This window comes from Photorhabdus caribbeanensis (assembly GCF_018448885.1).
Lineage (GTDB): Bacteria > Pseudomonadota > Gammaproteobacteria > Enterobacterales > Enterobacteriaceae > Photorhabdus > Photorhabdus caribbeanensis.
The window spans coordinates 1-42,674 of record NZ_RCWB01000039.1 but is presented as its reverse complement, the minus strand read 5'-3'; the positions used below and the strand labels follow the sequence as shown (position 1 = coordinate 42,674).

General features: G+C 41.8%; 34 protein-coding genes and 1 riboswitch. Of the genes, 15 read left to right on the top strand and 19 right to left on the bottom strand.

Annotated features, from left to right (window positions below; translation table 11 throughout):
* The first annotated feature begins 612 nt into the window (after positions 1-612).
* Positions 613-2,202: a bifunctional phosphoribosylaminoimidazolecarboxamide formyltransferase/IMP cyclohydrolase gene (purH, locus tag EAE90_RS19795; RefSeq protein WP_214054940.1), complete on the top strand. Its 1,590-nt coding sequence runs from the start codon at positions 613-615 to the stop codon at positions 2,200-2,202.
* A 21-nt stretch (positions 2,203-2,223) separates the two neighbouring features.
* A complete protein-coding gene (gene purD, locus EAE90_RS19790; RefSeq protein ID WP_214054939.1) occupies positions 2,224-3,507 on the top strand; it encodes a phosphoribosylamine--glycine ligase in 1,284 nt (427 codons plus the stop codon).
* An 18-nt stretch (positions 3,508-3,525) separates the two neighbouring features.
* Here purD and EAE90_RS19785 read toward each other — a convergent pair whose 3' ends face one another.
* From EAE90_RS19785 to nudC, 6 genes are all read right to left on the bottom strand, one after another.
* Positions 3,526-4,167: a DUF1481 domain-containing protein gene (locus EAE90_RS19785; protein ID WP_246550984.1), complete on the bottom strand. Its 642-nt coding sequence runs from the start codon at positions 4,165-4,167 to the stop codon at positions 3,526-3,528.
* Between the two features lie 68 nt (positions 4,168-4,235).
* Positions 4,236-4,508: a nucleoid-associated protein HU-alpha gene (gene hupA, locus EAE90_RS19780; protein WP_012776594.1), complete on the bottom strand. Its 273-nt coding sequence runs from the start codon at positions 4,506-4,508 to the stop codon at positions 4,236-4,238.
* Between the two features lie 186 nt (positions 4,509-4,694).
* Positions 4,695-5,285 carry a YjaG family protein gene (locus EAE90_RS19775; protein ID WP_214054937.1) on the bottom strand — a complete coding sequence of 197 codons (591 nt, stop codon included), beginning with the start codon at positions 5,283-5,285 and terminating at the stop codon, positions 4,695-4,697.
* A 76-nt stretch (positions 5,286-5,361) separates the two neighbouring features.
* Complete coding sequence (gene nfi / locus EAE90_RS19770; protein ID WP_214054936.1) at positions 5,362-6,030, bottom strand: deoxyribonuclease V; 669 nt, start codon at positions 6,028-6,030, stop codon at positions 5,362-5,364.
* A gap of 4 nt (positions 6,031-6,034) precedes the next feature.
* A complete protein-coding gene (gene hemE / locus EAE90_RS19765; protein WP_214054935.1) occupies positions 6,035-7,099 on the bottom strand; it encodes a uroporphyrinogen decarboxylase in 1,065 nt (354 codons plus the stop codon).
* 110 nt (positions 7,100-7,209) lie between these two features.
* On the bottom strand, positions 7,210-7,977 hold the full coding sequence (nudC, locus tag EAE90_RS19760) for an NAD(+) diphosphatase (protein ID WP_214054942.1): 768 nt from the start codon (positions 7,975-7,977) through the stop codon (positions 7,210-7,212).
* A gap of 164 nt (positions 7,978-8,141) precedes the next feature.
* On the opposite strand from nudC, the gene EAE90_RS19755 reads away from it, so the two are divergent.
* Positions 8,142-8,804, top strand: coding sequence for an HAD family hydrolase (locus EAE90_RS19755; RefSeq protein ID WP_214054934.1), 663 nt, complete (start codon positions 8,142-8,144; stop codon positions 8,802-8,804).
* A 262-nt stretch (positions 8,805-9,066) separates the two neighbouring features.
* On the opposite strand, the gene EAE90_RS19750 is transcribed toward EAE90_RS19755, so the two are convergent.
* The 5 genes from EAE90_RS19750 to EAE90_RS19730 form a co-directional block, all read right to left on the bottom strand.
* The gene (locus EAE90_RS19750) at positions 9,067-10,041 is read right to left on the bottom strand and encodes an Rpn family recombination-promoting nuclease/putative transposase (protein ID WP_214054933.1); all 975 of its coding nucleotides are present in this window, start codon (positions 10,039-10,041) and stop codon (positions 9,067-9,069) included.
* Between the two features lie 1,200 nt (positions 10,042-11,241).
* Positions 11,242-12,351, bottom strand: a complete 1,110-nt coding sequence (locus EAE90_RS19745) for a hypothetical protein (protein ID WP_214054932.1) — start codon at positions 12,349-12,351, stop codon at positions 11,242-11,244.
* Positions 12,339-12,893 (bottom strand): DUF6817 domain-containing protein, encoded by a 555-nt coding sequence (locus tag EAE90_RS19740; protein ID WP_214054931.1) that lies wholly within the window; start codon positions 12,891-12,893, stop codon positions 12,339-12,341. Before EAE90_RS19740 ends, EAE90_RS19745 begins: the two co-directional genes overlap by 13 nt.
* A complete protein-coding gene (locus EAE90_RS19735; RefSeq protein WP_214054930.1) occupies positions 12,890-14,131 on the bottom strand; it encodes an MFS transporter in 1,242 nt (413 codons plus the stop codon). Before EAE90_RS19735 ends, EAE90_RS19740 begins: the two co-directional genes overlap by 4 nt.
* On the bottom strand, positions 14,118-15,068 hold the full coding sequence (locus EAE90_RS19730; RefSeq protein ID WP_054481614.1) for an aKG-HExxH-type peptide beta-hydroxylase: 951 nt from the start codon (positions 15,066-15,068) through the stop codon (positions 14,118-14,120). The genes EAE90_RS19735 and EAE90_RS19730 overlap by 14 nt, the downstream gene beginning before the upstream one ends.
* A gap of 414 nt (positions 15,069-15,482) precedes the next feature.
* Positions 15,483-15,608: riboswitch (TPP riboswitch) on the top strand.
* A gap of 104 nt (positions 15,609-15,712) precedes the next feature.
* On the opposite strand from EAE90_RS19730, the gene thiC reads away from it, so the two are divergent.
* From thiC to EAE90_RS19685, 9 genes are all read left to right on the top strand, one after another.
* The gene (gene thiC / locus EAE90_RS19725; RefSeq protein WP_214054929.1) at positions 15,713-17,650 is read left to right on the top strand and encodes a phosphomethylpyrimidine synthase ThiC; all 1,938 of its coding nucleotides are present in this window, start codon (positions 15,713-15,715) and stop codon (positions 17,648-17,650) included.
* Positions 17,634-18,284, top strand: a complete 651-nt coding sequence (gene thiE / locus EAE90_RS19720; RefSeq protein WP_214054928.1) for a thiamine phosphate synthase — start codon at positions 17,634-17,636, stop codon at positions 18,282-18,284. The genes thiC and thiE overlap by 17 nt, the downstream gene beginning before the upstream one ends.
* Positions 18,285-18,294: 10 nt before the next feature.
* Complete coding sequence (locus EAE90_RS19715; protein ID WP_214054927.1) at positions 18,295-19,044, top strand: HesA/MoeB/ThiF family protein; 750 nt, start codon at positions 18,295-18,297, stop codon at positions 19,042-19,044.
* Positions 19,041-19,241 (top strand): sulfur carrier protein ThiS, encoded by a 201-nt coding sequence (thiS, locus tag EAE90_RS19710; RefSeq protein ID WP_214054926.1) that lies wholly within the window; start codon positions 19,041-19,043, stop codon positions 19,239-19,241. Before EAE90_RS19715 ends, thiS begins: the two co-directional genes overlap by 4 nt.
* Before the next feature lies 1 nt (position 19,242).
* The gene (locus EAE90_RS19705; protein WP_214054925.1) at positions 19,243-20,010 is read left to right on the top strand and encodes a thiazole synthase; all 768 of its coding nucleotides are present in this window, start codon (positions 19,243-19,245) and stop codon (positions 20,008-20,010) included.
* Between the two features lie 14 nt (positions 20,011-20,024).
* On the top strand, positions 20,025-21,149 hold the full coding sequence (gene thiH / locus EAE90_RS19700) for a 2-iminoacetate synthase ThiH (protein WP_214054941.1): 1,125 nt from the start codon (positions 20,025-20,027) through the stop codon (positions 21,147-21,149).
* Between the two features lie 726 nt (positions 21,150-21,875).
* Positions 21,876-22,367, top strand: coding sequence for a carbohydrate binding domain-containing protein (locus tag EAE90_RS19695; RefSeq protein WP_214054924.1), 492 nt, complete (start codon positions 21,876-21,878; stop codon positions 22,365-22,367).
* Positions 22,368-22,798: 431 nt separating this feature from the next.
* On the top strand, positions 22,799-23,275 hold the full coding sequence (locus EAE90_RS19690; RefSeq protein ID WP_036781084.1) for a carbohydrate binding domain-containing protein: 477 nt from the start codon (positions 22,799-22,801) through the stop codon (positions 23,273-23,275).
* Between the two features lie 308 nt (positions 23,276-23,583).
* A complete protein-coding gene (locus EAE90_RS19685; protein WP_214054923.1) occupies positions 23,584-24,069 on the top strand; it encodes a carbohydrate binding domain-containing protein in 486 nt (161 codons plus the stop codon).
* An 82-nt stretch (positions 24,070-24,151) separates the two neighbouring features.
* On the opposite strand, the gene EAE90_RS19680 is transcribed toward EAE90_RS19685, so the two are convergent.
* From EAE90_RS19680 to EAE90_RS19660, 5 genes are all read right to left on the bottom strand, one after another.
* Entirely contained in the window at positions 24,152-24,733 is a 582-nt protein-coding gene (locus tag EAE90_RS19680; protein WP_214054922.1) for a DUF1349 domain-containing protein, read from the bottom strand.
* 14 nt (positions 24,734-24,747) lie between these two features.
* The gene (locus tag EAE90_RS19675) at positions 24,748-25,899 is read right to left on the bottom strand and encodes an MFS transporter (RefSeq protein ID WP_214054921.1); all 1,152 of its coding nucleotides are present in this window, start codon (positions 25,897-25,899) and stop codon (positions 24,748-24,750) included.
* Between the two features lie 61 nt (positions 25,900-25,960).
* Complete coding sequence (locus EAE90_RS19670; protein WP_036781076.1) at positions 25,961-26,593, bottom strand: HAD family hydrolase; 633 nt, start codon at positions 26,591-26,593, stop codon at positions 25,961-25,963.
* 13 nt (positions 26,594-26,606) lie between these two features.
* Entirely contained in the window at positions 26,607-27,668 is a 1,062-nt protein-coding gene (locus EAE90_RS19665) for a zinc-dependent alcohol dehydrogenase (RefSeq protein WP_036781071.1), read from the bottom strand.
* Positions 27,668-28,918 (bottom strand): class-III pyridoxal-phosphate-dependent aminotransferase, encoded by a 1,251-nt coding sequence (locus EAE90_RS19660; RefSeq protein ID WP_422616006.1) that lies wholly within the window; start codon positions 28,916-28,918, stop codon positions 27,668-27,670. The genes EAE90_RS19665 and EAE90_RS19660 overlap by 1 nt, the downstream gene beginning before the upstream one ends.
* Positions 28,919-29,631: 713 nt before the next feature.
* On the opposite strand from EAE90_RS19660, the gene EAE90_RS19655 reads away from it, so the two are divergent.
* On the top strand, positions 29,632-30,825 hold the full coding sequence (locus tag EAE90_RS19655) for a multidrug effflux MFS transporter (protein WP_214054919.1): 1,194 nt from the start codon (positions 29,632-29,634) through the stop codon (positions 30,823-30,825).
* Between the two features lie 8 nt (positions 30,826-30,833).
* Here the strand turns inward: EAE90_RS19655 and malT are convergent, their stop codons facing one another.
* Positions 30,834-33,548: an HTH-type transcriptional regulator MalT gene (malT, locus tag EAE90_RS19650; RefSeq protein WP_214054918.1), complete on the bottom strand. Its 2,715-nt coding sequence runs from the start codon at positions 33,546-33,548 to the stop codon at positions 30,834-30,836.
* Between the two features lie 428 nt (positions 33,549-33,976).
* On the opposite strand from malT, the gene malP reads away from it, so the two are divergent.
* On the top strand, positions 33,977-36,379 hold the full coding sequence (gene malP, locus EAE90_RS19645; RefSeq protein WP_214054917.1) for a maltodextrin phosphorylase: 2,403 nt from the start codon (positions 33,977-33,979) through the stop codon (positions 36,377-36,379).
* A gap of 9 nt (positions 36,380-36,388) precedes the next feature.
* Positions 36,389-38,476 (top strand): 4-alpha-glucanotransferase, encoded by a 2,088-nt coding sequence (gene malQ / locus EAE90_RS19640; protein ID WP_214054916.1) that lies wholly within the window; start codon positions 36,389-36,391, stop codon positions 38,474-38,476.
* Between the two features lie 3,545 nt (positions 38,477-42,021).
* Here the strand turns inward: malQ and EAE90_RS19635 are convergent.
* Positions 42,022-42,294, bottom strand: a complete 273-nt coding sequence (locus EAE90_RS19635; RefSeq protein ID WP_214054915.1) for a PAAR domain-containing protein — start codon at positions 42,292-42,294, stop codon at positions 42,022-42,024.
* A 3-nt stretch (positions 42,295-42,297) separates the two neighbouring features.
* Positions 42,298-42,674: type VI immunity family protein (locus tag EAE90_RS19630; protein WP_214054914.1), on the bottom strand; the 377-nt coding region annotated here is incomplete at its 5' end.

The following is a 42,674-nucleotide window of genomic DNA, read 5'->3' as shown; positions in this document are numbered from 1 at the left end:
GGTCTTGTGAGTGCCCACACAGATTGTCTGATTAATTGTTAAAGAGCAGGCTGAATTAAAATTTCATATTCTCGTTCAGCCGGGCTGCGTATACTACGCTTTTCGCCCGCAGAGTCAAGCGCTTATTGCCGCTTTCCCTGCCTGACCTCACAATGTTTATCAGCGTTGTGTCGGTCAGTGGTGGCGCATTATAGGGAATTCTTCGGTGCTGGCAATAGTTATTTTAAAAAAAATTGATCGCTTGATTAATTCCACAGCAAAACTCTATTTTTTACCTACTTACTAACAGATTTATCCACAAATGGCTAGTTGGATGAAAATTTATCGAGCATCACGCAAACGTTTTCGTTACAATCTGGTGGTTAAAATCATCAAACGATTTTATCTGACTATATTGAAATGTTATTGCAGTGCCCATTTTTTATGTCCTGATATATACCTTATGGATTTCAAGATGTGTCGCGACGGCAAGGGAACGAATCCCTGGGAGCATAGCGAACTATGTGACCAGGGTGAGTGCAGCCAACAAAGAGGCAACTTGAAAGATAACGGGTATAGTGGGTTCTTCCCAATAACATGTTACTGCCTTACAAAATCCAAGGGATCAAATCCATGCAACAGCTTCGTCCAATCCGTCGTGCCCTGCTTAGCGTTTCCGATAAATCAGGGGTTGTTGAATTTGCCAAAGCCTTATCTCAACGCGGTGTCGAATTGCTTTCCACTGGTGGCACAGCTCGTTTACTCGCTGAATCAGATCTAAAGGTTACTGAAGTTTCAGATTACACCGGCTTTCCTGAAATGATGGATGGCCGTGTTAAGACGTTGCATCCTAAAGTACATGGCGGAATCCTTGGCCGCCGAGGACAAGATGATGAAATCATGGAGCAACACCAAATCTCACCGATTGATATGGTGGTTGTGAATCTATATCCATTCGCTCAGACCGTCGCTAAACCCGATTGCACTCTAGCAGATGCTGTTGAAAACATTGATATCGGCGGCCCAACTATGGTTCGTTCTGCGGCTAAGAACCATAAAGATGTCGCAATTGTGGTTAATAGTCATGATTATGAAAAAATCATTGAAGAGATGGACAACAATCAGGGGTCATTAACACAATCGACTCGCTTCGATTTAGCCATTAAAGCTTTTGAACACACTGCTGCTTATGACAGCATGATTGCTAACTATTTTGGCAAGCTGGTTCCTTCTTATCATGGCGACACTACTCAGCCGTCAGGACGTTTCCCCCGAACTCTGAATTTAAATTTTATTAAAAAGCAAGATATGCGCTACGGTGAGAACAGTCATCAGGATGCTGCTTTCTATATAGAAGAGAATCTCTCTGAATCATCTATTGCTACTGCAACTCAGTTACAAGGTAAAGCGCTTTCCTATAATAACATTGCAGATACAGATGCAGCCTTGGAATGCGTTAAAGAATTCACAGAGTCCGCATGCGTTATTGTTAAGCACGCTAACCCATGCGGTGTAGCCATTGGGAAAGATATCCACGAAGCTTATGATCGCGCATTCAAAACAGATCCAACCTCCGCTTTCGGCGGTATTATTGCTTTCAACCGCGAACTTGATATTAAAACTGCACAAGCCATTATCGACCGTCAATTCGTTGAGGTAATTATTGCCCCATCAGTAAATAAAGATGCACTACCGGTGCTAGCTACCAAGCAAAATGTCCGCGTTCTGGTATGTGGTGAATGGGAAACCCGAACTTCTGGCCTTGATTTTAAACGAGTTAACGGTGGCCTGCTGGTACAAGATCGCGATCTTGGGATGGTAGCAGCAACTAACTTACGTGTAGTTTCCAAACGTCAACCCACTGAGCAAGAAATGAAAGATGCTCTGTTCTGCTGGAAGGTTGCTAAGTTTGTCAAATCCAATGCTATTGTTTACGCAAAAAATGATATGACCATCGGTATTGGCGCAGGCCAAATGAGCCGTGTCTATTCCGCAAAAATTGCTGGGATCAAAGCAGCCGATGAAGGCTTAGAAGTTCAGGGATGCGCAATGGCGTCTGACGCATTTTTCCCATTCCGCGACGGCATTGATGCTGCTGCGGCTGTCGGCGTGAGTTGCATTATCCAACCTGGCGGTTCAATCCGTGACGACGAAGTGATTGCCGCGGCTGATGAACACGGTATTGCTATGATTTTCACCGGTATGCGCCATTTTCGCCACTAATCAATAGCAGGAGTTAATCTGATGAATATTTTAATTGTTGGTAGCGGTGGACGTGAACATGCTCTGGCATGGAAAGCAGCTCAATCTCCTTTAGCTGATAAAATTTATGTCGCGCCAGGAAATGCAGGAACTGCTCTAGAAAGCAATCTCGAAAATATTGACATCTCGGCGACAGATATCAACGGTTTGTTGGTATTTGCGCAAAGCCATGATATTGGGCTGACTATCGTTGGCCCTGAAGCGCCATTGGTAATGGGTATTGTCGATGCATTCCAAAAAGCCGGGTTAACTATTTTTGGCCCAACTCAGGCTGCCGCTCAACTAGAAGGTTCAAAAGCATTTACCAAAGATTTTCTGGCACGCCATCAAATCCCAACTGCGGCTTATCAAAATTTTACAGAAATCGAACCGGCTCTTGCCTACCTGGATAAAGTCGGCGTCCCTATTGTTATAAAAGCTGACGGACTGGCCGCGGGTAAAGGTGTGATTGTTGCGATGACACAGGAAGAGGCTCAATCCGCCATAAAAGATATGCTAGCAGGAAATGCGTTTGGTGATGCAGGCCATCGTATTGTTATTGAAGAGTTTTTAACAGGTGAAGAAGCTAGTTTTATCGTTATGGTCGATGGCAAGAATGTTATTCCAATGGCAACCAGTCAGGATCATAAACGCATAGGCGACGGCGACACAGGCCCAAATACCGGCGGTATGGGAGCCTACTCTCCCGCTCCGGTCGTCACCGATGAAATCCACCAGCGCATTATGGAAGAGATTATTTACCCTACCGTTAATGGTATGGCTGCTGAGGGGCATGTCTATACGGGGTTTCTTTATGCCGGCTTGATGATCAACGAAAATGGCGAACCAAAAGTCATTGAATTTAACTGTCGCTTTGGTGATCCAGAAACGCAACCCATCATGATGCGTATGCGTTCTGATCTGGTTGAACTCTGTCTAGCTGGAGCAAAAGGAGAGCTTGCAGGTAAAACTTCTCATTGGGATGAACGCCCTGCTCTGGGTGTAGTACTGGCTGCCGGTGGGTATCCTGCTGATTATCACAAAGGGGATATTATTCATGGCTTGCCCCAACAAGAAAATGAAAGTAGCAAAGTTTTCCATGCAGGTACTGCAATGCAAGGCCATGATGTTGTTACCGCCGGCGGACGTGTTCTGTGTGCTACAGCATTGGGGGAAACCATTATAGATGCACAGAAAAATGCTTACCAACAAGCAAAAGCGATTGAATGGAATAGCTGTTTTTACCGTAAGGATATCGGATATCGGGCAATTAACCGATTGAAGTAATCATAAAACTGACGAAGGTCAGAGGCTGTCCTTCGTCGGTTCCCAACGACAAAAGTCATTATTGGCTACCAACAATAATTCGCGGCCAGCAGGCGCTTCCAACCAGGCAATGGTTAATTGGCCGTAGCTGTTTTTTTCGCGCTGTTCAAGCCATGTCCTTGCGTAAGGTTCAAACTCAACAGAAATCGTTTCACCTGCACAGGTAGTGACTTTACCGTTATTCCAGTGCCCTTGCATCAAACGTACATTTCCTGCGATCAACGCATCACTTAATTCAAGCGTCCGTTTAGCGTCAAACTGCATACGAACAATATCATCGCTGGAAAGTAGCTCACGCCGCGTTTTCGACTGTTTTTGCATAAAAATCACATCACCGGATTTATCCAAACGAAGCTGTTCAGACAGTGGATTTTTATCATTCAAAATTTCACGACGAATTTGGCGCAAATCGCCCTGCTTATATTCATAAAAAGTCACGACGGTATTGTCATTACGGTAGGGGCTGTAAACACTCATCAGCACCCGAGGTTTACTATCCTGATCATTGAGACGCCACAAGCGGACAACGCCGTCATCTGCAATGAAGCCACTTGCGCTGAAAGAAGGTTCTTTAGGTTGATTGGTACAGGCGCTGAGCGCGAAGACGAATCCTAGTGTCATCAGCCCCTGACGAACCAACAAAAGGGGATAAATAATACCCCTTCTATTTTTTCTTTTTTGCAACGAAATTATTTCACTGCGTCTTTCAGCGCCTTACCAGCAGAGAAAGCAGGTACGTTTGCAGCCGCGATGGTAATTTCTTTACCGGTTTGCGGGTTACGACCAGTACGCTCTGCGCGGTGGTTAACTTTGAAAGTACCAAAACCTACCAGTTGTACTGAATCACCCGCTTTCAGGGATTCGGTGATTGCATTCAAAGTTGATTCCAGAGCAGCTTTTGCCTGAGCTTTAGTCAGGTCTGTGCTTTCTGCGATTGCATCAACTAATTCAGTCTTATTCATAGATTATCCTTACAGTGTGTTTATCGTTTGCAAAGCATCGAGTGCGACGGATATGCCGAATGACAGCACCCCTGCATACACGCACCGATAGCCACTTCTTTTCACCCCCCAAATGTAGAACAGAGTGGGGGCAAAAGTGAAGCCTTTGAACATGGCATTTAAAGCATTAAATCACGTTTTTTCACTTTACTGCGTTAAATTTATGCCAATGTTGCTCGTTCCTGACTCCCGGAGGTCAGCTTTCAATCCTTTAATCAACTCAATATCCCGCTCTTCGCAGCTAACCAATAAGCGATAAATTTCCCATTGGATATCCCACTCTTGTTCAATAGCAGGTAACATTTTCAATTCTTCATCGGTCATTTCTTTCCCGGCCTGGGTCATTTCAAGCATAGCAACGGTGCGAATTGAAATCTCACTCACTGCAATTGCATGCTCCAATGTTTCACCACTCAGACGAGCATGAATAGTTTCCCCTAATGCAATACATGCATCAATGGCCGGGTACACACCGTAAATATCGTAATCATCCGCTGAGGGAATAACTTGTTCCAACTTTTCCAGCTGATTATCAAAATTCACTTTGGCATCTTTTACAACTAATATTTCCCACACCAAATCCAGAATACGGCGGTAAAGAGCTGGTTCTGCAAACGCGGTCTGGCAACAGAACATCTGGTAATTTGGATACATCCGTTCGCACAGACTTGCCATAAAGGTCAAATGCTGCCAGCTTTCAAGTTTTTCCAGCCGTAAATGTATCGGGTTTCGTAACATTAGTTTTTACTCATTATGCACAATTTGCTCCGCAGTTTACCTGAAATTCAAGAATATCCACATGCTTACACCGAATTTAAGGATTTTTCTGTATCATTTGTTCAAAAAACACCCTATTTGAGGCTACGCCATCTGCCCAGCGGGTTGTTTCAGGCAGACGATAACCTTTCATACAACGTTCCACCCATAACAATGCACTATCAAGACTGATTCGATGCCCTGTAGAAATATACAACGGATTACAACGTTTTTTACTTCGCCACACCCAACCAATTTGCTCCTCTTTATCAATCAAAGGTTGGCAACTGCCGGGCTGTTCTCCCAATGGTTCGCTTTCACCACATAAACGACGTTTTGCCACACCAATCGTGGGTACATTAGCTAATAAACCAAAATGGCTGGCAACACCTAAACGACGTGGATGAGCAATGCCATGACCGTCCACCATCACCAGATCAGGTTTATGTTTCAACAACTGCCAGGCAGCTATTAATGCAGGGTATTCACGGAAAGAGAGTAAACCGGGAATATAAGGCAATGTAGTTTCAATTCGGGCTATCTGATACTCCACCAATTCAAGAGTAGGATAAGAGAGAACCGCTATTGCTGCACGAGTAATCGCCCCCTGCTGTTCGAAGCCCACATCAGCACCAGCGATCAATTTAGGCAGGGAAAAATCATCATAACGGATAACCTGTTGAGCCTTTTCTACTTGTTCCTGACGTAACGCTTTCGTATTAACCATATTCTTACTGATGATATTTAGCTGAAAGTTTATGTACCGCTTCCACAAATACACCAGCGTGTTCCGGCAGTACATCCTGATGGATACCATGACCAAGGTTAAAGACATGGCCAGCACCCGCGCCAAAACCTTGCAAAATTGTCGAAACTTCCTGTTCAATCCGCTTTGGAGAGGCGTATAACATGGATGGGTCCATGTTACCCTGCAAAGCGACTTTATTCCCCACACGACGGCGCGCATCGGCAATATCTGTCGTCCAGTCCAGACCAAGCGCATCACAACCGGTTTCAGCCATTGCTTCCAGCCATTGTCCACCACCTTTAGTAAACAGTGTCACCGGCACACGACGTCCTTCATTTTCACGGATCAGACCATCAACAATTTTGTGCATATAATGCAGGGAAAATTCCCGATAATCCCGCCCCGTCAGGACGCCCCCCCAGGTGTCGAAAATCATCACAGATTGAGCGCCAGCTTTAATTTGAGCATTGAGATAAAGAATAACGCTGTCTGCCAGCTTATCCAACAGCAAGTGCATTATGGCAGGTTCGACATACATCATTTTTTTGATTTTAGTGAATGCCTTGCTGCTGCCACCCTCGACCATATAAGTCGCCAGTGTCCACGGACTACCGGAAAAGCCAATCAAAGGAACCTGCCCCGCCAGCGCCTTACGAATCGCACGCACTGCGTCCATCACATAACCCAGCCCCATTTCTGGATCAGGCACCGGCAATTTTTCCACATCAGCACGGCTGGAAACAGGAAATTTAAAACGTGGGCCTTCACCTGCTTCAAAATAGAGTCCCAGTCCCATAGCATCAGGAATGGTGAGAATATCAGAGAAGAGAATTGCCGCATCCAGCGGATAACGCCGCAAAGGTTGTAAAGTGACTTCACAAGCGAGCTCAGTGTTTTTACACAAAGAAATAAAATCACCGGCTTCAGCACGAGTAGCTTGATACTCAGGTAAATAGCGGCCAGCCTGGCGCATCATCCAAACAGGTGTAACATCAACGGGTTGACGTAATAAAGCTCGCAAATAACGGTCGTTTTTCAGCACATTCATGGCAGGCTCCATCTATTTTATTGGCCGCAATATAATCTGACTACAATTGATTAGGCGTCATTGTAACATGACAGGTAGATCTCTCCCGTTGAATTGCGACAAACTGTACATTACACATTTCGGCACAGAACAATCGTATCTTCAATCAACCGACGAGCAATAGTATTGTGTGGTGGAATCAATGGCAGTTGCTCATAGTGATACCAATCCGCACTAATCAGCTCTTTCGGATCATGACGGATCTCCCCACTATCATAATCAGCCAGAAATGCCATCATCAATGAATGAGGGAAAGGCCACGGCTGGGAAGCCACATAACGTAAATTACGAATTTTAATATTACTCTCTTCCATCACTTCGCGAACGACAGCTTCTTCGAGTGTCTCACCGACTTCAACAAATCCCGCCAGTACTGTATACACATCTCCACGATGATGCTGATGTTGAGCCAGCAAAATATGATCATCCCGACGAATACCGACAATAATACAAGGTGCAATCTGCGGATAATAACGTTCATGGCAGTGATGACACAGACAAGCCCATTCACTGACGCTATGGTGCATTTCACTACCGCAATAACCACAATATTGGTGAGAGCGATAAAACTCCGCCAATTGCACTCCCCGGCCAGCTAATTGAAACAAGCCACGATCACTTGCAATAATTTGCCGTAAGGAAACCATATTTGCAGCCATTTTCTGACGAATAAGCCAAACTTTCTCACCTTGCCACTCGCCGATAGGCAAAGCTATTTTTCCTTGCAGTGACCATTGAATTGCCATTCCAAAAGGTAATTCGCCTTTAGGGAGCCAAATACGATTTTCATCGCTGATAACCCACCAGCCACGTTCTGTATCTGTAATTTGTCGTTGCATCATCATCACTATGACATCTTAATTTTAATATCTGTATAAATCATACGCTTTTTAATCAAAAAAGCCTGCTTTATTACTCTTATCAAGATCGTATTGCTCGCTTTGACAGTAATCGGCATTATTCTCAACTATCAATATACGTTAGACTTGAGGAGCACAACACCATGTCACAACTACTTGCCATGTTTGATCTGGATGACACTTTAATCTCCGGTGATTCCAGTGCTATATGGACAGAATTTTTGTGGGAAAAAGGCATCATTACTGATCCAAGTTTTATCGAAGCAGATAAAAAAATGATGGCTGATTACGGCTCAGGCTCACTGGATATGAGTGGTTATCTGGCATTTAGCCTGCAAACACTGCATCAAGTTCCACAAGAGCAAGTTGATCTTTGGTTGACTGAATTTGTTAACGAAAAAATTAGACCACGATTTTACCCACAAGCCAAAGCCCTAATTACAGAGTATCAACAGCAACAAATTCCAATCATTATTATCTCAGCTACTGTCTCTTTTATTGTAAAAAAGATTGCTACCGAATTGGGTATTCACACAGCACTGGGCATTGATATGGTAATGGAAAATGGCTGTTATACCGGTCAAATAGACGGTATTGCGACTTTCCGTGAAGGTAAAGTAAAACGGATAAAACAGTGGCTGGAACAGCAAAATAGTTATCCTGAAATTATCCGCTTTTACAGCGATTCAATTAATGATCTCCCAATGTGTCAGTTTGCCGACGAAGTAATTACAGTCAATGCCGATGCCGGTTTAAAAGCCGAAGCACAACAACATGGTTGGAAACAATTAATCTGGTCACTGTAAATATTTTCAATCAGTAATGGGTTTATGGTTTCCATAATCCCATCTATACCCGTCATCTCTCAACAGGCAACCCAATTGTTGGGGGAAGAATATTGCAATAAAATTGAGGTCTTGACGAAACAGAACAAGTCATTTTGTTTCCGCAAACAACCCACCTAATCGTGTTCCCCATGCTCTTAAGGTGTCATTTCGCTCCCTATAAATGAGAACAAAAATGCCGATCTTGAATATCGGCATTTTGCTGTGAAAGAAGAAGATTAATTTAATGCTTTAACGCTTCAATTTTATCCCGGCTCAGTCCGGTACTGGTGATAATAATATCCAGGTTGACGCCATGCCGTAATAAGGCGCGAGCCGTTTCCACTTTACCTTTCTCTCGGCCTAGTTCAATGCCTTCCTCTCGGCCTAGTTCAATACCTTTCTCCCGGCCTAGTTCAATACCTTCCTCTCGGCCTCGCTCAATACCTCGCTCAAGCCCTTTTTGTTCAAGCTGTTCTGCAATAGTCATCAACATCGTTTCATGCTCCGGAGATTGTTCAATCAGTTGATGGACAAATTGTGAGAGATCCAGCGTATGTCCATTCAGTAAAATATAGTATAACACCACATTGCGCTGTTCGGCTGTATTATACCCTGCATTCAAGAGTTCCACCAATTGGGGGACCCATTCCAGTATATCCCGGCAGCGGATATGTTTTTGCACCAGTTCCATCAGGGCAACCCCTTTATGCGTCAGGATTTCTTCATCGCTGAGTACACTGACGTCCACCAACGGAAACGCCTGGCAGTACAAGCGGGCAGCCTGTTCAGGGAACGTAAAACAATCCAGCCACCGGTTTGAGTAAGGATAAGGACGAACCTCACCATGATAAAACAGCAAAGGCACCACCAAAGGGAGTTCAGTATGGCCTTTTTTCAGGTGCGCCGTCATAGCTGACATGGCATAACCCATCAACCGCCAGGCCATCAACGGGTCAGGAGTGGACTGATGTTCAATCAGACAATAGACATAGCCCTGCCCCCGAGCCGTTTCAACCGAGTACAGCACATCACTGTGCAGTTGACGTAAATGCCGGTCCACAAAACTGCCGGACTCCAGTTTCAATGTGGCTAAATCACACAACAACTGAACCTCTTCGGGCAGATAAAGGGATAAAAACTCTTTGGCCGTTTCAGGCTGCGTTAAAAAATGCTTAAATAACGAATCATGGTGAGGCCGTTTTTTTTTCTTTGCCACAATCTGTTTCTCTGTCTTTATCAGTTAGTCATTACCACTCATTGTCAAGGTATAGTATTTCTACCAAGTTACAAAAAACATTGTCTCAGATTTCCTCAGGCAAATCTTTATCGAATGCATTAATAGAAGAGCCTAAAGAATAAAACATCAGAAAAGAAAAAACGATCAAATATTATATTTACAACAACCACTTTATGAAATCCATTCATTTAAATGAGTTTTTAACTTGTATTCATATAATAACTCCCCCTCATCAAAATATCGATTACTTATATTTCCGCTAATCCTGGATGTTCAGATCGAAAAAATTTGGACTGAATTACAGCCAGATGATCTATTATCTCTTTTGTATCCAAAAATTTTTTCAATGCAGTATTAAATCGTAATCTAATTTCTTCCTCATAAATATCGAAATATATATTAGACATTTTATATAAAATTTGACAAATATAGTTAAGTACAAAATAGGCATGAAATATGCCGATCATTGGTCAGCCATTTTCATAAAACAGCCCAACCCGACAATGGTAATTTAATTTTAACCACTTTAGATGAATCAAAGTTTTTCACGCCTTATTTCCTTAACAAGTTATAATTAAAAAATTAACGCTTAGCCAAGCATTATTTAACATAAGGAATTTTTTCCATTTGTTCACTAAAAAATTAATAAACATGAGAAATTGATCACAAAACAACCAGCAACATGGCTGGAAACAATTAATCTAGTCACTGTAAATACTTTCAATCAGTAAAGGTTGTAGTTTTCAGAATCCCTTCTATAACTACTGTTTACTTTCTTGTCGGAGTGCCTAGCGTAAGCTGTTTTGCCGCATTATTTTAATTAGACAATTATTGAATGTATTGTGTCATTCAGCATCTCTGCATTCATGAAGTAATCCAAAAAGCAGGTTGGTGATATAGTAGCAGACAAGGAATGTGCCACTATATTGTTCAGAGGATACAAGCTGTATGCTCCTTCTCTCCCACCTGAAATGATATGCTCAAGATAAACAGGCTTAGTTAATATATTGGAATAATTGAAGAAACACGGAGAACCGTTTATCAATTTCTCTGGCATAAGGTCGAGTATAGCTATACCACTGTGGAGATAAAGATCGATAAACGCGAATTCTATCTGACGCATCTCATCAAGAATATCCATACAAATAAAGTTATCAAAAACCATTTTCTGTGATTCATTCATAGCTGTATTGCAAACCAGTTCATTAAAAAAATATGTTCGGATAACTGACTTGGTATTTCAATAGTTGAACGGAAATCACTGTGATAAAGACCTCCATTAATGCTAGCCATACCAATACTAATCAGATGGCCAATTTCATGAATCACCGTTTTTATTTCAGCTATTCCCAATGGTTGATGAAATAAAGCAGATTTGAGATAAGTTACTGATACAGAGCTATCAAAAATCTTGTCACAAGATATCGCTGTCACTGTACCTTGTATCTGACATGCTTGTATGACAAAACAAAATGAACGCTCATTATGAGTTGATACACGGATGATATACCGATTTGTTGACTCACATTCAATACTAAAATGAGCCTGGCTATGTTTATTTAAGTAAGAAAAAATTAATCTAAGTATTTCAAGCAAGTGAAAATTAAAACATGGCAACGATAGTCTATTTACCAGATTTTTCTGGTACATACGGAATGTAGCAGGATCAGTGAACTGTTTTACATCAATTCCAAAATGATTACAAAGAGTTTTTAGTGAATTTATAAGTTTATGATAATAGATTTCCAATGTGTTCTTAATATTCTCAATATCCTTATTGAAAAGATAATTACATTTATATGAAGCAAAATTTTTATACCCTAGTCTTTGCACGAAATAATTTCTTGCTCCAATCATTTCATCTATAAGATGAAAAATTTTATTTAAAACCTCCTTATTCACATCATTAATCGAGTGTTTAACTTCATATGCTCTATGTAGATTATCTATATTATTGCAATCGGAAAAAAATGATTTAAGATGGTGCTTATCTGTAGATATAAAATGCAGGCCACTAATATCAGACAATAATTTATCAGTTAAAGATCTAAGAATATTTTTAAGATCTTTAATTTCAGTAAAAACATTAACATTACTGTTATATACTCTATGCCCAATATAAATATCTTTGGCAAATTCCGCCCAATTTGGAGTGTGAATAACGCAATCCGCTAATTTTCTCTCAAGTTGGCTGAATGTTAAGAAAAAATCATCGGGAGATATCACACCAATAATATATTTATTATGCAAAATAGCCATCTCTGAATGAATAGAATTTATGCTCTGCATGATAAACTCCAAAACCTATTAAAATCAATTTGTATACCGTGACAACAATAAGATAATATCGGAAATAGTTTCTTAAGGTGTTCCCTTGCATCTTGGTATGTAAAAATGCCTTTCTTTTCTACACACCATATTATCTGTTCAAGTATGTCAGCGACAATGACGTTAACCAAATTAGAGAATATATCTTCAGGAATAGAAATATCTTCAGTCTGAACTCTTAGTGTTACAACATTACCACTCTTTGATATATTATCATAACTTTTTGCATAATGAACTCGCCCATAATAATAAACAAGTAGCTCAACATCCTTTCCAACAATTTGTTGTATATGTTCCCTATCTTTATAACTCACACCAGAATTATTATATATTGAATTTTCATCATATATTGAATGTAACATTCCTGCATTACATGCTACTTCTTCACAACCATATTTATTTAACAATTTTGCAGTATTAACCAAGTGCGACGAATGATGACGATCATATACCTTGTCTTTATCAATTTGGTAAAATTTTTTAATTTCTGTCAATATGCTCATAAATCACCATAATTTTTATCATAAATAGAGTCTATTTCTTCTTTATCTTTACTAAGCAAATCATCAAACATAGGGATATATTTCAGTAATAGAGAAACAACACATATTAGAAAACCACCAATAAGAAGTACAACAGAATAACTCCATTTTTCTATTATCATAGAGAAAAGAATGAATCCGAAAGGATTCCCCAATCCAATAAAAGCGGTATGAACTGTCTGTATTTTTACTCTATGTCTTTCCGGTATAGCGATGGAACGACTAGATTCTATGCTGACATTATTCAGCACAACAGATACTCCGATCAGAAAAGCCAAAAGGCACCAGATTATATGACTGATAAACAAAGATAAACCAACCAGACATAATCCTATCATGAAAAACGAGCAAATAACGGTACGAGCTTTACCGTATATTTTTTCAAAATAGGATTGGAAAAATACTGAAGAACAGATTGCACCAATCGCAGCGCTCGCTTCTATTATTCCGATCACAATAGCACTTGAATGTTTTACTGACTCTACAAAATATGGAATAACAAGAGAAGAAAATGGAACCAGAATCATATTCACTAACAGGGATGAAAGTGCCCAATATGGCTCAAAACGATAACGAAAGAAAAGCCTCATACTGTTAAGTGCAGAAGATGGATTATCTTCCTTCTTCTGCAAAATCCCTGTCCCCCGATTTTTTACTCCATATAGAATGCATATGGATAGGAAAATTAATCCGCATAACGTCCATGTCATATTAATTATCCCTATAACTTCATATCCTGCCATTCCCAAACCGATGCCAAACACATTAAGAGACGCCTGCAACAAAAATGTCTTACGATATGCTTCATCAAGTTCATGTTTACTGACAATAAACGGGATATAAGCATTCACAACAGGAGAATAAAGAGCATCAATTAAGCCAAGTATAATACTAATGATGAAGAAAAAATATATTTCCCCACCGTAACTAATGTTATAAAGGTAATATATTGTTAAAAAAATAAATATAAGATTGAGTACAACAAGAATTTTTTTCTTATCAAGCTGGTCAAAAAGGTGTGACAGAGCGAGACCTGAGATCGTTCTTGAAAGAAAATAAACAAAAAGAAAATACGAAGACAATATTAGCTGGTTACTCTTAATAAGACTTAAAGTGACCAGAGCTACAATTATTCGTGAACTCAAAATATATAATGCTTCCGAAGATCGTATTTTCCAAAAATCATCATTTAACTTCACTGGGAATAATCCTATTCATTTCTTCACTGATACTATCTGCGATAGCATGCCCGATTTCTGTCAATTCTGCATGATTATCTATTATCTCTTTTGTATCAAAGAATTTTTTCAATGCAGTATTAAATCGTGATCTAATTTCTTCTTCATAAATCCCAGAGTATATATTAGATATTTTATATAAAGTTTGACAAATCCGGTTAAGTACAAAATAGGCATGAAATATGCCAATCATGGGTCTACCATCTTCACGAAATGGAGCTTGATAACGTTCTTCAGGATCATTCAAAACAAGATAATCTTGAGCATTAATAATATTTAGTGCATGATGTGCACATTCATGAACGATATGCTCAATATAGTAAGGTACACTATTTTCATCCGCACTATAAAGTAGGATCATCCCCCACATATTAAAGTTGCAGCCTGACCTGATATAATTCCCTTCTGTTTTTCCTGTAAGATATATTGTATCAATAAAACATACACATTCAAGATAGGTATTTTCATCATAGGTTTTCAATAATTCCAGTGCTTCTTGTATCTTCTCTATATCATCTTTTACTTCATGTGCAAATCGGTATCCAACCCTGACTCCTTTATCATCCTGCTCCAATATTTTAAAAAGCATGTTCATATCAAACACAGACTCTATAAAATAATCCAAAGCTTTAATAGATAGCTCTGGCTTTTCTGTATAATCCTGGCATTTTTCTATAGCATTCCGAATGTAATTAATACATAATTCCCTGTTATCCTTTTCGGCTGCATCGATAGCCAAATAATGAGAAGCACATAAATCCCATTTTATGAAAAATCCATCAGGAACTTTAAAGTCAGACTCGGTTATTTCAATTAAATATTCAAGTGAATTACGGATCTGTAATTCGAAATCAGAGCGGAATTGTTTATGCGGATAACATGTCGTAGCGATATTCATCTTCAAGCTCCATATTATTCCCCTTCGTACAAAATACGAAGGGGAATGATCATAAATTAATCATCGTTTTTGTCATTGACAGCCCAACCAGACAATGGTGATTTAATTTTAACTACTTTAGAAGAGTCAAAGTTTTTCATAACCTATTTCCTCAATAAATTATCATCGAAAAAATAACGTTTAGCTAAACAATATTTAGCATAGAAAATATTTAGCATAGAAAATATTTATTATTTATCCACTAAGTAATCTATAAAATGAGGCAGTTATCACACAATAATTTTTTGATTACCATCAATACCCATTGACAAACCGAAGCACAACAACATAGCTGGAAACAATTAATCTGGTCATTATAAATACTTTCAATCAGTAAGGGTTGTAGTTTTCATAATCCCTTCTATACTACTGCTTACTTTCTTGTCGGAGTGCCTAGCGTAAGCTGTTTTATCGCAGCATACACAGGCTGAGACCGTTAATTCGGGATCCGCGGAACCTGATCGGGTTAATACCTGCGAAGGGAACAAGAGTAATCAAGCGCTGTCAGCCCACCCAATTTTTTACGGGCCTGTCCAGCCATCAACTATTACTCCCTGCGAGCTCCAGACAAGCAACTTTCCCAATAACACAGTTAGGAATTTGCTATGTCTCATAACACTATTATCCCTGCAACTGATATTTCACCCAAACCCACCCCGGCACGTCCACGTAAAGCACAACGCGATGCCGCTCAAGAATTTATTAACTCTATTCAAGGCGTGACATTCCCAAATTCACGACGAATTTATCTTCAAGGCTCACGCGAAGATATTCAGGTCCCAATGCGCGAAATTCAGTTATCGCCCACGTTAATTGGCGGCACCAAACAAGAACCTCAGTATGAAGAAAACGAAGCCATTCCGGTTTATGATACTTCCGGCGCTTATGGCGATCCTGATGCCAAACTGGATGTACACGTTGGATTGACCAAACTACGCCAACCGTGGATCGATGAACGCCAAGATACTGAACCTGTTGCCACTCTCGGCTCCGATTTCACTCAGCAACGCCTGGCGGATGCCGGTCTCGATCATTTACGTTTTAATCATCGCCCTCATCCATTAAAAGCCCGTATCGGCAAATGCGTTACTCAATTGCACTATGCCCGTAAAGGCATCATCACACCGGAAATGGAATTTATCGCACTACGGGAAAATATGGGACGCGAACGTATCCGCGGTGATGTGTTACGCCAACAACATCCCGGACAAAGTTTTGGCGCTCAGTTGCCGGAAAATATCACCCCAGAATTTGTCCGTCAGGAAGTCGCAGCCGGTCGGGCGATTATTCCTGCCAATATTAATCACCCTGAATCAGAACCGATGATTATTGGTCGCAATTTTCTGGTGAAGGTTAACGCTAATATCGGTAACTCTTCCGTCACCTCTTCTATTGAGGAAGAAGTAGAAAAGTTAATCTGGTCTACTCGTTGGGGCGCAGATACGGTAATGGATCTCTCCACTGGCCGTTATATCCACGAAACCCGCGAATGGATCTTACGTAACAGCCCGGTTCCTATCGGTACAGTTCCTATTTATCAAGCACTGGAGAAAGTCAATGGCGTCGCGGAAAATCTGACCTGGGAAATGTTCCGTGATACCTTGCTGGAACAAGCGGAACAAGGGGTAGATTACTTCACCATTCATGCCGGTGTATTACTACGCTATGTACCAATGACCGCCAAACGCCTCACCGGGATTGTCTCCCGTGGTGGTTCAATTATGGCGAAATGGTGTCTATCTCATCATCAAGAAAACTTCCTTTACCAACATTTCCGTGAAATTTGTGAAATCTGCGCCGCTTATGATGTTTCCCTATCATTAGGAGACGGTTTACGCCCCGGTTCCATTCAGGATGCTAATGATGAAGCGCAGTTTGCAGAACTGCACACATTAGGCGAATTGACCAAAATTGCCTGGGAATATGATGTTCAGGTGATGATCGAAGGCCCCGGGCATATTCCTATGCAGATGATCCGCCGCAATATGACGGAAGAATTGGAACATTGTCATGAAGCCCCTTTCTATACTCTCGGTCCACTGACAACAGATATTGCCCCCGGTTATGACCATTTCACTTCCGGTATCGGTGCGGCCATGATTGGTTGGTTTGGCTGCGCCATGCTCTGTTATGTGACGCCAAAAGAGCATCTCGGCTTGCCGAACAAAGATGATGTCAAACAAGGGCTAGTTACCTACAAAATTGCGGCTCACGCCGCCGATCTCGCCAAAGGCCATCCCGGCGCACAAATCCGTGATAACGCCATGTCCAAAGCACGTTTTGAATTCCGCTGGGAAGATCAGTTTAATCTGGCGCTCGATCCCGATACTGCCCGCGCCTATCACGATGAAACTCTGCCACAAGCCTCCGGCAAAATTGCCCATTTCTGTTCTATGTGCGGACCTAAATTCTGCTCTATGAAGATTTCTCAGGAAGTACGCGATTACGCCGCGGGTATGGAACAGATGTCTGAAGCATTCCGCGCCCACGGCAGCGAGTTGTATCACAGCGTAGAGGATGTATCTCATGAACAATCTGCCTAACGCGCCATTTGCTCCAACCGAATATAAATTGGGCCTGTATCCAGTCGTGGATTCGCTAGCGTGGATTTCCCGTTTGTTAAAAGCAGGCGTCACCACAATTCAGTTGAGAATTAAAGATCTGCCAGAAGATCAGGTGGAAGAAGAGATTCAACAAGCCATTATGTTCGGCCGCCAATATAACGCTCGTTTGTTTATTAACGATTACTGGCGACTGGCAATAAAGCACGGCGCTTATGGTGTTCATCTAGGGCAGGAAGATTTAGTTATCGCTGATTTGAACGCCATCCAAAAAACGGGATTGCGGTTAGGAATCTCTACCCACGATGAACAAGAGCTGGCACGGGCCAAATCTCTGCGTCCGTCTTATATCGCTCTCGGCCATATTTTCCCAACCACGACCAAAGAGATGCCATCTTCCCCACAAGGGCTGGCAGCACTGAAACGCCAAGTAGAAAGCACACCAGACTATCCCACTGTCGCCATCGGAGGCATCTCTCTTGAACGCGTACCGGATGTCATTGCAACCGGAGTCGGCAGTGTGGCGCTGGTGAGCGCCATTACCAAAGCAAAGGATTGGCGCCAGGCCACCGCACAGCTGCTTCATCTGGTTGAAGGCATTGAGTTGAAGGGATAGAGAGGTTCTTATGTTGAATGATCAAGAATTTATGCGTTACAGCCGACAACTGTTACTCGAAGATATTGGCCCAGAAGGGCAGGAAAAACTGAAATCCAGCCGCGTCCTGATTGTCGGACTGGGAGGGCTAGGCGCTCCCGCTTCCCTCTATCTAGCCGGGGCAGGTGTAGGAACAATTTACCTTGCTGATGATGACCAATTGCACATCTCCAATTTACAACGGCAAATACTTTACCGCACCGAAGAGATCCCTGCCGCAAAAGCGGAACTTGCGGCCAATCAACTCAATGCATTGAATCCATTGATAAAAACAATGATCCTTAATCAACGTCAGAACCTGGAATCTCTGACAACCATCATGAAGCAAGTCGATCTGGTTCTCGATTGCAGTGACAACATGACAACCCGCCACGCTATCAATGCCGCTTGTGTGGCAACGCGAAAGCCATTAATTAGCGGCAGTGCTGTCGGTTTTAGCGGCCAACTTATGGTATTTGAACCCCCTTACCTTCATGGCTGCTATAGCTGTCTCTACCCTGAACAGGAAGAGCCGCTACGGAACTGCCGGACCGCGGGTGTATTAGGTCCGGTAGTCGGTATCATCGGCACATTACAGGCATTGGAAGCCATCAAAATGTTAACCGGGCTTCCCTCTCCGTTAAGCGGCAAACTCCGACTGTTTGATGGTAAACAGCAAAGCTGGAGCACACTACAACTTAACCCGTCGCAACAATGCCCGATTTGCAGAGATATTGCATGAAAATTACGGTAAACGACCAGCCGATGGAGCTTATGGCTCCTCTGGCTATACAGCAATTGCTAGAACAACTTGAACAAACACAACCGGGAATGGCACTGGCTATTAATCAAACCATTATTCCGCGTTCAGAGTGGAATACGCATCAGATCAATAATGGAGACAATATCCTTTTGTTTCAGGCTATTGCTGGAGGTTGATATGTTAAAAATTGCTGATACGACTTTTCATTCCCGTCTATTTACCGGTACAGGCAAATTCGCCAATGCAAATTTAATGACTCAGGCTATAGCCGCTTCCGGCAGCCAGCTTGTCACGATGGCAATGAAACGCATTGATTTGCAGAACGGTAACGACGCAATTTTGGCGCCATTGCAAAAACTTGGCGTCAAATTGCTGCCAAATACTTCCGGGGCCAAAACCGCAGAAGAGGCCCTATTTGCCGCCCGTCTGGCCCGTGAAGCACTGGCAACCAACTGGATCAAGCTGGAGATCCACCCGGATGTGAAATACTTGTTGCCTGATCCGGTTGAAACACTCAAAGGCGCTGAAATGTTGGTCAAAGAAGGGTTTGTCGTGCTGCCATATTGCAGTGCTGATCCCGTTTTGTGTAAACGTCTGGAAGAAGTGGGTTGTGCGGCGGTCATGCCTTTAGGCGCACCAATCGGCTCTAATCAAGGGCTGCTAACCCGAGATTTCCTGCAAATTATTATCGAGCAAGCACAAGTGCCGGTGGTCATTGATGCCGGCATCGGCGCGCCAAGCCATGCATTGGCAGCGATTGAATTGGGTGCGGATGCTGTATTAGTCAACACCGCAATTGCCGTTGCCCGTAATCCAATAAAAATGGCCCAAGCCTTTAAAGTAGCGATTGAAGCGGGTGAATTATCTTATCAAGCTGGTTTGGCAAGTCCAAAACAACATGCTGTTGCATCCAGTCCACTGACCGATTTTCTAGGGGCATTTTGATGATTCATCATCTTATGAGCGGTAGTTTTAGTTACCGCTGGCAGCAGTTAGACTGGGATGATATTACCCTTCGCATTAATAGCAAAACCGCGCAGGATGTTGAACAGGCATTAAGCAGCAACAAATTAAATCTGGACGATTTCATGGCCTTGCTCTCTCCAGCAGCGAAGCCCTATATCGAACCACTGGCACAACGGGCACAACAACTGACTCGTCAACGTTTCGGTAACACCGTTGGTTTTTATGTACCGCTTTATCTCTCCAATTTGTGTGCCAATGACTGCACCTATTGCGGGTTCTCAATGAGTAACCGCATCAAACGCAAGACACTGAATAAAGATGAAATTATTGCCGAATGTCAGGCGATTAAAGCACTGGGCTTCGACAATCTGTTATTAGTCGCCGGAGAACATCAGGGCAAGGTCGGTATGGATTATTTCCGCCGCTATCTGCCACTTATCCGAGAATATTTCAGCTCAATCATGATGGAAGTCCAGCCTATGACACAGGAAGAGTACTCAGAATTAAAAACGCTGGGGCTAGATGGTGTGATGGTTTATCAGGAAACCTATCATGAGCCAACTTACCTGTTGCATCATCTACGGGGTAAGAAACGGGATTTTCACTGGCGATTAGAAACACCCGATCGCCTTGGTCGGGCAAAAATCGACAAAATCGGTTTAGGAGCACTAATTGGCCTTTCTAGTCATTGGCGGACGGACTGCTATATGGTGGCGGAGCATTTATTCTTTCTGCAACGCACATATTGGCAGAGCCGTTACTCCATTTCATTCCCTCGTTTACGACCTTGTGCTGGAGGCATTGAGCCTGCATCGCTGATGAGTGAAGCGGAACTGGTACAACTGATTTGTGCTTTTCGTCTATTTGCGCCAGATGTTGAGCTTTCTATTTCTACTCGTGAATCCCCATTCTTCCGCGATCACGTCATACCACTGGCAATCAACAATGTTAGTGCAGGTTCTAAAACCCAACCCGGTGGTTACGCAGAGAGTAGTCACGAAGAATTGGAACAATTTATGCCGCATGATAATCGTTCTGTTTATCAGATTGCAGAAGTATTAATTAAAGCCGGGTTACAACCAGTATGGAAAGATTGGGATGGCTATTTAGGTCGATAATTTAATTCGATCTCCTCTCAAATAACTCGATTTTAAGTAAAAGCCCTCAACAGGCAATAACCACACGAAATAGGATTTAATATAAAAACTGTCTGGAATCAATACCAGACAGTAATATAATTGATAATAATGTTCGCAATATAAAACCAAGATTAATATGAGAATAAAAAATTGCAGATTATAAAACCCACCAATTACAGAAAGAAAACAAAGCGGCAATATTCACAGATTAAAATCCACTCCTTTTATTTCCCACACCCATTGAACACCATAAATATATCACACAATAATTCCATTAATTATATTATCTATCATTATTATCACCTGCAAAATAATTTCTATTCAAAAGACCTACTCTAATATAAAATTAAATATTTTATCTCTACCAATCCAACCAACATTAAAAATCCATTTCAATCATTAATATCCTTTTACAATAGGCCATTTTACCCATGTTTGTTTTCCTGACCTATACGTATATTCCTCACGGAAATAAGAGTATGAAAATCCAGTTTATACCTATATTGAATAAATAGAAAATACTATATTTACTGTATATATCTGTATTACCCCTTATTTATTCCTTATTAATTTATACAAATGACAATTCTGCATCGATAAAAAATATGATTGAACATTATCCTATTATTGATAAAGTTCTCATCGAGCAATAAAACGCTTACGCAAAATTAAATTAATCATTATCACTTTAGAAAGGAGTAATATATGAGTCTAAAGACAATACTGAATAACGCAGATTATTCTGATAAGAAAAATTCTAACAAAGAACTGGTTAATGGTTCATTTGATGAAGGATATAAAGGCTGGATAATCCCGTCCCCTGAAACGGTAAAAATCTTATCTGAGAATGGAATTAACTTTCTTAGAATCCAAAGCGGCTCTGTTTCCGGTTATATTATTCAAATTATAGAAGGATTGGAACCTAACACTAAATATAAACTGACGGGTAAAGCACGCGTATCAACACCCAAGGACCAAGAAGACTACTTCCCAGCTATTTTTGGTTTACAGAATGATACCTTTAATCATAACACTTTTGTTGTAGACTCCACGGATTTTATCACCGGTTCTGTAACATTAAGTACAGATACAGAAGGATATTTACGCATTTTCCTGGCAAAAACCGAAATGGGAATTGATACTCCACCAGCAGAAGTCACCGCTGATTTTACTGGTTTCATTTTCGAAAAAGCCTAATAGAGCTAGCTTTAATATCATTTGACATCTTAATGCCCGAAGCTCACTACTCCGGGCGTTTTAATAATGTAGTTTTAATACTCTATTTCAATACTATGTTTTAATGCTATGCTTTAATACTATGTTTTAATACTACAGCCATGAATATTACCTCATTATTCATTCTATTTTTTTCTCAATGTGACCAATATTTAAACATAACATTTCTGCAACAATGAACTCTACCACGAGCAACAAATTAGCCTACATAAACTCCTATCAGGATAAGCGCTTATAACTCATTTATTCTTGTATTAATTTATACAAATTACAACTCACCACCAATAAAAAATACAATTGAGTATTATCCCATTATTGATAAAGTGCCCCCCGAAAAACAACGCGCTGAAAGAAATTAAATTTACTTCTATCTACTTAAAAAGGACTAATATATGAACGTACAAGAAATCCTGAATAATGAAGATTATTCTGATAACAAGAAAAACTCTCATAAAGAACTGGTTAACGGCTCATTCGAAGAGGGATATAACGGCTGGAGAATCCCAGCTCCTGAATCAGTAGAAATCTTATCTGAAAATGGCGTTCACTTTATCAGAATCCAAAGCGTTACCGGTTCTGGCGTCATTGATCAAATTATCGAAGGATTAGAACCTAACACTAAATACAAACTAACAGGTACAGCTCGCGTATCAGCAGAATGGGCCTCATCAGCTTATTTTGGTTTACAGAGCCATACCGATGGCCCCAACTCTTTTGCTGTAAACAGCACCGATTTTACAACAGGCTCGGTAGAATTAAGTACAGATCAAAAGGGCCTTTTACGCGTTTATTTATTGAAAGACCAAGTTGGCCCTCGACCAGACGGAGAAACCGCTGACTTTACCGGTTTTATTTTAGAGAAAGCCTAAGTATTTAACTTCGATATATTTTAACATTTTAAATACCCAGAGTTCACTGCTCTGGGTATTTTAATATTAGTGAAAAAAACCAAAAAATTATAAAGTAATATTTTAACTGAAATATAGCTCAATTATTTAAAAACAAATCCCCATCGTAATAATTTCTTCGCCTCATTTATTCTCACACTAATTATCACAAACCTAATCTTCCATTAAAAAACACGATTGAATATTTCCCTATTATTGCTAAAGTACTTACAGAAAAAACTATTAAGAAAAATAAAATTCAATCGTTATTCATTTAAAAGGACTCATATATGGATATGAATAAAATGCTAAACCGCGCAGATTATTCTGATACAAAAAACGCTAATAAAGAACTGGTTAATGGCTCATTTGATGAAGGGTATCATGGCTGGAGAATCCCAAACCCTGAAACTGTAGAAGTTTTATCCGAGAATGGGGTTAATTTTCTTAGCATCCAAAGCTATTCCAGTTCTGGTGTCATTGATCAAATAATAACAGGGTTGGAACCTAACGCTAGATATAGACTGACAGCTACAGCACGCTTATCGATAAAAAAAATACCACAAAGAGCATTGCCAGCATATTTTGGTTTACAAAATCGCACATTTGGCCCTGAATCATTTGTTGTAAATAGCTTCAACTTTACGACCGGTTCAGTTGAATTAAATACAGATGAAGAGGGACTTTTACGTATATACATGATGAAAGACCAATTTATAGAACTTCCAGAAGAGGCAACTGCTGACTTTACGGGCTTTATTCTAGAAAGAGTTTAAACATCTGACTTGATATATAACACCCGAAGCACATTGCTCCGGGTGTTTTAAAACCTGCACAATTCTCCGAAAACAATTCTGGCTAACTTAAATCGTGCAATGGTTTTTTTATTGGCGGCGTCAATTGAAAATCAGAAAACCGCACCTGTAATCCGTGCCGTTCTGGAGAACAACACATTGCACCAACAAAGATCGGTTGTTTATCTTCAAAAAAAGGAGACAACCTCAGCAATGGCCATCGTAAACCATCAGTGGAATATTGCAGTCTTAAATACCCCTCTTCACGAGTCAAACGTAACCAGAATTTACTAGCATCACCAGGAAATACACCCATAGACCAATCAGAATGATGACGTGTCAACACACTACCAATCGTGGCATGACCATCAGAATATTCTATTCCGCCTTTCAACCAATGTTTCTCATCGACTAATAGCATGACTCCCGCTTGATCGTATAAATGTTCAAAACAGCCTTCAATACAGAGTTGAAAGGTAAAATCATCCTCGACATAACGCCCAAAAACATGGCCATTATGACGTTCAAAGCCATACCATGTTTGCTGCCAAAAGTCGGTCTTATGATCTGTGGTGACATTAAGCCAATCACTTCCGCATTGCCAATCAGATGGCTCATTAAGCCAATGATATTGTGACAAACCCATAGGAACTTCCTCTATTATCTTCCGCTCGAATTAATCAATTTATATCCTGCAAATAAGGAAATAGAGAGTAAAGCAATACAAGCAAAAGCGCCGTGTAATGTCACAATATGCGCTAACCCACCTATGATTGCAGGTCCCAGTAAAATCCCTGAATATCCCATAGTAGAAACCGCAGCAACCGCCAGTGAATCAGGCATAATTTTCTGTTGACCAGAGGCAGTAAAAAGCATTGGCGCTATATTGGATAATCCTGCGCCTATCATCAGGAAAGAGAACCCTAACATCGTTGCAGTCGATGCTGAGTAAATCAGGATAAATCCAGAAGTAGCCAATAGAGCACTGCTAATAAAAACCCGTCGGTGTCCATAAAAGGCAATGATTTTATCCCCCATAAAGCGACCCGATGTCATAGCAATAGCAAACAGGGTATAACCGATACCAGCCTGATGACTACTGATATTATGTACGCTGGTCAATAATATACCGCTCCAGTCCAGCATTGCGCCTTCCATGATATAGGCAACAAAACAGAGAAAGCCCAATAAAATCACGATCCCATGAGGCACAGCAAAGAACGGCGTATTACCCGCTTCGGCTTCGTTCAATAACCCACTCCATACCGGCAATAGCAGTAAAATAATCAGTAATACCGCCATTACCATCACCTGGAGAGGCGATATTCCCAGAGACAATAATGCACTCACCGATCCTGCACCAGCGATCCCGCCTAAACTAAATAACGCGTGAAAGCCAGACATAATTGGCCGCTGAGCCATTTTCTCGACCATGACAGCGTGGATATTAACCACAACATCCATTGCCCCAATACCCGCACCAAAGACAAATAAAACGCAAGCTAACGTCAACGGCGTCGGTAATACACTTAACCCTGGCAACATCACTAACACGATCAAAGCACATAAAGTGAAAATTTTCCGGCAACCGAAACGTGCGGCTAACATGCCCGCTATTGGCATCATGATGAAAGAGCCAATACCGAATGCCAACATTAGCAGCCCCATAGCGCCATTATCAAGTTGTAGCCGTTCTTTAGCTAAAGGAATAAGGGGAGCCCAACTTGCAAGACTAAAGCCAGCAATAAAAAAAGCGGCGCGTGTCGCCATAATGGGTTGTTTTACCAAAGAGATAATATTTTGATCAGACAACTCATGTTCCTTCTATATAAATAAATGCCCTCCACTATGACTAATAATGGAAGGCATTAAGTTACCCAAAATTAATTTTAGAAAATTGTGGAATATCGGTCAGCGCCCCAATAATACGAGTTGCCTGTTGATACTGTTCCGCAACCGATAAAGCATGGGGCCAGGCATACACATAGGGAATACCTGCCTGCGTTGCTGCTGTAATCCCTAAATCGGTATCTTCAATCACTAATGTCTGATGAACATCCATAGACTTCAATTTCAACATAGCAAGATAGGGATCAGGATGAGGTTTTGTCCTCGCAACATCGTCACCAGAGATTAAAGCCGGGCTTTCATTTAACTCCAGTAATCCAATATTCGCCAAACAGACTTCCCGCGGCGCAGTAGAAACAAAGCCAAAAGGGATACAGTGCTGTTGTAAGGCCGTTATCAACTTGGAAATCCCTGGACGAAGGTAACTTTTAGATAGTTTATCTTTGTAAACAGAGACGATTTGGGCAGTGATCTCTTTCTGTTGCTGAGCTGGCACCCCAATGTAATCTAACGTCTCCTCCAGACTCAGGCCAATAAGTTGCTGTGGTTGTACATGCTGCGTGTAATCAGGAGCCAAATCACAAAGAACATCAAAGTGCAGTTGTTCACTGTCAACAATGACTCCATCGATATCAAAAATCACATTAAATCTATCCATGTGAAACATTCCATTATTTTAGATCGGAAATACGGATCAGCACTTTACAGTTCGGAGTAAACAGTGGTTTTTGGCTTTTGCACGCAATATCACAACCAACCGTGAGAAAAGCCTGCAAGTAATCATTAAAATCAAAAACTTGGCTGACCAAACGACCGGCAGGAATAACACCATCACGGATCATAGTATAAGCACGCTCAAAACTGTTATTCAGAGAATCGATAGAACCAATCACGGAAAGGCTTTTATCCGCAATTTTCAAGATATCAAGATTAGCGTGCTTATCTTTAAGCGCGACATTCAACAATTTTCCGCCAGGCGCCAAATGGTCAAAAATATATTCGGTTAACTGCCCGGTCGTATCCACACAGAGATCGATAAGCGCTAATTTATCGCCATATTGTTGCGTCAATGCCTCATCAAAATCAGTATACAACTCACATTCCGGCGGTAGATTTTCTTTGGCAAATTGAACACGACTTTCGTTTTTCTCGACCATGAAAGCCTTAACGCCTTTGGCATGTAAAGCCCAAATGTAGAGCATCCCCATTGGACCTGCGCCAGCTACCGCTGCACGAATATTAGTATGAGTAATGCCCAGTTTATCAACCCCAGTCAGTGTGCAACTGAGTGGCTCCGTCAGTGATGCCTCTTCCATACTGACATGATCATCCAGCTTTATCAGTGAACTCTCTTTAGCCAAATATTGTTCAGCAAATGCCCCGTCATAGGAAACCCCTGCTTCGGTTCCCAATTTTTTCTCGCAATGATTTGGGCTGCCTGTCTGGCACATCCGACAATGCCCACAGGAATAAGTTGGATTGATGACAACACGGTCCCCCACATTAAAACGTGTGACACTCTTCCCTATTTGCGCAACAACTCCCGTTGTTTCATGGCCCAGAGTGGTTCCCGGGATAGCAACAGGATAAGAACCGGTGATAATCCCAACATCCGTACCACAAACGCCACACACCGCAATATCAACGACAACATCATCAGGCTCAACACAGCGTAACGGTTCAACATCCTGAATTTGCACATCCCACACCCGATTAAATTTAAGTGCTTTCATTACGCTACCTCCTTGTTGTCAAACATATTTAACGTCATATCAGCAAAAGTCAGATCAAGCTTATGCAGAATTTCGTTTAAATGTTCCTGAGTACAAATTAACGGTGGACGAACTTTAAGTGCACGACCTTTACCATAACGAGAGCCACGAATGATCAAGTTATGGGAGTTCGCTATTGCAATCGCTTGTGCTGCAAATTCTGGTGATGGCGTATCAAAGCCAAACATATAACCGACGCCCCTAACACCCGTAATTTCTGGGTATTTATGCTGTAATGCTAATAAGCCATCACGTAAATAAACTTCATTACGCTGCACATTCTCCAGAACTTGTTCGTCTTCGATGATATCGATAATTTCGTTGAGAGCGGTTAATGAAAGAGGGTTAGCGCCTGATGTACTGGAATGTTCGAATGACTCTAATACATCTAATGAACTCCGCATCAACACGCCACCGGTCGGAATACCTATGCCGCCAGCGCCCTTCGCGAAAACAATAATATCCGGTTCTAATTCTTTAGCGTAACCGGTTGAAGCAAAAAATGTCCCGGTACGGCCAAATCCAGTCTGTACTTCATCTGCGATAATAATAATGTCATGTTTATGGCAGATATCTCTGATCTTACGGAAAAAATCGACAGGGAAAACGTTATTTCCGCCATTTCCTTGAATCGGTTCAATAATAAGACAAGCAATATTGTCATTTGAACCTAATTGAATAAATTGTTCTAAGTCAAAATATTGATTGGATTCTGTATTTGGTTCAAGTTCTGACATGACACTCGCAGGGGTTGGAACTTTTAAAGAACCATCAATGTTGACATGGAAATCTTTAATTCTAAAAGCATTACCCGAAATTTGCGCTGTGGCTAAAGACTGGCCATGATGAGCCAGAAAGAAAGAGATCACTCCTGAACGCCCTGTTGCTTTTTGCGCGATGCGAATTGCGCATTCAACTGCTCCAGAACCGGAAACATCGCGCAACCATATTCTATCAATGCCCTCAGGGGTATGTTTAACTAATTTAGCCAAAATATATTGTGACATTTCATGGGTATAAGCTGAGCTCAGATGTGTACATCTATCGATCTGCTGTTTTAATTTTTCTGTTATTCTACGATTAGTGTACCCAAGCGGAAGGTTAAATGTCCCCGAAGCTGCATCGATATACTTTTCACCATCAATTTCCAGATAAGGCCCGTTCCCAACAAAGCGAGAAAGCATATCTTCAAACCGTTTACCATTTTCCATCATTTCATTACCCTAATTAATCATTTCCAGCTATAAGAAAGCACAATAATCTTCAACAGGTAAGAGAATATTTACTAAAAATTAATTTAGATCAACAAAGAACATATAAAAACCCAAAAAACATTTAAAAAATTAAAGTATTTTATATAAAATACATTATTATTTTGAATGATTGATTAATGACATGCAGAACTGCTGATCTATCGGGTTATAGCAAGAAATTCTGTTAAAAATCCTGTAAAGCTGTACTAAAAATCTCTCATCTCCAACTTTTGCGCTGATGATAAGAGCATCTATATCTCTCAAGGCTATTTTCTGACAGGTGATAGAATGTCATGAAAGATTCTCGATCATTTCTGATTTGTCAGAAGCTATGTGCTTTTCATACTGAGCAGACATGAAACGTCGAGTGAAGAACACGCTGATGCTACAGCGCGATGTCATTTGTCTGTATTTAAGATCTTACTACTTAAAATACCCATACAAGTTAGTCGGTTTACACCAATGAATAGCTCGTATAAAGTTCAGACTTTAAAAAAAGTAAAGGGTTCAGTCTGTGCGTGATCCTTGAACATGCCTATCGCCAGCTTGAAATGATTTGCCAGTAGGATTTTTGGTGTATCCAAGATCTTTGGTCGCACTAAAGAATCAATTCCACTGAGCCTATCCACCAATAAAACCACCACCATTATTGAAATTTCAAAAGAACACACATGCAAAATTATATTCTTCTACTACTTAGCCTGGCACTTTTTGGACCTTTAGGTGTCGATGTATTCTTGCCTACCGTCCCGGCCATCGCCGAGGATTTTAAAGTTAACAATGAAGTTATTCAGTCAACGATTTCTTTGTTTTTATTAATTATGGGGCTAGGTCAGTTAATCGCTGGACCACTGGTAGATAAATTTGGCCGTCGGCCAGTAGCCCTAACGGGTATCACCTTATATATCATCGGTTCTGTCATTGCGGCGCTCTCTACTTTTCCCGAAATTTTTATTGCAGCGCGAATTATTCAAGGATGCGCTGTTTGCTGTACCAGTGTCGTCTGCATTAGCGGTGTACGTGATCGCCTAAACGGTGATGAGGCGGCCAAAGCCTATGGATTTATTAACGGTACGCTAAATATTATTCCAGCTCTCGCGCCATTACTTGGCGGTATTCTGGCCGAAATTTTCAACTGGCGGGCGCCATTTTGGTTTTTGACTTGTTACTCGGTTATTGCACTACTGGTCATTGCTACCTGGTTGCCAGAAACGCGCCCCGCTAACACTAAACCAGTTCACGGGCTACCACTAAAGCAATACTTTCAAATTATTAGCAACCGCCAGTTTATACATTTTGCCCTGGTTAACGCCGGCATTATGGGAATAGTGATTACCTATGTCTCATTTGCGCCAACCGTGCTAATGACTGAGGGCCATATTTCACCGCTAGCATTCTCATTGATTTTTGGCGGCAACGGACTCTGGACGATGATCGCCTTCCTAACCGCCAATAAAATCATTCATCGAATTGGCCGTCCTTTCTGCCTGCTGGTAGGGACGATTCTAATGGCACTGGCTAGCCTATCTCTGTTTTCTGGCATGCATCTGCCGACTGTCGCCAGCCAACACTGGCTAAGCTATATGTTGCCGGTTTCTTTTGCCTGCACAGGTATGGCATTTGTTATGGGGCCTGCCACCAGTTATGCACTAGAACCTTATTCTGATGAAGCCGGTGTCGCTTCCGCACTGATAGGATTCGTCCAGATGGCTGTCGGCTCCGCTCTCTCGCTCATCGCGATGGTGTTACCATTTTCGCTCAAACAGTCACTGACGTTAGTCATGCTACTCGGTACCACGCTAACCCTATCAGCACACATACTCAGTCGTAACCTGAAAGGACGGGCCGTTTCGCTAGAATCCTAAAACAGCTGTCACACACCTAACCCCATCATCTGCATCAGTTGCTGTGCTTGCTGAATCGCCTCCTGGCGATTCGCAATCCCTAGCTTCTGATACAGATTACGTATATGCGTCTTAATAGTTGTCGTCGCGACATCCAACTCTGCGGCAATCTGATCATTACTGTAGCCTGAGTAAATTAATCCCAACACCTGCCACTCACGCTGTGTCAGCGGGCTATTGCGAATCAGCTCAGGAACATCGGGATGTGTTAGCAACTGTGTGACAAAACTTTCATCAAAATGGGCGAATTTATGACGATGTTGACGGTTGATATCCCGCAAAATACGCTGCGCCCGATGCAACTCCAGCTCAGACAAAGTATTGAGCTGAATAAGCTGACGTAGCTGTTGAGCCATCAACTCGCCTTCAATGACAAAATGGCTAATAAATCCTGTACGGTTAGCCAGAGACAATGCCTCAATGAGTACACTCTGTGCTTCACTTTTGCGTCCGATATGCCAGTAAAGCAAGTTACACAACAGTAAATTACGATTCAGATCGCTGATTAATTGCAATTCTCTCGCATGTTGATTCAGTGTATCCAAAATGGACTCAGCCTCATCATACAAACCAAGCAGAATCTGAGCACGAGCAATATTGCGCCACTGCCCCTGATTAAAATGATTACTGACGCTTTCTGGCCGCTCGGTCTGTGCCAGCCACCGAATAGCGGCGCTTTTGTCGTCCATACTCTGCCAGATGATGACTCGCAGCTTGTCAGTATTCGTACGCCAATCTCTATGATATTGCCCATTATTTAGCAGGTTTTCACAACGCGCTAGGTAACGTCGGGCGTTATCAATATCTCCTCTGGTCAAAGAGCATTTAGCCAACTGGGTTAAACACTGCAACTGCTGTTGAGGCTGGAAGTTAGACAACACTTCCAGCCCACGACGCGCAGCATCTTCGGCTTCATCAAGACGAGACCAGCACCACAAAAGCTGTGAACGGATACGCAACAAAAACTCATGCATCGGCAACTGCTCCAAATGCTGTTCACGGATCAATTCAAATGCCTTGCTCTGCGTTTCATAAGCCGTCTGCAAATATCCCTGAGCTAATAAAATCTCACTTTGCTGCAACAGCGCCCACAACGCATAGTGATGAACCTGGAAACAACGCGCAAGCTGCTCGGTCTGTTGCATCCGCGCTAATGCATCAGCCAACTCACCTTTACAATGTAATACTTCACCTTCCACGGAAGTCGCAACAATACGACTGTATTCATTCTGCGGAAGCAGTGCCGCCAAAGCCTGTTTCGCCAACTTATCAGCCATCTCCGGCTTACCGCTGTTCATCGCCACCTGAGCCCGTAACGCATCGAATTCAGCCAGCAAATCCGGCTCAATAGCAATTTGTTTCTGTTGCAGCGCCTGTTCCGCCTGATTTAACAGGGTATTGACCTCTGAATAACGATGTTGGCTTTGAGCCAGCCAAGCCTGGAGCAGCACCAGACGCGGACTCTCCAATAGCTGCTCATAAGGCAGCGCATTCATACACTCTTCCAACAGAGATAACTCACTGTGGTTAAACAGCGACCAAGCATGCTGCAACAAAATATCGCGTAGCATGGCCGTATCACCCGCCGCCAAGGCATGATGAATCGCCTCGCCCGGATACCCCTGCGCCAACCAACCTTCTGCGGCCGCGCGATGCAACTCCGGCAATTGCAACGCCATTTCCCACTGACAGCGTTGACGTAGAAATGAAGCAAAAAGCGGATGAAAGCGAAACCATTCGCCAGAGTCATCCATACGCTGGATAAACAGCCCCTGACGTTCAGTTTCTTCAAGACGCTGCTGACCATTCTCTTCGCCGGTCAGACGAACAATCAAACCATCATTCATGGAACGCAAGATAGAACTGCGCAACAAAAACTCACGCGTTGAACTATCCACCTGATTAAGTACCTCATCCACCAAATAATCGGAAAGATGGCTGGCGTTAATGCCCGACAAACGCTTAGCCGACAGTTCAGCGGCATCACACGACTGCCGCGCTGAAAGCGCAATAAGCTGGAGCGCCGTTGCCCAACCCGCAACTTCATTGCACAGGCGCTTACAATCGTCAGCATCAAGGGATGTGGTTAAACGCTTATCAAAAAATTGCTGCGTTTCTTGATAATCAAAAGCCAGTTGCTGGCTGTCAATTTCCAGCAATTGCTCACGCACGCGCAGATTAGCAACCCCAAGAGAAGGCAGATTACGCGATAAGATGGTTAACGTCAGATTCTCAGGTTGGTGACGCAGGAAAAACCGCATCGCCTCATGAATCATGTTATTTACAATCAGATGGTAATCATCAATCACCAGGGAAATAGGCCGCCGCCACTCACTAAGTTCAATAAATAATTGCGCGAAAAGCGCGGGTAAATTGGCATACTGATGTTTTTGGGCCAACACTTCACTTTTAACACAATGTCCCTGCGTAGCCTGCTGAAACGCTGCGATAAGATAGCTGGCAAAACGTTCCGGCTGATTATCGCTCTCATCCAAAGAATACCATCCCAGATTATCCTGCCCAGCAGCCCACTGAGAGACCAATGTAGTTTTGCCGTAACCAGCGGGGCTAGTTATTAGCACAAGACGATAATTAGACGACTCATTCAGTCTGATTAACAGACGCTTACGCAAGACTGTATTATTCAGACGAACAGGACGACTCAGTTTTGATGGGATAAGCATTAATTTCCGTGCCCAAAGAAGCGATAAATAAGTAAAACCTGCGCCGGAACCATATGTAATGTTAATTAGATGATTTATTTCATGGTCCGTAATGACGCCATTAATCGGCCCAACCAAATTTAGTGAAATAGAGGGCTTTTGCAAATATGTTTGCGAACCCCATAGTATTAAGTTGCGCACCCTATCACATTATTGAACAGCAAATTCCATTTTCTACACACAAGTTATGGAAGCGATTAGCAAATTACCTTAATCGATCCGCTGGAAAAAAATGAACTCAATAAATATAAAAATGATACGAAAGATAGTTACTGACTACGCCCTTCTACTCCTCCCTGACTAATACCTCTCCAGGATGATGCTTTAGATTCTGAGAGCATTCAGCATAGTGGTTAAATTTTCCTTTTCAGCTACAGGATGAAGACTCCATGCAACAGTCCAGATTAGATAAAGCCCAGTTTCAGGCTGCGCTGACACGTCAATGGCAGCGCTTTGGCCTCGGTTCAGCACAGGAAATGACTCAGCATCAGTGGTGGCAAGCCGTTAGCGCGGCCCTGTCAGAGCTGTTGCCCGCATGCCCTGTCATCGATCATTCCGACCAACAACGCCATGTGAACTACATCTCGATGGAGTTTCTGATTGGCCGTTTAACCGCAAACAATCTGCTTAACCTTGGTTGGTATGAAGACGTTCAGGCTTACCTGGCAGAAGAAAATATCATTCTAAGCGATCTTCTAGAACAAGAAACCGACCCCGCTTTAGGTAACGGTGGATTGGGACGGCTTGCCGCCTGTTTTCTTGATTCGATGGCAACCGTCGGTCAGCCGGCCATTGGCTATGGTCTGAATTATCAATACGGCCTGTTCCGCCAATCCTTTGAACAAGGGCAACAAATTGAAGAACCAGACAATTGGGAACGAGAATCCTATCCCTGGTTCCGTCACAACGCTCAGTTAGATGTTGAGGTGAATTTTGGTGGCGAAATCGTCATAACAGATGATGGACGCGAAACTTGGGCACCTGAATTCACCTTGATTGGAGAAGCCTGGGATCTCCCGGTCATTGGTTATCGAAATAGTGTTACCCAACCATTGCGCCTGTGGCAAGCAACCCATGCGGCTCCATTCGATCTCGACAAATTCAACGCCGGGCAGTTCCTGGCAGCGGAACAGCAAGGCGTTGAAGCCGCTAAGCTAACAAAAGTTCTCTATCCGAATGATAATCACCAAGAAGGCAAACGCCTGCGTCTGATGCAGCAATATTTCCAGTGTGCCTGCTCCGTCGCAGATATCTTGCGTCGCCATCAGCTAGCAGGCCGCAAAATGGAAGATCTGCCTAAGTATGAAGTTATCCAGCTTAACGATACCCATCCAACGATTGCCATCCCTGAAATGATGCGCATTCTGCTGGATAAACATCAGATGAGTTGGGAAACGGCATGGGAGATAACCAGCCATACTTTCGCCTATACCAACCATACCCTGATGCCAGAAGGTTTGGAATGTTGGGACGAAGATCTAGTCAGCCACCTGCTGCCACGCCATTACGGCATCATTAAAGAAATTAACTATCGATTTAAGAAGTTGGTGGACAAAACCTGGCCCGGCGAGCCAGCCGTATGGGAAAAATTAGCTGTACATTATAACCATCAGATACGCATGGCGAATCTTTGCGTTGTCGCGGGCTTTGCCGTAAACGGGGTAGCTGCGCTGCACTCACAGCTTATCGTTAAGGATCTGTTTCCTGAATACCATCAACTCTGGCCGAATAAGTTTCTCTACGTGACAAATGGCGTTACCCCACGTCGCTGGATCAAACAGTGTAACCCGGCACTGTCAGGATTGCTTGACCGCACGCTTAATCGCGAATGGGTTAACGATCTTGATGCCCTTAAAGCACTTGAATCCTATGCAGATGACGCCGCTTTCCGCGAAGAATACCGAGCGATCAAACAAAGCAACAAGATCCTGCTATCCAATTATGTCAATAAAGTGATGGGACTTAAGCTAGATCCAAATGCCATTTTTGATGTGCAAATTAAACGCTTGCATGAATATAAACGTCAGCATCTAAACCTATTGCATATCCTATCGCTCTATAAACAAATTCAGGAAAATCCGGCGCTGGATATCGTGCCACGTGTGTTCCTGTTTGGCGCGAAAGCCGCGCCTGGCTACTATTTGGCAAAAAACATTATCTCTGCCATCAACCAGACCGCGGAAAAAATTAACAACGATCCGATCGTCCGTGATCGCATCAAGATCGCTTTTATCCCCGATTACAAAGTTTCTGTTGCGGAGCTCATGATACCGGCTGCCGATGTTTCAGAACAAATCTCCACCGCCGGTAAAGAAGCTTCCGGTACCGGCAATATGAAACTGGCATTAAATGGCGCACTGACCATCGGCACATTAGACGGAGCAAACGTTGAGATTGCCGAACAGGTCGGAAATGACCACATCTTCATTTTCGGGCATACCGTAGAAGAAGTGAAAGCCTTAAAAGCTGCCGGTTATGACCCACTGAAACTACTCAAAGAAGATCAACATCTAGACAGCATACTCAAGGCTCTGGCTGGCGGCAAGTTCAGCTATAGCGACAAACGAGCATTCGATATGCTGCTACATAGTCTGATTGAAGGTGGCGATCCTTATCTGGTACTGGCTGATTTTGCCTCCTATTGTGATGCGCATAAACGGATCGATACCTTGTACCGCGATACTCAAAGCTGGACGCGCAGCGCCATTCTAAATACCGCCCGAATGGGCATGTTTAGCTCTGACCGGACAATCCGTGATTATCAACAACGCATCTGGCAAGCAAAGAGATAAGGAAAAATCATGGAGGAAAAAAGCCTCGATCATTTAGCGACCGAGGCTGGCATTGTCGCCAGCTACATTAATGCTTATGGCAAACCACAAGCGATTCCAGCAGAAACCCGACACTACTTGTTGGATGCGATAAGTGAAAACAAACCGGCCAGCGAGCCGGTTTCACCCTTGCCGACAGTAAAAGTTTTTACTCAAGGCGAGCACTTCACTATCACCTTAAAAGATGAAGGGCATTACCAATGGCAGATACAGACAGAACAAGGGGAGGAATTTCAAGGGCATTGCTGCCATCAACTGATTCTGCCTGATACGCTTGCTCTGGGCTACCACCGTCTCACTCTGACACAAGAAACCCAATACTGGTCTATGCAGATTATCGTGGCGCCCAAACGCTGCTATGAACCGGATGCCCTGCTAAGGAAGGAAAAACTTTGGGGCGCCTGTGTGCAACTCTATACTCTGCGCTCAGAAAACAATTGGGGAATCGGCGATTTTGGCGACCTGAAGCACATGCTGAAAGAGATAGCAGCACGCGGAGGCGCTTTCATCGGGTTGAATCCGTTGCACGCACTGCATCCAACCATGCCAGAAAGCGCCAGTCCCTATAGCCCCTCTTCACGCAACTGGCTTAATGTGATTTACATTGATGTTAGTCAGGTTGAGGATTTCAAACACAGTGAAGAAGCACAGAGATGGTGGCAAACAGCGACGACTCAACGCATGTTACAGGATGCCCGCAACGCGGAATGGGTGGATTACGCCACAGTTATGGCGTTGAAAATGGCCGCACTGCGTCTGGCACATCAACAATTCTGCACCCGTCCAGAACATGACTCGTCAAAAACTGCTTTCCGCCAATTTGTCATTCAGGGTGGCGAGTGTCTCTACTATCAAGCCGCCTATGACGCGCTACATTGTCGACTATATGCCGAAGATAGTTCCTGTTGGGGCTGGCCGGTATGGCCGGAAAAGTACCGCGATCCACACGGTGAAGCCGTACAAACATTTTGTCAATCTCACCCGCAGGAAGTGGAATTTTTCCTCTGGCTACAATGGCTGGCCGATACTCAGCTTGCAGACTGCTTTATCCAAAGCCAGACAAGTGGCATGCCGATTGGAATTTACCGTGATTTGGCTGTTGGCGTAGCCGAAGGCGGATCGGAAACTTGGTGCAACCGAGCTGTCTACTGCACCAAAGCATCAGTGGGAGCGCCACCGGATGCTCTTGGGCCACTGGGCCAAAACTGGGGCCTTCCCCCTATGAATCCTCATGTTTTGCAAGCCCAGGCTTACCAACCGTTCATTAATCTGCTACGCACAAATATGACCCACTGCGGCGCCTTACGCATTGATCACGTCATGTCGATGCTCAGGCTCTGGTGGATTCCCTACGGTGAAACCGCCGACAAAGGAGCATATGTACACTACCCAGTGGATGATCTGATGGCAATTCTGGCATTAGAAAGTCAACGCCATCGTTGTCTGGTCATTGGTGAAGATTTAGGGATTGTCCCGGAAGAGATTGTAGGCAAACTGCGCGATAGCGGTGTCTATTCTTATAAAGTGCTCTACTTTGAGCGTCACGGCAACGGGGAATACCGTGCACCAGAGGATTACCCGATACAAGCGATGGCGACCATCACCACTCATGATTTACCTACTTTACGTGGATTCTGGCAAAGCGCCGATTTGACACTTGGGGAATCACTCAAGTTATATCCTGATAAAAACCTGCTTCAAGGGTTACATACTGACCGTCAAGCGAGCAAACAAGGGTTATTAGAAGGCTTACATCGCTACGGCTGTATCCCGGAACATATTGGTGACACGGCAAAAGAGGTAGACATGTCACCGATAATAAACCAAGGGTTACATCGTTACATTGCCCACAGTGCCTGCGCACTATTGGGACTGCAACCCGAAGATTGGCTGGATATGGATAAACCGGTCAATATTCCAGGTACAGTAATGGAATACCCTAACTGGCGGCGTAAACTGAATACCACTCTGGAAACCCTGTTTGGTGATGATCATGTCAATCAATTGCTGAAAGATGTAGATAGATGCCGTAAAAAAGCAGGAACAGGTAGAAGTTAAATGTGGTAACGCCTGTTTCTCCTGTACAGGCGTTATTCTTTCCAGTTTAAAGGATGGTTTTAATCTATAAACCATCCTTCATATCGCTGACTGTTAACACCTTGATTACCAAAGTTAAGTTTTCATCAATGATAAAACAGGCATTCAGAAAAGCTTTTTTATCTGTCAGTGTGGTTTTAAAAGCTGGATAAAGAGGCCAAGCGTACCCCGGAAAAAAACAGGTAAAAACTTTAATCATCAAAAGTAAAAAGCAGTGATTAAAGCTTTTTTAAAATGGGTAAAAATCCGATACCATACTGATATTAGAAGAGAAAACATTAGAAAAAACAGGTTTTAGATTGATTAAATAAGGCGAAAAAAAATAACAGCGTTAAACCGATAACAAGAATATATCTTAGCAAAACATTTAACAGCATTAAACGCATTAAACGCATTAAACGCATTAAACGCATTAAACGCATTAAACGCATTAAACGCATTAAACGCATTAAACGCATTAAACGCATTAAACGCATTAAACCTATTTTATTAAATAAAAGATTTTTCCTGACTGCAACAAGTTTACGAAAAATAAGAGACTATAATTGTAGAAAACCGAGCGGCATTTAGATTAACCCCTAAAAAGCACGAGTATTTAGTAACATTAAAAATGATTAAAGAAATCGGCGTTAATCTTAATACCGTTAGCTATCTGCTACCCTCATTGGTTTTAAACCTAAAAATCAAATATAGAAAAAGGAGAAAACAGAAAAATTAAATATCAGTTTAATGAAAATAAGAACGTTAAATACGGTTCAGCAAATGTAAAAACCATTAAACCTACCACAGTTAATCAATAAAAATCATTTATTAAGCAGATTTAAAATTAAAAACAAACAGCCTGTAAGAATGAGAACCACAGTTCAAGCTTATCATATTTTTAATATTATTTTTTACTTACACTTCCATTTTACCGGTGATTAACCAGATAAGGATTAAGAAAATGAGCACTTCATTAATGCTAATTTTTTAAAAGGTATAGCGTGACTAAAAACAGCCTCTTCTTTGCTATGTTTAAACATTTATCAGCAATACTATTACATTTAGTCGAAATTCACTAACCATTAACCGAGAGTTGAAAAGCAATAATCACGTAAAATAACATTAATGGAATAGATTAACGCTCAAGTATTTTCTCACCATCATTTTACGAACAAATCAATAAAAAATGTGATAAAAAAGAGATAAAACGATTAATTTAGCCGGATTTAAATGCTAAAAAAGGCGTTATCCTAAAAAACATTAACGGTGTTTTTATACTATCAAACTATTGATTAGTGATTTATAAAGAAAAGATAAAGGGTGATGATTTACAAAAAACGCAGAATTGCCAGTAAAACAATATTGGTAAAACAATGTGGGTAAAACTATGTCGATAAAATAATATCTATAAAACAATGTCAGTTAAAATAAATCGGATATGATTAACGTTCATTTAAACGTAAAACCACGATATATCATAATGTTTAAATTTAGCAAAAAGCATATAGCCAAAAGATAAAAACCGGTTAAAACCAGATACCGATTAAAATCATACGTTAAAAAATAACTTTTAATCACAGTTTAAAACCTGCTCTGGTTTTACGGGTATTTCAATTAAAGTAAAGGCTTTATACCCTATGGATTTCAAGTTGCATCGCGGCGGAATCCCCGGGAGCATAGATAACTATGTGACCGGGGTGAGTAAGTGCAGCCAACAAAGAAGCAACTTGAAAGATCACGGGTATATAAACCATCCTTCATATCGCTGACTGTTAACACCTTAATTACCACCACTGAGTTTTCATCAATGATAAAACCGGTATTCAGAAAAGCCTTTTTTATCTGGTCAGTGTGGTTTTAAAAGCTGGAAAAGAGGCCAAACTAACCACGAAAAAACAGGTAAAAACTTTAATCATCAAAAGTAAAAAGAATTGATTAAGGATTTTTAAAAGCGGGTAAAAAATCCGATGGCATTCGGACATTGGAAGAGAAAACATCAGGAAAAACGGGTTTTAAACTGATTAAACAAGGTGAAAAGATGACAGTGCTAACCTAATAACAATAATATATCCTATCAATCAGAGACCATAATTGTAGAAAACCGAGCGGCCTTTAGATTAACCCCAGAAAAGCAAGAATGTTTAGCAACATTAAAAATGATTAAAGAAATGGGCGTTAATCTTAATACCGTTATCAGTTCTGCCACCCTCACTGGTTTTAAACCTAAAAGATAAAATACAGAAGACAGAAGACAGAAGACAGAAGACAGAAGACAGAAGACAGAAGACAGAAGACAGAAGACAGAAAACCTAAATATCAGTTTAATGAAAATAAGAATGTTAAATACAATTCAGAAAATGTAAAAACCATTAAACCATTAAACCATTAAACCATTAAACCATTAAACCATTAAACCATTAAACCATTAAACCATTAAACCATTAAACCTACTACAATTAATCAATAAAAATCACTTATCAAGCAGATTTCCAATTAAAAAACAGCCTCTAAGAGTGAAAACCACAGATCAAGTTTATCATATTTTTAATATTATTTTTTACTTATATTTCCATTTTACCGGTGATTAATCAGATAAGGATTAAGAAAGTAAGCACTTCATTAATGCCAACTTTTTAAAAGGTATATACCCGTCATCTTTCAAGCTGCCCCTTGCTATGTTCAAACATTTATCAGCAATACTATCCTTCACTTATTTTATATTTACCTAACCAACCATGACTATTTAAAAACACAAACAGGGAGAGGTTAAATACTTCATTCAACAGACTGATTTAACACAATGAATCAAATTTTTCAGTAGCGTGATTAATGACATTTAATCGAAATTCACTAATCATTAACCGAGAGTTGAAAAGCAATAATCACGTAAAATAACATAATGGAATAGATTAACGCTCAAGTATTTTCTCACCATCATTTTACGAACAAATCAATAAAAAATGTGATAAAAAAGAGATAAAACGATTAATTTAGCCGGATTTAAATGCTAGAAAAGAGTTATCCTAAAAAGCATTAATGGTGTTTTTATACTATCAAACTATTGATTAGTGATTTATAAAGGCAAGATAAAAGGTGATTGATTTATAAAAACTCGCAAAATTGCCAGTAAAACAATGTTGGTAAAAAAATATTAGTAAAACCATGCCGGTAAAACAGTGTCAATCAAAATAAATCGGATATGATTAATGTTAGTTTAAACGTAAAACCACGATATATCATAATGTTTAAATCTCGCAAAAAGCTAATATCCAAAAGATAAAAAACGATTAAAACCAGATACCGATTAAAATCATACGTTAAAAAAATAACTTTTAATCCCAGTTTAAAGCCTGCTCTGGTTTTATGGGTATTTCAATTAAAGGCTTTATACTCTATGGATTTCAAGTTGCATCGCGGCGGCCAGGGAGCGAATCCCCGGGAGCATAGGTAACTATGTGACCGGGGTGAGTGAGTGCAGCCAACAAAGAGGCAGCTTGAAAGATGACGGGTATAGCATTGGAGAGTTATGACCGTACCTGTAATCGACAAGCGCCGGTCGGGCAACCACAATTAACCAGGTGTCCCTCCAGCGCGACAGGTATTCCTTGTATATTGAATAAGTTAGAACCTTCCGCAATCGCGCCGGTTTGTTTACAGGCAGGACAAAACACCGAGTCGTCTTTACAGGCAACCGATAGTTGTTGGTTTACCAAATCGGAGCCATTTAAAACCTCGCCTCCAGTTGTTGTAGTATCACCTTTAAGGATAATTTTTTTACTTTCCACTACACTGCGCATTATTTACTCCGTGATATTTTCCGTTTCTCGTATTAAATGCCAGATCGTTGTACCCGTCTCTGCACCTTCAACATCAAAAGACATCGCACCCTGAGCAAAGAAGTACTGCTGGTCAGGCAGGCTATCGGTTCGCCAGATCCCGCTGACCAGTGCCGGGTGGTTGCCTCTCAAAGGGGTTACATGCAGCGGTCCCCGGTCATAACGAGCATACCAGGCCAAGGTGGAAGTTGAATTAAAATGCCCTTCACCATAGAAGTGCAGGGAATGGCCTTCGCGGGGAATGACTCGTATTGGGCGTATCAGTTGGTTAATAGCAAAATAACTCTCCGGGACACTGCCCGGCAGTGGTGTTAAGTCCGGGTATTGACCGGCCCGGATCA

What these genes read in the sequence shown, in the direction of transcription:
- EAE90_RS19665 (WP_036781071.1), bottom strand. Translation starts at nt 27,668, where the DNA reads ATGAAAGCACTTAAATTTAATCGGGTGTGGGATGTGCAAATTCAGGAT.
- EAE90_RS19655 (WP_214054919.1), top strand. Translation starts at nt 29,632, where the DNA reads ATGCAAAATTATATTCTTCTACTACTTAGCCTGGCACTTTTTGGACCT.
- EAE90_RS19690 (WP_036781084.1), top strand. Translation starts at nt 22,799, where the DNA reads ATGAACGTACAAGAAATCCTGAATAATGAAGATTATTCTGATAACAAG.
- thiE (WP_214054928.1), top strand. Translation starts at nt 17,634, where the DNA reads ATGAACAATCTGCCTAACGCGCCATTTGCTCCAACCGAATATAAATTG.
- hemE (WP_214054935.1), bottom strand. Translation starts at nt 7,099, where the DNA reads ATGAATGTGCTGAAAAACGACCGTTATTTGCGAGCTTTATTACGTCAA.
- thiC (WP_214054929.1), top strand. Translation starts at nt 15,713, where the DNA reads ATGTCTCATAACACTATTATCCCTGCAACTGATATTTCACCCAAACCC.
- EAE90_RS19705 (WP_214054925.1), top strand. Translation starts at nt 19,243, where the DNA reads ATGTTAAAAATTGCTGATACGACTTTTCATTCCCGTCTATTTACCGGT.
- EAE90_RS19785 (WP_246550984.1), bottom strand. Translation starts at nt 4,167, where the DNA reads ATGACACTAGGATTCGTCTTCGCGCTCAGCGCCTGTACCAATCAACCT.
- EAE90_RS19775 (WP_214054937.1), bottom strand. Translation starts at nt 5,285, where the DNA reads ATGTTACGAAACCCGATACATTTACGGCTGGAAAAACTTGAAAGCTGG.
- thiS (WP_214054926.1), top strand. Translation starts at nt 19,041, where the DNA reads ATGAAAATTACGGTAAACGACCAGCCGATGGAGCTTATGGCTCCTCTG.
- malT (WP_214054918.1), bottom strand. Translation starts at nt 33,548, where the DNA reads ATGCTTATCCCATCAAAACTGAGTCGTCCTGTTCGTCTGAATAATACA.
- malP (WP_214054917.1), top strand. Translation starts at nt 33,977, where the DNA reads ATGCAACAGTCCAGATTAGATAAAGCCCAGTTTCAGGCTGCGCTGACA.
- purH (WP_214054940.1), top strand. Translation starts at nt 613, where the DNA reads ATGCAACAGCTTCGTCCAATCCGTCGTGCCCTGCTTAGCGTTTCCGAT.
- EAE90_RS19755 (WP_214054934.1), top strand. Translation starts at nt 8,142, where the DNA reads ATGTCACAACTACTTGCCATGTTTGATCTGGATGACACTTTAATCTCC.
- EAE90_RS19715 (WP_214054927.1), top strand. Translation starts at nt 18,295, where the DNA reads ATGTTGAATGATCAAGAATTTATGCGTTACAGCCGACAACTGTTACTC.
- EAE90_RS19660 (WP_422616006.1), bottom strand. Translation starts at nt 28,918, where the DNA reads ATGGAAAATGGTAAACGGTTTGAAGATATGCTTTCTCGCTTTGTTGGG.
- EAE90_RS19635 (WP_214054915.1), bottom strand. Translation starts at nt 42,294, where the DNA reads ATGCGCAGTGTAGTGGAAAGTAAAAAAATTATCCTTAAAGGTGATACT.
- EAE90_RS19670 (WP_036781076.1), bottom strand. Translation starts at nt 26,593, where the DNA reads ATGGATAGATTTAATGTGATTTTTGATATCGATGGAGTCATTGTTGAC.
- thiH (WP_214054941.1), top strand. Translation starts at nt 20,025, where the DNA reads ATGAGCGGTAGTTTTAGTTACCGCTGGCAGCAGTTAGACTGGGATGAT.
- EAE90_RS19740 (WP_214054931.1), bottom strand. Translation starts at nt 12,893, where the DNA reads ATGAGCATATTGACAGAAATTAAAAAATTTTACCAAATTGATAAAGAC.
- EAE90_RS19730 (WP_054481614.1), bottom strand. Translation starts at nt 15,068, where the DNA reads ATGAATATCGCTACGACATGTTATCCGCATAAACAATTCCGCTCTGAT.
- EAE90_RS19685 (WP_214054923.1), top strand. Translation starts at nt 23,584, where the DNA reads ATGGATATGAATAAAATGCTAAACCGCGCAGATTATTCTGATACAAAA.
- purD (WP_214054939.1), top strand. Translation starts at nt 2,224, where the DNA reads ATGAATATTTTAATTGTTGGTAGCGGTGGACGTGAACATGCTCTGGCA.
- nudC (WP_214054942.1), bottom strand. Translation starts at nt 7,977, where the DNA reads ATGCAACGACAAATTACAGATACAGAACGTGGCTGGTGGGTTATCAGC.
- nfi (WP_214054936.1), bottom strand. Translation starts at nt 6,030, where the DNA reads ATGGTTAATACGAAAGCGTTACGTCAGGAACAAGTAGAAAAGGCTCAA.
- EAE90_RS19745 (WP_214054932.1), bottom strand. Translation starts at nt 12,351, where the DNA reads ATGCAGAGCATAAATTCTATTCATTCAGAGATGGCTATTTTGCATAAT.
- malQ (WP_214054916.1), top strand. Translation starts at nt 36,389, where the DNA reads ATGGAGGAAAAAAGCCTCGATCATTTAGCGACCGAGGCTGGCATTGTC.
- hupA (WP_012776594.1), bottom strand. Translation starts at nt 4,508, where the DNA reads ATGAATAAGACTGAATTAGTTGATGCAATCGCAGAAAGCACAGACCTG.
- EAE90_RS19695 (WP_214054924.1), top strand. Translation starts at nt 21,876, where the DNA reads ATGAGTCTAAAGACAATACTGAATAACGCAGATTATTCTGATAAGAAA.
- EAE90_RS19680 (WP_214054922.1), bottom strand. Translation starts at nt 24,733, where the DNA reads ATGGGTTTGTCACAATATCATTGGCTTAATGAGCCATCTGATTGGCAA.